This is a genomic window from Paenibacillus sp. cl123 (assembly GCF_900101595.1).
GTDB lineage: Bacteria > Bacillota > Bacilli > Paenibacillales > NBRC-103111 > Paenibacillus_G.
In genome coordinates, this window is record NZ_FMYY01000034.1 from 1 (window position 1) to 55,395 (window position 55,395).

71 protein-coding genes, 1 rRNA gene and 1 other annotated feature are annotated in these 55,395 nt (G+C 51.9%); of the genes, 2 read left to right on the forward strand and 70 right to left on the reverse strand.

Going from position 1 to position 55,395, the window contains the following annotated elements; genetic code table 11:
* The 3 genes from BLR08_RS28860 to BLR08_RS28870 all read right to left on the reverse strand — a co-directional run.
* Window positions 1-202 (reverse strand): 16S ribosomal RNA (locus tag BLR08_RS28860); the annotation flags it as partial.
* Window positions 203-553: 351 nt separating this feature from the next.
* Complete coding sequence (locus BLR08_RS28865; protein WP_072337990.1) at window positions 554-772, reverse strand: hypothetical protein; 219 nt, start codon at window positions 770-772, stop codon at window positions 554-556.
* Between the two features lie 258 nt (window positions 773-1,030).
* Complete coding sequence (locus BLR08_RS28870; protein WP_072337991.1) at window positions 1,031-1,642, reverse strand: stage II sporulation protein M; 612 nt, start codon at window positions 1,640-1,642, stop codon at window positions 1,031-1,033.
* A gap of 102 nt (window positions 1,643-1,744) precedes the next feature.
* Between BLR08_RS28870 and pdaB the strand changes: the two genes are divergently transcribed.
* A complete protein-coding gene (gene pdaB, locus BLR08_RS28875; protein ID WP_072337992.1) occupies window positions 1,745-2,515 on the forward strand; it encodes a polysaccharide deacetylase family sporulation protein PdaB in 771 nt (256 codons plus the stop codon).
* A 25-nt stretch (window positions 2,516-2,540) separates the two neighbouring features.
* On the opposite strand, the gene BLR08_RS28880 is transcribed toward pdaB, so the two are convergent.
* Complete coding sequence (locus BLR08_RS28880) at window positions 2,541-3,140, reverse strand: KinB-signaling pathway activation protein (RefSeq protein ID WP_072337993.1); 600 nt, start codon at window positions 3,138-3,140, stop codon at window positions 2,541-2,543.
* Window positions 3,141-3,278: 138 nt separating this feature from the next.
* Here BLR08_RS28880 and gerD point away from each other — a divergent pair, with 138 nt between their 5' ends.
* Window positions 3,279-3,980, forward strand: a complete 702-nt coding sequence (gene gerD, locus BLR08_RS28885) for a spore germination lipoprotein GerD (protein WP_072337994.1) — start codon at window positions 3,279-3,281, stop codon at window positions 3,978-3,980.
* Window positions 3,981-4,017: 37 nt separating this feature from the next.
* Here gerD and BLR08_RS28890 read toward each other — a convergent pair whose 3' ends face one another.
* The 66 genes from BLR08_RS28890 to radA all read right to left on the reverse strand — a co-directional run bounded on the left by BLR08_RS28890 (window position 4,018) and on the right by radA (window position 55,227).
* Entirely contained in the window at window positions 4,018-5,145 is a 1,128-nt protein-coding gene (locus BLR08_RS28890) for a P-loop NTPase (protein ID WP_072337995.1), read from the reverse strand.
* A 67-nt stretch (window positions 5,146-5,212) separates the two neighbouring features.
* Window positions 5,213-5,989, reverse strand: a complete 777-nt coding sequence (gene cwlD / locus BLR08_RS28895) for an N-acetylmuramoyl-L-alanine amidase CwlD (RefSeq protein WP_072337996.1) — start codon at window positions 5,987-5,989, stop codon at window positions 5,213-5,215.
* A gap of 73 nt (window positions 5,990-6,062) precedes the next feature.
* Complete coding sequence (gene sat / locus BLR08_RS28900) at window positions 6,063-7,238, reverse strand: sulfate adenylyltransferase (RefSeq protein ID WP_072337997.1); 1,176 nt, start codon at window positions 7,236-7,238, stop codon at window positions 6,063-6,065.
* Between the two features lie 73 nt (window positions 7,239-7,311).
* Window positions 7,312-8,004 carry a phosphoadenylyl-sulfate reductase gene (locus BLR08_RS28905; protein ID WP_072337998.1) on the reverse strand — a complete coding sequence of 231 codons (693 nt, stop codon included), beginning with the start codon at window positions 8,002-8,004 and terminating at the stop codon, window positions 7,312-7,314.
* A 217-nt stretch (window positions 8,005-8,221) separates the two neighbouring features.
* Window positions 8,222-8,614: a 30S ribosomal protein S9 gene (gene rpsI, locus BLR08_RS28910; RefSeq protein ID WP_072337999.1), complete on the reverse strand. Its 393-nt coding sequence runs from the start codon at window positions 8,612-8,614 to the stop codon at window positions 8,222-8,224.
* 18 nt (window positions 8,615-8,632) lie between these two features.
* Window positions 8,633-9,070 carry a 50S ribosomal protein L13 gene (gene rplM / locus BLR08_RS28915; RefSeq protein WP_072338000.1) on the reverse strand — a complete coding sequence of 146 codons (438 nt, stop codon included), beginning with the start codon at window positions 9,068-9,070 and terminating at the stop codon, window positions 8,633-8,635.
* A 129-nt stretch (window positions 9,071-9,199) separates the two neighbouring features.
* The gene (gene truA / locus BLR08_RS28920; RefSeq protein ID WP_072338001.1) at window positions 9,200-9,976 is read right to left on the reverse strand and encodes a tRNA pseudouridine(38-40) synthase TruA; all 777 of its coding nucleotides are present in this window, start codon (window positions 9,974-9,976) and stop codon (window positions 9,200-9,202) included.
* Between the two features lie 106 nt (window positions 9,977-10,082).
* Window positions 10,083-10,451, reverse strand: coding sequence for a 50S ribosomal protein L17 (rplQ, locus tag BLR08_RS28925; RefSeq protein WP_072338002.1), 369 nt, complete (start codon window positions 10,449-10,451; stop codon window positions 10,083-10,085).
* A gap of 45 nt (window positions 10,452-10,496) precedes the next feature.
* Entirely contained in the window at window positions 10,497-11,441 is a 945-nt protein-coding gene (locus BLR08_RS28930) for a DNA-directed RNA polymerase subunit alpha (RefSeq protein ID WP_072338003.1), read from the reverse strand.
* A 126-nt stretch (window positions 11,442-11,567) separates the two neighbouring features.
* Entirely contained in the window at window positions 11,568-11,963 is a 396-nt protein-coding gene (gene rpsK / locus BLR08_RS28935) for a 30S ribosomal protein S11 (protein WP_072338004.1), read from the reverse strand.
* 19 nt (window positions 11,964-11,982) lie between these two features.
* On the reverse strand, window positions 11,983-12,351 hold the full coding sequence (gene rpsM, locus BLR08_RS28940; protein ID WP_072338005.1) for a 30S ribosomal protein S13: 369 nt from the start codon (window positions 12,349-12,351) through the stop codon (window positions 11,983-11,985).
* 15 nt (window positions 12,352-12,366) lie between these two features.
* Window positions 12,367-12,480 (reverse strand): 50S ribosomal protein L36, encoded by a 114-nt coding sequence (gene rpmJ, locus BLR08_RS28945; RefSeq protein ID WP_003333770.1) that lies wholly within the window; start codon window positions 12,478-12,480, stop codon window positions 12,367-12,369.
* A 108-nt stretch (window positions 12,481-12,588) separates the two neighbouring features.
* Complete coding sequence (infA, locus tag BLR08_RS28950) at window positions 12,589-12,807, reverse strand: translation initiation factor IF-1 (protein WP_072338006.1); 219 nt, start codon at window positions 12,805-12,807, stop codon at window positions 12,589-12,591.
* Between the two features lie 2 nt (window positions 12,808-12,809).
* Window positions 12,810-13,118, reverse strand: a complete 309-nt coding sequence (locus tag BLR08_RS28955) for a KOW domain-containing RNA-binding protein (protein WP_072338007.1) — start codon at window positions 13,116-13,118, stop codon at window positions 12,810-12,812.
* A 6-nt stretch (window positions 13,119-13,124) separates the two neighbouring features.
* A complete protein-coding gene (gene map / locus BLR08_RS28960) occupies window positions 13,125-13,877 on the reverse strand; it encodes a type I methionyl aminopeptidase (RefSeq protein ID WP_072338008.1) in 753 nt (250 codons plus the stop codon).
* Complete coding sequence (locus BLR08_RS28965) at window positions 13,874-14,527, reverse strand: adenylate kinase (RefSeq protein WP_072338009.1); 654 nt, start codon at window positions 14,525-14,527, stop codon at window positions 13,874-13,876. Before BLR08_RS28965 ends, map begins: the two co-directional genes overlap by 4 nt.
* A 164-nt stretch (window positions 14,528-14,691) precedes the next feature.
* A complete protein-coding gene (secY, locus tag BLR08_RS28970; protein ID WP_072338010.1) occupies window positions 14,692-15,990 on the reverse strand; it encodes a preprotein translocase subunit SecY in 1,299 nt (432 codons plus the stop codon).
* Window positions 15,990-16,430, reverse strand: coding sequence for a 50S ribosomal protein L15 (rplO, locus tag BLR08_RS28975; RefSeq protein WP_072338011.1), 441 nt, complete (start codon window positions 16,428-16,430; stop codon window positions 15,990-15,992). Before rplO ends, secY begins: the two co-directional genes overlap by 1 nt.
* Window positions 16,431-16,463: 33 nt before the next feature.
* Complete coding sequence (gene rpmD, locus BLR08_RS28980; protein WP_072338012.1) at window positions 16,464-16,652, reverse strand: 50S ribosomal protein L30; 189 nt, start codon at window positions 16,650-16,652, stop codon at window positions 16,464-16,466.
* Between the two features lie 10 nt (window positions 16,653-16,662).
* A complete protein-coding gene (rpsE, locus tag BLR08_RS28985) occupies window positions 16,663-17,160 on the reverse strand; it encodes a 30S ribosomal protein S5 (RefSeq protein ID WP_072338013.1) in 498 nt (165 codons plus the stop codon).
* 29 nt (window positions 17,161-17,189) lie between these two features.
* On the reverse strand, window positions 17,190-17,558 hold the full coding sequence (rplR, locus tag BLR08_RS28990) for a 50S ribosomal protein L18 (protein ID WP_072338014.1): 369 nt from the start codon (window positions 17,556-17,558) through the stop codon (window positions 17,190-17,192).
* A gap of 63 nt (window positions 17,559-17,621) precedes the next feature.
* Window positions 17,622-18,164, reverse strand: coding sequence for a 50S ribosomal protein L6 (rplF, locus tag BLR08_RS28995; protein WP_072338015.1), 543 nt, complete (start codon window positions 18,162-18,164; stop codon window positions 17,622-17,624).
* 31 nt (window positions 18,165-18,195) lie between these two features.
* Complete coding sequence (gene rpsH, locus BLR08_RS29000; protein ID WP_054797092.1) at window positions 18,196-18,594, reverse strand: 30S ribosomal protein S8; 399 nt, start codon at window positions 18,592-18,594, stop codon at window positions 18,196-18,198.
* 33 nt (window positions 18,595-18,627) lie between these two features.
* Window positions 18,628-18,813: a type Z 30S ribosomal protein S14 gene (locus BLR08_RS29005; protein WP_010498863.1), complete on the reverse strand. Its 186-nt coding sequence runs from the start codon at window positions 18,811-18,813 to the stop codon at window positions 18,628-18,630.
* Window positions 18,814-18,863: 50 nt separating this feature from the next.
* Window positions 18,864-19,406, reverse strand: a complete 543-nt coding sequence (gene rplE / locus BLR08_RS29010) for a 50S ribosomal protein L5 (RefSeq protein WP_072338016.1) — start codon at window positions 19,404-19,406, stop codon at window positions 18,864-18,866.
* A 34-nt stretch (window positions 19,407-19,440) separates the two neighbouring features.
* On the reverse strand, window positions 19,441-19,794 hold the full coding sequence (gene rplX, locus BLR08_RS29015) for a 50S ribosomal protein L24 (protein WP_072338017.1): 354 nt from the start codon (window positions 19,792-19,794) through the stop codon (window positions 19,441-19,443).
* Window positions 19,795-19,873: 79 nt separating this feature from the next.
* The gene (gene rplN, locus BLR08_RS29020) at window positions 19,874-20,242 is read right to left on the reverse strand and encodes a 50S ribosomal protein L14 (RefSeq protein WP_072338018.1); all 369 of its coding nucleotides are present in this window, start codon (window positions 20,240-20,242) and stop codon (window positions 19,874-19,876) included.
* 41 nt (window positions 20,243-20,283) lie between these two features.
* Window positions 20,284-20,547, reverse strand: coding sequence for a 30S ribosomal protein S17 (rpsQ, locus tag BLR08_RS29025; RefSeq protein WP_072338019.1), 264 nt, complete (start codon window positions 20,545-20,547; stop codon window positions 20,284-20,286).
* 24 nt (window positions 20,548-20,571) lie between these two features.
* Window positions 20,572-20,772 (reverse strand): 50S ribosomal protein L29, encoded by a 201-nt coding sequence (gene rpmC, locus BLR08_RS29030; RefSeq protein WP_072338020.1) that lies wholly within the window; start codon window positions 20,770-20,772, stop codon window positions 20,572-20,574.
* Window positions 20,762-21,196 carry a 50S ribosomal protein L16 gene (gene rplP / locus BLR08_RS29035; protein WP_072338021.1) on the reverse strand — a complete coding sequence of 145 codons (435 nt, stop codon included), beginning with the start codon at window positions 21,194-21,196 and terminating at the stop codon, window positions 20,762-20,764. Before rplP ends, rpmC begins: the two co-directional genes overlap by 11 nt.
* A gap of 2 nt (window positions 21,197-21,198) precedes the next feature.
* A complete protein-coding gene (rpsC, locus tag BLR08_RS29040; protein WP_072338022.1) occupies window positions 21,199-21,864 on the reverse strand; it encodes a 30S ribosomal protein S3 in 666 nt (221 codons plus the stop codon).
* Between the two features lie 13 nt (window positions 21,865-21,877).
* Entirely contained in the window at window positions 21,878-22,213 is a 336-nt protein-coding gene (gene rplV, locus BLR08_RS29045) for a 50S ribosomal protein L22 (RefSeq protein ID WP_072338023.1), read from the reverse strand.
* A 50-nt stretch (window positions 22,214-22,263) separates the two neighbouring features.
* Window positions 22,264-22,542 (reverse strand): 30S ribosomal protein S19, encoded by a 279-nt coding sequence (gene rpsS / locus BLR08_RS29050; RefSeq protein WP_072338024.1) that lies wholly within the window; start codon window positions 22,540-22,542, stop codon window positions 22,264-22,266.
* A 70-nt stretch (window positions 22,543-22,612) separates the two neighbouring features.
* Complete coding sequence (gene rplB, locus BLR08_RS29055) at window positions 22,613-23,443, reverse strand: 50S ribosomal protein L2 (RefSeq protein WP_072338025.1); 831 nt, start codon at window positions 23,441-23,443, stop codon at window positions 22,613-22,615.
* Between the two features lie 29 nt (window positions 23,444-23,472).
* Window positions 23,473-23,763 (reverse strand): 50S ribosomal protein L23, encoded by a 291-nt coding sequence (rplW, locus tag BLR08_RS29060; RefSeq protein ID WP_072338026.1) that lies wholly within the window; start codon window positions 23,761-23,763, stop codon window positions 23,473-23,475.
* Window positions 23,763-24,386: a 50S ribosomal protein L4 gene (gene rplD / locus BLR08_RS29065; RefSeq protein WP_072338027.1), complete on the reverse strand. Its 624-nt coding sequence runs from the start codon at window positions 24,384-24,386 to the stop codon at window positions 23,763-23,765. Before rplD ends, rplW begins: the two co-directional genes overlap by 1 nt.
* Window positions 24,387-24,410: 24 nt before the next feature.
* Window positions 24,411-25,037 (reverse strand): 50S ribosomal protein L3, encoded by a 627-nt coding sequence (gene rplC / locus BLR08_RS29070; RefSeq protein ID WP_072338028.1) that lies wholly within the window; start codon window positions 25,035-25,037, stop codon window positions 24,411-24,413.
* Window positions 25,038-25,087: 50 nt separating this feature from the next.
* Window positions 25,088-25,396 carry a 30S ribosomal protein S10 gene (rpsJ, locus tag BLR08_RS29075; protein WP_062410373.1) on the reverse strand — a complete coding sequence of 103 codons (309 nt, stop codon included), beginning with the start codon at window positions 25,394-25,396 and terminating at the stop codon, window positions 25,088-25,090.
* Between the two features lie 251 nt (window positions 25,397-25,647).
* On the reverse strand, window positions 25,648-26,838 hold the full coding sequence (gene tuf, locus BLR08_RS29080) for an elongation factor Tu (RefSeq protein WP_072338029.1): 1,191 nt from the start codon (window positions 26,836-26,838) through the stop codon (window positions 25,648-25,650).
* A 34-nt stretch (window positions 26,839-26,872) separates the two neighbouring features.
* Window positions 26,873-28,948 carry an elongation factor G gene (gene fusA, locus BLR08_RS29085; RefSeq protein WP_072338030.1) on the reverse strand — a complete coding sequence of 692 codons (2,076 nt, stop codon included), beginning with the start codon at window positions 28,946-28,948 and terminating at the stop codon, window positions 26,873-26,875.
* A 35-nt stretch (window positions 28,949-28,983) separates the two neighbouring features.
* Window positions 28,984-29,454 carry a 30S ribosomal protein S7 gene (gene rpsG / locus BLR08_RS29090; protein ID WP_072338031.1) on the reverse strand — a complete coding sequence of 157 codons (471 nt, stop codon included), beginning with the start codon at window positions 29,452-29,454 and terminating at the stop codon, window positions 28,984-28,986.
* A gap of 54 nt (window positions 29,455-29,508) precedes the next feature.
* Entirely contained in the window at window positions 29,509-29,928 is a 420-nt protein-coding gene (gene rpsL / locus BLR08_RS29095; protein ID WP_072338059.1) for a 30S ribosomal protein S12, read from the reverse strand.
* Window positions 29,929-30,055: 127 nt separating this feature from the next.
* A complete protein-coding gene (locus BLR08_RS29100) occupies window positions 30,056-30,307 on the reverse strand; it encodes a ribosomal L7Ae/L30e/S12e/Gadd45 family protein (RefSeq protein ID WP_072338032.1) in 252 nt (83 codons plus the stop codon).
* 148 nt (window positions 30,308-30,455) lie between these two features.
* Window positions 30,456-34,076 (reverse strand): DNA-directed RNA polymerase subunit beta', encoded by a 3,621-nt coding sequence (gene rpoC, locus BLR08_RS29105; RefSeq protein WP_072338033.1) that lies wholly within the window; start codon window positions 34,074-34,076, stop codon window positions 30,456-30,458.
* A gap of 124 nt (window positions 34,077-34,200) precedes the next feature.
* Window positions 34,201-37,737: a DNA-directed RNA polymerase subunit beta gene (gene rpoB / locus BLR08_RS29110; RefSeq protein WP_083537559.1), complete on the reverse strand. Its 3,537-nt coding sequence runs from the start codon at window positions 37,735-37,737 to the stop codon at window positions 34,201-34,203.
* A gap of 383 nt (window positions 37,738-38,120) precedes the next feature.
* On the reverse strand, window positions 38,121-38,720 hold the full coding sequence (locus BLR08_RS29115; RefSeq protein ID WP_072338035.1) for a class I SAM-dependent methyltransferase: 600 nt from the start codon (window positions 38,718-38,720) through the stop codon (window positions 38,121-38,123).
* Between the two features lie 226 nt (window positions 38,721-38,946).
* Complete coding sequence (gene rplL, locus BLR08_RS29120) at window positions 38,947-39,309, reverse strand: 50S ribosomal protein L7/L12 (protein ID WP_072338036.1); 363 nt, start codon at window positions 39,307-39,309, stop codon at window positions 38,947-38,949.
* Between the two features lie 65 nt (window positions 39,310-39,374).
* On the reverse strand, window positions 39,375-39,887 hold the full coding sequence (rplJ, locus tag BLR08_RS29125) for a 50S ribosomal protein L10 (RefSeq protein WP_072338037.1): 513 nt from the start codon (window positions 39,885-39,887) through the stop codon (window positions 39,375-39,377).
* Between the two features lie 173 nt (window positions 39,888-40,060).
* Window positions 40,061-40,226, reverse strand: a sequence feature (ribosomal protein L10 leader region).
* Between the two features lie 56 nt (window positions 40,227-40,282).
* Window positions 40,283-40,975 carry a 50S ribosomal protein L1 gene (gene rplA / locus BLR08_RS29130; RefSeq protein WP_072338038.1) on the reverse strand — a complete coding sequence of 231 codons (693 nt, stop codon included), beginning with the start codon at window positions 40,973-40,975 and terminating at the stop codon, window positions 40,283-40,285.
* An 80-nt stretch (window positions 40,976-41,055) separates the two neighbouring features.
* Complete coding sequence (rplK, locus tag BLR08_RS29135) at window positions 41,056-41,481, reverse strand: 50S ribosomal protein L11 (RefSeq protein WP_072338039.1); 426 nt, start codon at window positions 41,479-41,481, stop codon at window positions 41,056-41,058.
* Between the two features lie 39 nt (window positions 41,482-41,520).
* Window positions 41,521-42,054: a transcription termination/antitermination protein NusG gene (gene nusG / locus BLR08_RS29140; RefSeq protein WP_072338040.1), complete on the reverse strand. Its 534-nt coding sequence runs from the start codon at window positions 42,052-42,054 to the stop codon at window positions 41,521-41,523.
* 28 nt (window positions 42,055-42,082) lie between these two features.
* Window positions 42,083-42,295: a preprotein translocase subunit SecE gene (secE, locus tag BLR08_RS29145; protein ID WP_072338041.1), complete on the reverse strand. Its 213-nt coding sequence runs from the start codon at window positions 42,293-42,295 to the stop codon at window positions 42,083-42,085.
* A gap of 19 nt (window positions 42,296-42,314) precedes the next feature.
* Window positions 42,315-42,464, reverse strand: a complete 150-nt coding sequence (gene rpmG / locus BLR08_RS29150) for a 50S ribosomal protein L33 (protein WP_072338042.1) — start codon at window positions 42,462-42,464, stop codon at window positions 42,315-42,317.
* A 305-nt stretch (window positions 42,465-42,769) separates the two neighbouring features.
* A complete protein-coding gene (sigH, locus tag BLR08_RS29155) occupies window positions 42,770-43,414 on the reverse strand; it encodes an RNA polymerase sporulation sigma factor SigH (protein ID WP_072338043.1) in 645 nt (214 codons plus the stop codon).
* 115 nt (window positions 43,415-43,529) lie between these two features.
* Window positions 43,530-44,045, reverse strand: coding sequence for an NYN domain-containing protein (locus BLR08_RS29160; protein WP_072338044.1), 516 nt, complete (start codon window positions 44,043-44,045; stop codon window positions 43,530-43,532).
* Between the two features lie 37 nt (window positions 44,046-44,082).
* Window positions 44,083-44,823, reverse strand: a complete 741-nt coding sequence (gene rlmB / locus BLR08_RS29165; RefSeq protein ID WP_256257840.1) for a 23S rRNA (guanosine(2251)-2'-O)-methyltransferase RlmB — start codon at window positions 44,821-44,823, stop codon at window positions 44,083-44,085.
* Window positions 44,824-44,869: 46 nt separating this feature from the next.
* Window positions 44,870-45,391: a Mini-ribonuclease 3 gene (locus tag BLR08_RS29170; protein WP_083537560.1), complete on the reverse strand. Its 522-nt coding sequence runs from the start codon at window positions 45,389-45,391 to the stop codon at window positions 44,870-44,872.
* Entirely contained in the window at window positions 45,388-46,785 is a 1,398-nt protein-coding gene (gene cysS, locus BLR08_RS29175) for a cysteine--tRNA ligase (RefSeq protein ID WP_072338046.1), read from the reverse strand. The genes BLR08_RS29170 and cysS overlap by 4 nt, the downstream gene beginning before the upstream one ends.
* Window positions 46,786-46,791: 6 nt before the next feature.
* On the reverse strand, window positions 46,792-47,442 hold the full coding sequence (gene cysE / locus BLR08_RS29180; protein ID WP_072338047.1) for a serine O-acetyltransferase: 651 nt from the start codon (window positions 47,440-47,442) through the stop codon (window positions 46,792-46,794).
* Between the two features lie 400 nt (window positions 47,443-47,842).
* Entirely contained in the window at window positions 47,843-49,294 is a 1,452-nt protein-coding gene (gene gltX / locus BLR08_RS29185) for a glutamate--tRNA ligase (protein ID WP_072338048.1), read from the reverse strand.
* A 47-nt stretch (window positions 49,295-49,341) separates the two neighbouring features.
* On the reverse strand, window positions 49,342-49,827 hold the full coding sequence (gene ispF, locus BLR08_RS29190) for a 2-C-methyl-D-erythritol 2,4-cyclodiphosphate synthase (protein ID WP_072338049.1): 486 nt from the start codon (window positions 49,825-49,827) through the stop codon (window positions 49,342-49,344).
* A complete protein-coding gene (gene ispD / locus BLR08_RS29195; RefSeq protein WP_072338050.1) occupies window positions 49,824-50,537 on the reverse strand; it encodes a 2-C-methyl-D-erythritol 4-phosphate cytidylyltransferase in 714 nt (237 codons plus the stop codon). Before ispD ends, ispF begins: the two co-directional genes overlap by 4 nt.
* A 129-nt stretch (window positions 50,538-50,666) precedes the next feature.
* Window positions 50,667-51,767, reverse strand: coding sequence for a PIN/TRAM domain-containing protein (locus tag BLR08_RS29200; protein ID WP_072338051.1), 1,101 nt, complete (start codon window positions 51,765-51,767; stop codon window positions 50,667-50,669).
* A 148-nt stretch (window positions 51,768-51,915) separates the two neighbouring features.
* Window positions 51,916-52,653 (reverse strand): CDP-diacylglycerol--serine O-phosphatidyltransferase, encoded by a 738-nt coding sequence (gene pssA / locus BLR08_RS29205; protein ID WP_072338052.1) that lies wholly within the window; start codon window positions 52,651-52,653, stop codon window positions 51,916-51,918.
* 75 nt (window positions 52,654-52,728) lie between these two features.
* A complete protein-coding gene (gene disA / locus BLR08_RS29210; protein WP_256257844.1) occupies window positions 52,729-53,808 on the reverse strand; it encodes a DNA integrity scanning diadenylate cyclase DisA in 1,080 nt (359 codons plus the stop codon).
* A 51-nt stretch (window positions 53,809-53,859) separates the two neighbouring features.
* Window positions 53,860-55,227, reverse strand: coding sequence for a DNA repair protein RadA (radA, locus tag BLR08_RS29215; RefSeq protein ID WP_072338053.1), 1,368 nt, complete (start codon window positions 55,225-55,227; stop codon window positions 53,860-53,862).
* Between the last annotated feature and the right edge of the window lie 168 nt (window positions 55,228-55,395).

Consider the following 55,395-nt stretch of genomic DNA (forward strand, 5'->3'; position numbering starts at 1 on the left):
CATGATCTCTCCATGCGAAGAAACCAGCTATCCGGTCTTAGCTACCGTTTCCGGTAGTTATCCCGATCTTACAGGCAGGTTGCCTACGTGTTACTCACCCGTCCGCCGCTAACCTATCCCCGAAGGAATAAATCCGCTCGACTTGCATGTATTAGGCACGCCGCCAGCGTTCGTCCTGAGCCAGGATCAAACTCTCCATTAAGGTAGCTTTTCGAACCGAAGCTCGAAATGGCTACAAAAGGTAGTTCGACTTGCTCAAAATTTACTGCTAGCGAGAATTTTCATTCTCTATTTAACACTCACTCGTTGTTCAGTTTTCAAAGGGCAATTTCCAACCGACAAAGCCGCAATCTTAAACGATTATTTCCTTGTCGTTTGTTGTCACCTCGTTTAGCGGCGACTTTTATAATGTATCACATTACCACAGGATAATGCAAGCATTATTTTTATCGTTCCTACTGCGCTTGACCGCAAGCGGCTTATGCCATCAATAGGACGAGTTATAAATTAACACAATACTGCTCGCAAAGTCAAGAACATTTCCGTGATTTTTTTAGTGGTACATCCGGTTGCGGGCGTATCTCGATATTTCCTTTGGCGAAGCAAGCCTTGCATACATCCGAAAGATCGTTCTGTAACGCGACTCGATCGCCGTTTTAATGTCCGAATCAATTCTTTTATCATTCAAATCGAATAACATCTCATCCAATTCTTTTCGCAGCACATAATCCAATTCCCTGCATTCCCGTTCATTGAACAAAAATCCTAGCATGTCTAGAGTCCGACTCCTTTCGGGATTCGAGTATTTACGGAACACAAAAAAGGTATGCCAGATCCATGCAACCGCCTCAGACTTACATGAGTCGGCGCCCTGCTCCTGCATACCCTCAAGCGCCAAAGCCCCTTACTCGCTTTATTGTTATGCACAATTTTTGGCATTTTTATGAGTGTATATTTACTTTTTTTATAGCTCCGCATTCAAGCCGCACAAATGAAGGCGGAATGCATCCGGCAGAATGAACAATACTTTTCAGTTCTGAACCATCCAATACGTAATCGTGCTTTCGATAACCGCGGCCACAAATAAAGTAACGACAAGCAGCGCACACAATGGGATCAACGCGCGCAAGAACACTTTCAGATGCTGCACGACAATCTTCGACCTTGCCGGACTAGGCAGCGATATGAGCCATTTGCTGACCAGCACCCCTAAGCGCAGGCTTAAAGCACATGCCAAGACAATGGCCGGAAGCTCTAATATCCCATGGGGCAAAATCCCCTTGAGCACTGCAAACAACGACTCCTTGTCCGCCCCTACGGCGCCCGCATAGCCAAGCAAAATCCCATTGGACACCAGCAGAAATAACGGCGGAATGCCGAAAAACAACCCGGATAAAATAACCTGCAGCGAAACCTTGGTATTATTCAGAAAAATAACCCAAAACAAGGACCACTCCACATTCGGCTTATTTACAACCTCCTGCTTCAGCTTCTCCAAAGCTTCCAGCTGCAGATTGATCATCCAGCTGTAGCGTTCAGGTTCACTCGCCCCGAGGAAAATAGCCACCACAAAAACCAATGCCGCTGCAATAATATAATGCTTGATAAGCCTAAGCTGCTCCCAAGCGTCTCTTAACTTCATTCCAATCCCTCCAATCGGCATAAGTTAGTGGTACGAGCATACATTTACTAGTGAGAATGTAAACAAGCCTTTCGAACGTGACGGGCAAAGGAGGCCATTCCAGTGAATTTTTTTTATGTCATGAACGGAAAAAAACTGAAGCAAGCGCTCATCATTTGTGTCGCGGTTGTGTTCGCGGCCGGTATCGTCTACTCAGAGCGAGGGAACGTTACCGTATTCTCCCCCAATGAGCCCGCGGCCATCTACAATGTGCCTACAGAGAAAAAAGTAATAGCGCTCACGTTCGACATCAGTTGGGGAGACACGCGAACAGAGCCCATTCTCAAGGTGCTGGAGGATAAAGGAGTGAAAAACGCCACCTTCTTCTTATCTTCCCCCTGGAGCGAAAGCCATCCCGAGCTGGTGAAGCGAATAGCGAGCAGCGGATGGGAAATCGGAAGCCACGGTCACAAGCATGTCAACTACAGCAGCCTGAACGATGATGAGATCCGCACTCAGATAAAAACGGCTCACGCCATTCTAAGCGAAACGTCAGGCACTGCACCCAACTTGATCCGGCTGCCTAACGGCGATTTCGACAAACGGGTGCTTCGAATTGCCAACGAGCTGAACTATTCCGTTATTCAATGGGATACCGACTCGCTGGACTGGAAAAACCCCGGGGTGGAACAAATTGTGAACCGCGTCACGAGTAAAGCTCATCCCGGCGACATCGTACTGCTGCATGCCAGCGATTCCTGCAAACAAACGCACGAGGCATTGCCTATCATCATCGACAAACTTCGCAGCCAAGGGTATGAATTTGTCAGCGTGAGCCAGTTGATGAAGCAGACGCATGTTGACAATAAGCCCCCCGTCGAAGACCACACCTGAAATGACCGATCTAACGACAGAGCCGTTACAACGGCTCTTTTCCTGTATCCAGCACTTTCTGCAATATTAAGATTTGCCAAGCATTGCAGGCGAGCAGGGGGACCATCATAAAGATGGTGGAAGCAGCTTTATCTAGTCGCAGGGAGGGGAGCGCTTCAATGGCAGTGACGGCGATCATGAAGAAAAGAGTAGGAATCCATGCCGATTTGTTCGTCCATTTGACTTTCAGCCAAGCTACCGCTAACCCCGCAATTACGATGCACAGCGGGAGCACAATGTAAGGCAGGAAGTTAGGCGTACCCTCAGCACCCGTATAACGAAGATAGATGAGGTCAAACAAGACGATGACGATGACAATGATTTGCAAGTAATCCCATACCCATTTTTTCGGAATCATGCCCATAAAAATATACCGGACAATCAAATAAGCGAAAAAGCCCATCTGGCTCAGGACACTGATTGTCGCCCCGCCCAGCAAAGAAGTGACCAGATTAAAGCCGATCGCTTTGCCTGAGCGCACCGCTTCCGGGTCCGTTACCTGCATTATCACTCCGGTAAGTGTTCCGATGACGGCCCCTATTACAAGCGTAGTCCAGAACAGGTAAAACCATTTTCTTAGTGTCACTGCGCTTACCCTCCATTAACATGTCATATCAACAGTTAATTGTACCAACCTTCACAATAAAATGCTAACGACTTTTGTGTTAATTCCTCAAAGGCATGCCTATACTAAGCTCAAAACAAACGAAGGGAGCCTGAACGGATGAGAACGCAAAAACGCCGATTGCTCATACCCGCCCTGCTGATCGCCGGTCTGTTATCGGCCTGCGGCTCGGATACTCAAGCTTCAAGCAGCGGCAACGGCAGCAATTACAAGGACATCAAGTCGATGGTGCTGGATATTCTGAAAACAGAAGACGGACGCGTTGCGATCCAGGAAGCTACTATTCATGAAAATAGCAAGCTCCAGCTGCTCTCGGCCGGCGATACCCAACAGCTTCAATTGGCCGTCAAAGATGTCCTAGTCGACACCGACCAAACCAAGTTTCTTCAAAAAATGATCACTGATCCGAAGTTTGCAGGTCAATTCGCCAAAGCCATAGAAAAAGATACAAAAAAAATTCAAAAAGATCTGATGAAAGATCCCGAATACCAAAAACAAATGATGGAAGCGATGAAAAGCCCGGATTTTGAAACGATGCTGCTTGATACGATGAAAACAACTCCTTACCGTACCCAGATGAAGACGGTGATTCAAGAGTCGCTTCAAAGCCCTTTGTTCAGGCTGGAGCTCATGGAGCTCATGAAAAAAGTGCTTCAGGAAGAATCCATGCCCAAGCAGCAGGGTCAAGGCGGGCAGAAGCAAGGCCAAGGCCAGGGACAAGGCGGCGGCGAGGGGGGCGGCCAAGAGGAGGAATCGGGCGGCGAGCAAAATGGGCAGGAGAAAAATAGCGATAGCGGCTGACAGTAAGCCTCGTCTCCATATAGAAAGGACCGGCTGCTTAAGCCGATCCTTTTTGGAGTACGTTCATGATGCGTTCCGCCACTTCGAGATAGATCCGGCCTGTATCGGATTCCGCCTTATAGACGGACGGTGAATAATCAGGCTCGGCTACATGGTTGTCCGGAACACCGAGCGGAATTTGCGCCAGCAGCGGAGCATGGAGCTCTTCCGCCAATTTGGCGCCGCCGCCGCGGCCGAATACGTAATCTTTCTGGCCACAGGCGCTGCAAGCGTAATAAGACATGTTCTCCACGATGCCAAGTATTTGATGATCGGTATGGATAGCCATAGCCCCGGCTCTGGCAGCGACAAAGGCAGCAGTGGCATGAGGCGTAGTGACGATAATTTCTTTGCTCTGCGGGATCATTTGATGCACGTCAAGAGCTACATCGCCTGTACCAGGCGGCAGGTCCAGCAGCAGATAGTCCAGTTCTCCCCACTCTACTTCGTTGAAGAAATTACGCAGCATCTTGCCGAGCATCGGGCCGCGCCAGATAACAGGCGTGTTTTCCTCGACAAAAAATCCCATCGAAATCACTTTTACGCCAAAGCGCTCGACAGGTATAATCCGGTTATCGACAAGCTGCGGACGCTCTTCGATCCCCATCATGTCAGGCACGCTAAAGCCATAGATGTCGGCATCTACAAGACCGACCTTTTTGCCGAGCCTGGCCAGGGCTACCGCCAAATTAACGGTTACGGTTGATTTGCCGACTCCTCCCTTGCCGCTTGCTACGGCGATGAAGGAGACGCCGGATTGCGGGTCCAGCACGTTTAACGGTGTTCCGGCTGCCGCTTCTGCCTGTCCGGCTGAAGAGTTTTCCTTTACCGGAGCGGAACCGCCCTGGGCTTGCAGCTTGCGCTGTACCTCTTCCCGTTCATAATCCGACAGCGGACGAAAACGCACATGCACGGCGGAAGCGCCTTGCTGCTCGAACCGCTTTGTAATGAGCCTCTGGAGCTCCGACTTATGCGCCTCAGCCTCCGAGGACAGAAGCACCGTCACCGATACCTGCGTTTCTTTAATCATCATATCGCGGATCATGTTCAATTCGACAAGTCCGCCCCCGTATACCGGGTCCTTCATCTCGCTTAGCGAAGCTAGCAGTTGTTCTCTCGTCAGCACTATGTCACCTCAGACGTTCTTCAATGTGGTTTCTCGCTTATTGCTCTACAGCTAGTATACCACATTTTCAACTGGCACCCATCTTTTCCCCTGAACCTATCTTTTCCCCCGAATAGTAACGGAGAATGCCTTGATAAATGGCCGCTGCAACCTTTTTCTGATACGCCGGATCGCGCAATAATTGAGCCTCAGCCGGATTCGACAAAAATCCAACCTCGACTAATGCGCTCGGAATTTTCATCGCTTTCAGCAAATAAATTTCTTTATCGGCCTGCTTCGCGACACGCTCCGTATTTTTGAGATTGCTCTTGATCTCGTCCTGAATCAGCGCGGCGAGCGTCTGATTGCCCGCATGATTCGGGTAGAAGAAGGTTTGAGCGCCCGACCATTTGGCCGATGGGATCGCATTCAAATGCACGCTCACGAGCATGCCTGCCTTCTGCTGAGTGACCAGCTCGGCCCGCTTCAGCAGGTCCTCCGTCTTCCGCTTGCTGTACCCTTTGGTAGAAGGATCGGCCAGGTCCCGGTCATCCTCGCGGGTCATGATCACGAGCGCCCCCGCTTGCTGCAAATAGTCTCTTACCTGCAACGTGATCGCCAGATTGATATCTTTCTCTACGGTGCCGTCCTTGCTGCTGGCGCCGCCGTCCGGACCGCCATGCCCCGGGTCCAGTGCGATAATTTTCCCCGATAGAGGCATCGTCCAGTAAGTCCATGTCCTGGTCGCAGGCAGTTCATAGGTGAACATAAACACCATAAGCGCCACCAGCAGCGCCGACATTCCGATCTTAATCCAGCTGTGCGCCGTAAGCCAGACAACGACCCTCTTCCTTCTCCCAAACATGAAAAACCCACCTCGCATCCGCATAGACTCCTTATCATCTATATGGGACGAGGTGGGTGATTATACCTTATGGTTATACCTGATACTCAGGCTCCTTCATGCCTTCGATCAGCACTTCGGCCACTTCAGGACGCGTGAACTGAGGCGGCGGGCATTGGCCGTCGCGCAGCAGGGCGCGAACCTTGGTGCCTGACAGATGCATATGATCCGTGGACGGGTGCGGGCAAGTTTTGCTGGAAGCCATGTTGCCGCACTTGGTGCAATAAAAGCTGTGCTCGAAGAAAAGAGGCGTAATGCCGAGCTCTTCGGCCGTAAAGTTGCTGAAGATCTCTTGCGCTTCGTACGTGCCGTAATAATCGCCTACGCCGGCATGGTCGCGCCCTACGATAAAGTGGGAGCAGCCGTAGTTTTTGCGGACCATCGCATGGAAAATGGCCTCTCTGGGGCCTGCATAACGCATCGCGGCTGGGAATACGCCCAGGAATACCCGATCCTTCGGATAATAATTCTCCAGCAGCACCAGATAGCTCTTCATCCGTACATCGGCCGAAATATCATCCGACTTCGTTTCGCCGACCAAGGGGTTCAGGAACAGACCATCCACAATCTCCATAGCGCTTTTCTGGATGTATTCATGCGCCCGGTGGACCGGATTGCGGGTTTGGAAGCCAACAACCGTCCTCCAGCCCTTCTCTGTGAACAGCTGACGCGTCTCAGCCGGATCGAAGTAAAAGTCCTCGAACTTCTCCGGCTTCGGCCGATTCACCACCTGGACCGGTCCCCCGATATAAGTGGAGGGCTTCGTAAACAGCTTCTGAACGCCCGGATGAGCCAGATCGTCCGTTTTGAACACCTGAACGGCCTCATGGTACTGATCAACCTGATAAATGCTGCTCAGTGTGATAACGCCATAGATGACACCGTCGTGCTCACCGATAAGCGCAACCTCTTGACCAAGCTTCAGAGATGCCGCCTCTTCTTCCTTTACGCCCAGCGTAATAGGTATGCTCCATACCGTACCGTCGGCAAGACGCATCCGTTCCACGACAGAGTGGTAATCCTGCTCTCCCATGAAGCCGGTAAGCGGTGAAAACGCCCCTACTCCGATCAGATCCAGATCCGAAATGGCCCAAGCATTAATTCGAAGCTGGTGAAGACCCGCAGCGCGGTTCAGCAGCTGTTCTCTCTCTCCGCCTTCCATGACGCGGTTAATCAATGTGCCCCCATGCGGCTGTATCGTAGCACTCATCTTTACCGGTTCCTCCTAGCCTGATAGCTGATAATATCTTCTTCATTCCTACGTCCTTAAGCTTAGCGACAGCTTACTTGTGAAGCCCGCACTCCGTCTTCTCGAATCCTGCCCAGCGTCCAGCACGCGGGTCTTCGCCGGCAGCTACCTGACGCGTGCAGTGCTCGCATCCGATGCTCGGGTAATTCCGGTCATGCAGCGGGTTATAGATGATATGATTAGTGCGGATGTAATTCCAGACATCCTCGGATGTCCAATCGGCAAGCGGGTTAAATTTCACCAGACCGAATTTCACATCGTATTCGACCTTCCTGGCGTTAGCGCGCGTAGGCGCCTGATCCCGGCGAATCCCCGTAATCCACGCATCGTAGTTGCTCAAAATATCGGTCAGCGGATCAACCTTGCGGATGTTGCAGCACTGCGTCGGATTGGACTTCCACAGTTCATCGCCATGCTCCGCAGCCTGCTGCTCCAGCGTAAGCTTGGGCTGGACATGAACAAATTCGAGCCCGTAGTGCTGCTGCAACCGGTCGCGCGTCTCATAGGTTTCCTGAAAATGTACGTTCGTGTCCAGATAGAAAATATCCGACTTCGGGCTTATCTTCTGGAGCATGTCGACGAGAACGACGTCTTCAGCCCCGAAACTACAGGCAAGCGTAATATTAGGGAATCTTTCTACCGCCCAGGATAAAAGCTCCTGCGGAGATTTATGTTCGAATTCATCAGCGGCTTGGTTAATAAGGGCTTCTTTCTCAAATAAATTCATAATTTCAGTGCCTCCTCGGTTTATATCCGACTATTGTCATAAGATTTATCTAATTTATTTATTATTATAATTGATATGAACTTTTTGTCAATTTAAAATTTACGCGGTTGCCTCTGTTAGTTTATTAGTTCAAAGCCTAGATGGTGAGCATTAAAACGCAAAAAAACCTCTTCGCGTCCATAACTTGGACGGAAGAGGTTTCGCGTATGCCTGGATATTAACGTTTCGAGAATTGTGGAGCGCGACGAGCGGCTTTCAAGCCGTATTTCTTACGCTCTTTCATACGAGGGTCACGAGTCAGGAAGCCTGCTCTCTTCAGAGCGCCGCGGTATTCCGGATCTGCTTTGAGCAGAGCGCGGGAGATACCGTGACGGATAGCGCCAGCTTGTCCGGAGATGCCGCCGCCATGAGCAAGCACGAGTACATCGTACTTGGTCAGTGTTTCAGTCAGGTTCAGTGGTTGCTTGACGATCAGCTTCAAAGTCTCAAGACCGAAGTATTCGTCCAACTCGCGTTTATTGATCACGATACGGCCTTCACCCGGTACGAGACGAACACGTGCTACCGAATGCTTACGACGGCCGGTGCCATAATATTGTACTTGTGCCACAAGACAGTCCTCCCTTTATTAACCGCGAAGTTCCCAAACTACAGGTTGTTGTGCTTGATGCGGATGTTCCGATCCCGCGTATACGTTAAGCTTTGTTTTCAAACGGTTGCCCAGACGAGTCTTAGGAAGCATCCCGTGGATAGCCGACTCCAGCACGCGCTCAGGCTTGGTGTTCAGAAGCTCTTGAGCCGTAGCAACCTTCAGACCGCCTGGATGGAGGGAGTGACGATAGTATTTTTTATTTTGCAGTTTTTTACCAGTCAGGTGAATTTTCTCAGCGTTGATGACGATCAGGTAGTCACCTGTGTCAACATGCGGAGTGAATTCAGGTTTGTGCTTGCCGCGCAGGATAGCTGCTGCTTCACTGGCAAGACGGCCAAGCGTTTTATCGGTAGCATCGATGATGTACCATTTGCGTTCAACTTCATTTGGCTTCGCCATATATGTGGTACGCATGTAAATGTTCCTCCTAGATCTATCTTCGTCCGTGATCATTAATCAACAATCCATTGGTTTCAGACCCGGGGCCGTGGGATAGCCAGTCAGAAACACCGTTAATAATCTTACTACATATCACCATTATAATCAAGTAGTAACCGGTGTTTCCTCATAAAAAACTTCCCAAAGCATTAAACCGTGCGCCATCGCCGTCGGTCCGGCCGCTGCCCGGCTCTGAGCTTCCAATATCCGTTTCATCTCCGATGCATCGCGCTTTCCTTCCCCAATCTGCAGGAGCGTACCGACGATGATCCGCACCATGTTGTATAGAAAGCCGTTGCCCGTCAAATAAATATGAATGACGCTGGAGCGCAAATGCTCGTCCTTCTCAGCAAGCTCCAGCCTGGCTTCGTATATTGTTCTCACATGGCTGACCGCATTCGTACGAATCGAGCAAAACGACGTAAAGTCATGCTCGCCTTCTATGTACGTCAACGCTTGACGCATCGCATCAAGATTAAGCGCGGTCGGATGGTAGAACTCCATATGGCGGGTCATCGGGTCGAAATACTTGCCCGAGCGGATCGTGTAGCGGTAGGTCTTGCGCTTAGCCCAGCGCCGGGCATGGAACTCCAGCGGCACTTCTCTGACATCCCAGATGCGGATATCATGCGGCAGCCTGCCGTTGAGCGCCATCGCCCACCGATCCAAAGGGATCTTCGCTCCGGTGTGGAAATGAAACACTTGGCCGCGGGCATGCACGCCGGCATCCGTCCGTCCGGAGGCGTGAATCTTGACTTCCTCGCCTGTCAGCAGCCGTATCGCCTGCTCCAGCTGGTGCTGAACCGTATTAAGACCGGGCTGCGTCTGGAAGCCGCAATAGCCGGCTCCATCGTAGCACACGGTAACACATAAATTTCTCACGGGCCGCCCTCCGAAAACATCGCTACCTAACCCGTTTCCTACATACAAAAAAAGGGTTTCATCAGAATCAAAAAGATCCCGTCCACCCTTTCCCATCCTTTATCTCTTAAGTGCGATCTACGAGTTCCAAATAAACCATAGGCGCAGCGTCGCCGCGACGCGGGCCAAGTTTCAGGATACGCGTGTATCCGCCTTGGCGCTCTGCGTAACGAGGAGCCAGATCCGAGAAAAGTTTTTGAATTGCATCTTGGTTTTCGTTCGCTTGCTCACGACGCACAAACGAAGCCACTTGACGACGAGCATGCAGATCTCCGCGCTTAGCGAGCGTAATCAGCTTCTCGGCGATCGAACGCAGCTCTTTCGCTTTTGCTTCAGTCGTTTGAATGCGCTCATGTATGAACAAGTCGGTTACCAGGTCGCGGAACAGTGCTTTACGCGAACTGGAGTCACGATTTAACTTTTTGTATGCAGCCATGTGTGCAACCTCCTTCTGCTTGATGGTTGAAAGCCGTAGCCGGCGCTAGTCTTCCATCCGAAGTCCGAGTCCAAGCTCTTCGAGCTTCTCTTGAACCTCTTCCAGCGACTTGCGGCCCAAGTTACGAACCTTCATCATATCTTCTTCCGTTTTCGTAATCAATTCCTGCACCGTGTTAATGCCTGCGCGCTTGAGGCAGTTGTAGGAGCGTACGGAGAGATCGAGCTCTTCGATAGTCATCTCGAGCACTTTCTCCTTCTTGTCCTCTTCCTTCTCAACCATGATCTCGGCATCTTTTGCTTCATCGGTGAGACCGACAAACAGCAGCAGATGCTCAGTCAGGATCTTGGCGCCCAAGCTTACGGCTTCCTCAGGGCGAATGCTGCCATCGGACCAAACCTCGAGCGTGAGCTTGTCATAGTTCGTGACTTGCCCCACGCGCGTATTCTCAACGCTGTAATTAACACGAGTAATAGGAGTGTAGATCGAATCGATCGGAATCACGCCGATCGGCTGATCCTCTCTTTTGTTTTTGTCTGCCGATACATATCCCCGTCCGCGGTTCGCATGAATTCTCATGTGAAGCCTGGAGTCGGAGGACAGCGTAGCAATGTGCAGATCCGGGTTTAAAATCTCCACATCGCTATCGCCGCGAATATCGCCAGCCACAACAGCCCCTTCGCCTTCTGCGTCGATCTCCAGCACCTTTTCTTCATCGGAATGAATTTTCAGGGAGAGACCTTTCAGGTTCAGGATGATTTCCGTAACATCTTCCATGACACCTGGAACCGTGGAAAACTCGTGCAGAACGCCGTCAATCTGGACGGATGTTACCGCCGCGCCCGGAAGGGAAGACAGTAAGATTCTGCGCAACGAGTTGCCGAGCGTAGTTCCGTAGCCTCTTTCCAAAGGCTCTACGACAAATTTGCCGTACGTGCCATCTTCGCTTAATGATACGGTTTCTATTTTCGGCTTTTCGATTTCGATCATTGTAAACCCTCCTTCAAACGTCGTTTCATTCTGGATAACGTAAGACGTATAAAACGCGTAGTATGCCTATCCAAATAGTATAGACACCATTTGGATATTTATACCACTGGGCTTAGCAATCCTGAACTAGACACGACGACGCTTTGGAGGACGGCAACCGTTATGAGGAATCGGAGTCACGTCTTTAATCAGGTTTACTTCCAAACCTGCTGCTTGCAAGGAACGGATAGCTGCCTCACGGCCTGCGCCCGGACCTTTAACCATAACTTCAACCACTTTCATGCCATGCTCCATTGCAGCTCTAGCAGCCGATTCGGCAGCCATTTGAGCGGCGAAAGGCGTGCTCTTACGGGAACCCTTGAAGCCCAGGTTGCCGGCGCTTGCCCAAGAGATTGCATTGCCATGCGGATCTGTGATGGTAACGATCGTGTTATTGAACGTAGAGCGGATGTGAGCCACACCGCTGTCGATATTTTTCCGGTCGCGACGTTTGGTACGAACGACTTTCTTTGGTTTAGCCATGTAACATTACCCTCCTTTACTATTTTTTCTTATTAGCTACCGTACGACGAGGACCTTTGCGCGTACGAGCATTGGTTTTAGTACGTTGACCGCGAACAGGCAAGCCGCGGCGATGACGAACGCCACGATAGCATCCGATTTCGATCAGGCGCTTGATGTTCAGGGAAATTTCACGACGAAGGTCGCCTTCCACTTTCAGCGTCTTGTCGATCACTTCACGGATTTTGCTCACTTCGTCTTCTGTCAGATCGCGAACGCGGGTATCCGGGTTGATACCGGTTTGAGCTACGATTTTCGCAGAAGTCGTGTTGCCGATTCCGAAAATGTAAGTCAAAGCGATGATCACGCGCTTGTCACGCGGTAAGTCTACACCAGCAATACGTGCCATGAATGCAGCACCTCCTTAGCCTTGTTTTTGTTTGTGTTTCGGATTTTCGCAAATTACCATAACGTTACCTTTGCGGCGAATGACTTTGCATTTTTCGCAAATTGGTTTGACCGACGGTCTAACCTTCATGGTGGTTACCTCCTCCAAGCTTTCGTCAGAAAGCTGCTACGTAAGGAATATAGAGCTTCCTCCTGGAAGCCATTTCGTAAAGCGCATTTAGCTTGTATAACAAACGATCTATTTAAAACGATAGGTTATACGGCCTCTGGTCAAATCATACGGCGAAAGCTCGACCGTTACTTTGTCACCCGGCAGAATCCGGATGAAGTGCATTCTGATTTTGCCGGATACATGAGCAAGTATCTGATGACCGTTCTCCAGTTCAACCTTGAACATTGCATTCGGAAGAGGTTCAATCACTGTACCTTCAACTTCAATTACATCTTCTTTGGCCACAGTCATTCTCCTTTCTCTTGCGCATCATGCGTAAATTGGTTCGCCGCCTGCATCACAACATGCCTGAGCTTAGCATTGGTTACCCGACCGGTATCACGGAGGCTGGTCGCCACCTCAAGGCTAATCGCCGGGAGAAGCTGAAGATGAAGTAGACTTTTTTTCTTGGGATCATCGAATCTCCGCTTGCTGCCGTCTGCGATCTGCACGTATCGTTGGTCTACGACGCCGATTATAACGGCAAGCTTGTCGGAATCCCGTCCTCGAATCACCCTTACGATTTGTCCGAGCTGCGGAACGTTTGTTGGTTGCATACGCGCTTACGAACCCGGCAGCGTCAAAATCTCGAAGCCGTCTTGCGTAATGGCGATCGTATGCTCGAAATGTGCGCACAGTGTGCCATCCACCGTGACCACCGTCCAGTTGTCTTGAAGCGTCCGGACGTATCGCTCACCCACATTGACCATCGGTTCGATCGCAAGCACCATCCCCGGACGCAAGCGCGGTCCATGACCGGCTACGCCGTAGTTGGGTATTTGCGGCTCCTCATGAAGCTCCGTCCCGATGCCATGTCCTACATATTCCCTGACAATCGAAAATCCTTCATTCTCCACGCATCTTTGGATGGCATTGGATATCGTGTACAACCTGGCATCCGGCTTCGCTTCCGCCAGACCGGCGAACAGCGATCTCTCCGTAACATCAAGCAGCTTGCCCGCCGTCTCGGAGATCGTGCCTACGCCATACGTCCAGGCCGAGTCGCCATGATATCCTTTATACTGAGCTCCGATGTCGATACTGATAATGTCGCCATCATTCAGCTTGCGCTGACCGGGGATCCCATGAACCAATTCATCATTGACCGAAGCGCAGATGCTTCCAGGAAAACCATTGTAGCCTTTAAAAGATGGAATTGCGCCCTGACTGCGAATAAAATCTTCTGCGATCTGATCAAGCTCTTTGGTTGTAATATCGGGCTGAATGGCCTTCTTCAGCACGCGGTGCGTTTCGGCAACGATGCGTCCGGCTTCGCGCATGTATTCCAATTCAGCAGCAGATTTACAAATGATCATTCCGCTTGTCCTCGCAATAGTGAACTGATTTGTGCAGTTACCGTATCGATTTCTTGCTCACCGTTAACCTCGCGCAATATTCCCTTGTTCCGATAATACTCCAGAAGAGGAGCGGTTTTATTGATATATTCGTCCAAACGAGTTCCGACCTTCTCTTCGTTATCGTCCGAGCGCTGATACAATTCACCTGAACATTTGTCGCAAACCTGGTCAACTGCAGGAGGGTTAAACAAGACGTGATACGTAGCGCCGCAGGATTTGCAAATCCGACGGCCCGTTAAGCGGGCAAGCAGTAAATCACGATCCACACTTAAGTTAACGACATGATCGATATTCCGATCCAAAGCAGCCGCGATTTCATCAAGCGCTTCAGCTTGCGAGATCGTTCTTGGAAAGCCATCCAGCAAAAAACCTTTCGCGCAATCGTCCTGCGACAAGCGGTCGCGCACGATGCCGATCGTAATTTCATCCGGAACGAGCAGCCCTTGATCCACAAACTTTTTTGCTTCAACGCCAAGCGGCGTCTCTTGCTTCATCGCGAGTCGAAATGCATCACCGGTGGAGATATGCGGAATCTGGAATTCTTCAATGATCCGTTCCGCTTGTGTACCTTTACCTGCACCAGGAGGTCCCATAAAGATAATATTCACCGTGACTTCCTCCCCCACTTGCATCGAACGATGCTAACAGCACAATAGGTGCCGATAGTTCTCCCGGAACAACCCGGAGGCGGTCCCGTCAACCTCGGGACGCCAATGATGCCGAAGATCGGTCGTCACAGGCGCCGGGCGATCGTACTATCAGAACCTATATGCTATTTATTAATGAAGCCCTTGTAATGGCGTTTGATCAATTGGCTTTCGATGGTTTTCATCGTTTCCAAACCTACACCGATTACGATGAGTAAGGAAGTGCCGCCGATTTGCACGGATTGAGGCAGCCCGGCGAAAGCAGCGAAAATCATCGGAAGAATAGATACGGCAGCCAAGAACAGCGCGCCGGAAAGAGTGATCCGAGTCATCACGCGGGTCAAGTATACTTCGGTGTTTTTCCCAGGACGAATGCCAGGGATGTATCCGCCGTTCTTCTTCATCTGCTCGGCCATTTGCACAGGATTGATCTGTACGAAGGTGTAGAAGTACGTAAATCCGATGATCAGAAGTACATACAGCACCATGCCAAGCGGATGCGTGTAGCTCAGGTTCGTGATAATCCATTCGGCAACCGGATTCCCACGCCAGAAACCGGCGATGGTCGGCGGAAACACGAGTAAGGACAGTGCGAAAATTACCGGGATGACGCCCGCAGCGTTCACTTTAAGCGGAATGTGCGTAGACTGACCGCCGAACATTTTGCGACCGACCACCCGTTTCGCGTACTGAACCGGAATCTTACGAACGCCCTGCTGGACGAATATGACACCAACAATCAAGGCGACTACAACAGCAGCGATGATCAGCACCTTAAGGATGTTAAGGAAAACCGCGCCGCCTGCATCGACAAATTGAGTCTGATAAATTTGACCGATACCTGTCGGAATCGCAGCAACGATACCCGCGAAGATGATAATGGAAATACCATTTCCAATGCCATTCTCGGTGATTTGTTCCCCTAACCACATCAGAAATGCTGTACCTGCCGTAAGTACGATCGCGATTAAAGCATACGTCGTAAAGCTCGGATTGATGACCAATCCGTTTACCATCCGGTTAAAACCGATCGCAAAGCTGAACGCTTGGATAAGCCCTAACACGATAGTACCGTAACGGGTAATTTGACTAAGCTTTTTGCGGCCTACTTCTCCTTCTTTGGCCCACTGGGTGAATGTCGGGATGACATCCATCGACAGGAGCTGCACGATGATCGACGCCGTAATATACGGAGTGATCGTCATGGCGAAGATGGAGAATTGGAACAGCGCGCCCCCGGAGAAAGTATTCAGCAATGCGAATACTCCGCTGGTAGCTTGGTCTTGCATTTTAAGCAGCTCTGTGTTGATGTTAGGTACCGGAATAAAAGCACCAATTCTGTAGACGATCAGCACCAGAAGGGTGAACAGGATCCGTTTCCTCAGATCGTCTACTTTCATAATATTGGATATGGTACGGAACATTAAATCACCTCGGTTTTACCGCCGGCAGCTGTAATTTTCTCTACCGCAGATTGGGAGAATTTGCTCGCCTTTACATTCAGTTGAACCGTGATTTCACCGTTACCGAGGATCTTAATGCCGCTGAGCGGGTTCTTGACGATACCGGATTCCAGCAATACTTCTGGAGTTACTTCCGTACCAGCTTCGAACTTGTTCAAGTCCGACAGGTTAACGATAGCATACTCTTTGCGGAATTGGTTGTTGAATCCACGCTTCGGCAAGCGACGATACAACGGGTTTTGTCCGCCCTCGAATCCAGGACGAACACCGCCGCCGGAACGAGCGTTTTGACCCTTGTGACCGCGAGTCGAAGTTTTACCCATGCCGCTACCGACGCCGCGACCCACGCGCTTGCGGGAATGACGCGAACCAGGGGCAGATGTAAGTTCATGCAATTTCATCGTTTGCACCTCCTCTTGCTTTATGTTAAGTCATTACGCTTCGATTTCTTTAACTTCCACCAAGTGGCTCACTTGATTGACCATACCGCGGATAGCAGCATTGTCAGCTTGCGTTACCGAATGATGGAGCTTGCGGAGTCCGAGTGCGGTAACCGTGCGACGTTGCGTCTCAGGTCGGCCGATCAGGCTGCGCTTGAGGGTAATTTGCAATTGCTTAGCCATGGTATCCCTCCTAACCTAAAAGTTCTTCTACGGTTTTACCGCGAAGCTTAGCAACATCTTCCGCACGCTTCAGGCGCTGTAAGCCTTCCAGGGTAGCGTTAACCATGTTCATCGAGTTCGAGGAACCCAGAGATTTTGTCAGGATATCGCCTACGCCTGCAAGCTCAAGCACGGCACGAACCGGGCCGCCTGCAATAACTCCTGTACCTTGGGATGCCGGCTTCAGCAGCACTCTGCCAGCGCCGAAGTGACCAACAACCAAGTGAGGAATCGTAGTGCCGACGATTGGAACTTGAATCAGGTTTTTCTTCGCATCTTCAATACCTTTGCGGATTGCATCAGGTACCTCGGAAGCTTTGCCGATTCCAGCGCCTACCCAGCCTTTGCCATCGCCTACGACGACGAGAGCGCTGAAGCTGAAGCGACGTCCGCCTTTAACAACTTTAGCTACGCGGTTGATTTGAACGACTTTCTCAGTCAATTCTAATGTGTTCGGATCGATACGCAAGTCCTTACCTCCTTATGTGTAGATTTGTTTTAGAAATCAAGACCTGCTTCGCGAGCAGCGTCAGCCAATGCTTTTACACGACCATGGTACAAGTATCCGCCGCGGTCGAATACAACTTTCTCTACGCCAGCTTGCTTCGCACGTTCAGCGATCAAAGCGCCTACCTTCGTAGCAGCTTCAGCATTGCCGCCGTTGCCGATCGCTTCTTTCAGCTCTTTATCCTGGGTGGAAGCCGCTGCGATCGTAACGCCCTTGACGTCATCGATCAACTGCGCATACATATGTTTGGAAGAACGGAAAATATTGAGGCGTGGACGCTCAGCCGTTCCTTGAATTTTCTTGCGAACGCGAAGATGTCTTTTCAAGCGCGCTTTGTTTTTATCGGCTTTAGTAATCATGAGGGGTCTTCACTCCTTTCGGTATCGTTAGCGAAGCAGGTTAGCCACTCAGGCTAAGCAACCTTACTTCTTCTTACCGGCTTTACCTTCTTTACGAAGAATACGTTCGCCTTCGTACTTGATACCTTTGCCTTTATACGGCTCAGGCTCGCGCACAGCGCGGATTTTGGCGGCATATGCGCCTACCAGTTCTTTATCGATGCCTCTAACGGTGATTTTCGTATTCGAAGGAACTTCGAATTCGATGCCGCTTGCCGGTTCGATTTCAACTGGGTGAGAGTAACCAACGTTCAAGACCAGCTTGTTGCCGGATTTGTTCGCACGGTAACCTACGCCAACCAGTTCAAGGTTTTTCGCAAAACCGTCAGTTACACCGCTCACCATGTTTTGAACGACGCTGCGCGTCGTGCCGTGCAGGGAACGATGCAATTTATTGTCAGAAGGACGTTCTACGTTGATGATGCTTTCTTCAACGCTAACCTTCATGTCTTTGTGAAGCTCGCGGCTAAGTGTTCCTTTCGGACCATTTACCGTAATTACTGTGTTGTCTAAAGTCACGCTAACTCCGCTAGGGATCGTGATTGGTTTGCGACCAATACGGGACATGTTGTGCACCTCCGTTCTTTAAAAATCGATATTACCAAACGTAGCAGATAACCTCTCCGCCAGCTTTGGATTGACGAGCTTCCTTGTCGGTCATTACGCCTTTGGAAGTCGAGAGAATTGCGATACCCAGTCCGCCGAGTACGCGAGGCACTTCTTGGCTTTTCGCGTAAACGCGAAGACCTGGCTTGCTGATTCTTTTCAGACCTGTAATAACGCGCTCGTTGTTGGAACCGTATTTCAGGAACAAGCGGATGATGCCTTGCTTGCTGTCTTCGATATATTCAGCGTCACGGATGAAGCCTTCCTTCTTGAGGATCTCAGCGATCTCGCGCTTGATCTTCGAAGCCGGAATTTCAACAGTCTCATGACGAACGACATTAGCGTTGCGAATGCGTGTAAGCATATCTGCAATTGGATCGGACATAACCATGTGTTGTAAACCTCCTTCCCGAAACTTTGAGTTTTACCAGCTTGCTTTCTTCACGCCAGGAATCTGGCCCTTGTATGCCAATTCGCGGAAGCAAATTCTGCAAATTTTAAATTTACGCAGTACCGAATGGGGACGTCCGCAGCGCTCGCAGCGCGTGTAGGCCTGCACCTTGAATTTCGGAGGACGCTGCTGCTTAATCTTCATCGAAGTTTTTGCCACTTTCGTTTACACCTCCATAGGTTTCTCGGGAAACCCGTATCGTAAGCTATTTATTTCGTGAACGGCATGCCGAGCTGCGTCAGCAATTCGCGGGATTCTTCATCAGTTTTCGCCGTCGTGACGATTACGATATCCATACCGCGGACTTTGTCCACTTTATCGTATTCGATCTCCGGGAAGATCAACTGCTCTTTCAAGCCGAGCGTGTAGTTGCCGCGGCCGTCAAATGCCTTGGTCGATACGCCGCGGAAGTCACGTACGCGAGGAAGCGCAACGTTGAACAGTTTGTCGAGGAAGTGATACATACGCTCGCCGCGCAAAGTTACCTTTACGCCGATAGGCATATTTTCACGCAGTTTGAAGCCTGCGATCGATTTTTTAGCGCGCGTGATAACCGGCTTTTGACCAGATATCAGCTGCAGGTCGGAAACGGCAGTATCGAGCACCTTGGAGTTGGAAACTGCTTCGCCAACACCCATGTTAATAACGACCTTCTCGATTTTCGGAACTTGCATAACCGTAGTGTAGTTAAACTTTTGAATCAACGATGGCGTTACTTCGTTCAGAAAACGATCTTTCATTCTTGCTGCCATAAGACTCGTTTACCTCCTTTCTTTCCCTATACGATTAATCGATAATCTCGCCGGATTTTTTCGCGACGCGGACTTTTTTGCCGTTGTCCAATACTTTGTAGCCGATACGAGTCGGTTGGCCGCTCTTCGGATCTACGAGCATAACGTTGGAGACATGGATCGCAGCCTCTTGCGTGAGGATGCCTCCTTGCGGGTTCGCCTGGGAAGGCTTCGCATGCTTCTTGATCATGTTCACGCCTTCGACCAGCACACGGTTTTGACGAGGATAAGCTGCGAGCACGCGGCCTTTTTTGCCTTTGTCTTTACCTGTGATGACGATAACCGTGTCTTCTTTTTTAACATGCAATTTATTGTTATGGGACTCAAGTTTCTTCGGTTGTTTTGGCATTGTGGTGTTACACCTCCTACAGGTTTTCTCGAGTGAAAACCGCTTCGTAAGTCATGCTTGGTATTGCGCTTAATGAAGCTTAGATAACTTCAGGAGCCAAGGATACGATCTTCATGAAGTCTCTGTCGCGAAGCTCACGAGCTACCGGTCCAAAGATACGAGTGCCGCGCGGGCTCTTGTCATCCTTAACGATAACTGCTGCATTCTCATCAAAGGTAATGTAGGATCCGTCCTTACGACGAGCGCCACGTCTCGTGCGTACCACTACAGCTTTGACTACATCGCCCTTCTTGACAACGCCACCTGGTGTTGCTTCTTTCACCGAGCAGATGATCAAATCACCAATGTTTGCCGTACGACGTCCAGTACCACCCAACACACGGATACACATCAGCGATTTCGCACCAGAGTTGTCTGCTACTTTCAAACGAGTAAATGGTTGAATCATTGTGGAGTTCCTCCTTCCGGTATTGATGCCAAATGCTTATATTAAACGATGACCGCTTTTTCGACTACTTTAACCAGTCTGAAGCGTTTGTCCTTGGAGAGCGGACGGGTTTCCATGATTTCAACAACGTCGCCGATTTTAGCTTCGTTATTTTCGTCATGCGCTTTAAACTTCTTCGTATATTTAATCCGCTTGTGGTACAAGCTGTGCTTTTTGTAAGTCTCAACGGCAACTACGATGGTTTTTTCCATCTTGTCGCTTACGACTCTGCCCACTTGCGTTTTACGCTCGTTGCGTTCAGCCATTGTGAGATCCTCCTCTCTGTTTCATTAACTAGTGATTCCCAATTCTCTTTCACGCAAAACAGTTTTTGCCCGAGCAATCTCTTTGCGTACTTTTTGAATCTGTACGGGATTATCCAGTTGACCAGTAGCCAGTTGAAAACGGAGGTTAAAGAGCTGCTCTTTAAATCCGGCAATCTTCTGTTCGATCTCAGCAGAGGTTAGGTTGCGAAATTCACTAGCTTTCATTTACTTCACCACCCAGTTCTTCTCTTTTCACAAACTTCGTTTTGATCGGGAGCTTGTGAGCGGCGAGACGCATAGCTTCACGGGCGATTTCTTCGCTTACGCCGGCCAGTTCGAACAGAACCTTACCCGGTTTAACGACAGCAACCCATTTTTCTACGTTACCTTTACCGCTACCCATCCGGACTTCAAGCGGCTTTTGAGTGATAGGCTTGGAAGGGAAAATCTTGATCCAAACTTTACCGCCCCGCTTAATATAACGAGTCATCGCGATACGGGCAGCTTCGATTTGACGGTTGGTTACCCAAGCCGGCTCCATCGCTTGCAGGCCGTATTCACCGAAATGTACTTCCTGACCGCCTTTAGCTTTACCGCGCATGCTGCCACGGTGCTCTTTACGGTGTTTTACACGTTTAGGAACTAACATGATTAGTTGCCTCCTTCCGCAGCAGCCTTTTTCTTAGCCGCAGGAAGAACTTCGCCGCGATAGATCCATACTTTTACGCCGATACGTCCATAAGTGGTATGAGCTTCAGCCGTACCATAGTCGATATCTGCACGCAATGTATGAAGAGGTACCGTACCTTCGCTGTAGCCTTCCTGTCTTGCAATTTCCGCTCCGCCCAAACGGCCGCTAACCGAAGTTTTGATTCCTTTAGCGCCGGATCTCATCGTTCTTTGGATAGCTTGCTTCAACGCACGGCGGAACGATACGCGACGCTCCAGCTGCTGTGCAATGCTTTCTGCTACCAGAATCGCATCCAGATCGGGGGTTTTGATTTCTGTGATGTTGATATGAACCTTTTTGCCGCTCGTCAGCTTGGTCAGGTAAGCGCGGATAACTTCAACTTCCGAACCGCCTTTACCGATAACCATGCCTGGCTTGGCTGTATGAATCGTAACGTTAACGCGGTTAGCCGCACGCTCGATTTCGATGCGGGAAACTGCGGATTCTTTCAATTTCTGTTTCAAGTACTCACGAATTTTTACGTCTTCCATCAACAGATCGCCGAAATCTTTGCCGGCATACCATTTGGACTCCCAATCGCGAATAATACCAATGCGAAGTCCCACCGGGTTTACTTTTTGACCCACACGTTGTCCCTCCTTATTTCTCAGATACCACTACAGTGATGTGGCTGGTACGTTTATTGATGCGGCTCGCACGACCCATAGCGCGAGGACGGAATCTTTTCAAGGTTGGACCTTGATCAACGAACACTTGCGAAATCACCAGACTGTTAGGGTCCAGGGAGTTGTTGTGCTCCGCATTCGCAATCGCCGATTTCAGCAGCTTCTCGATGATCGGGGATGCCGCTTTAGGCGTATGGTTCAGGATTGCAATAGCTTCGCCCACTTGCTTGCCGCGGATCAAATCAACCACGAGCTGAGCTTTACGGGGAGCGATGCGTACGTATCTAGCAATAGCTTTTGCTTGTTGCATGGATGTACCTCCTCTCGTTCACAAACTGAATCTATATCCGAAACTTCGTATTAGCGCTTGCCCGTTTTCTTATCGTCGTCATGACCTTTGTAAGTACGGGTTGGTGCGAATTCGCCAAGCTTATGTCCTACCATGTCTTCCGTTACGTAGACCGGCACGTGCTTTCTGCCATCATAAACAGCGAACGTGTGACCGATGAATTGCGGGAAAATCGTCGAGCGGCGGGACCAAGTCTTGATCACTTGCTTTTTCGAGGAAGCGTCTACCTCTGCAACCTTCTTAAGCAGATAGCCATCGATAAACGGTCCTTTTTTCAAACTGCGACCCATATGTTGTTCCTCCCTTCTTTAAGCAACGCAACTTTCCAAAGAAAATGTCTTATCTGCTTGCAACCGTCTATTACTTCGTGCGGCGACGTACAATATATTGATTGGAAGCCTTGTTCTTCTTCCGTGTTTTGTAGCCCAGGGTTGGTTTGCCCCAAGGAGACATAGGAGATTTGCGACCGATCGGGGAACGGCCTTCACCACCACCGTGAGGGTGATCGTTAGGGTTCATGACAGAACCGCGAACTTCCGGTCTTTGGCCCAGCCAACGGGAACGTCCGGCTTTACCGATTTTGACAAGCTCATAATCCTCGTTACCGACGGAACCGATTGTCGCGCGGCAAACCTTAAGGATTTTTCTAACTTCGCCGGAAGACAAGCGAACCGTTACGTAACGCTCTTCTTTACCGAGCAATTGAGCTTCCGTACCTGCAGCGCGCACAAGTTGTCCGCCTTTGCCCGGCTTCAGCTCGATGTTGTGGATAACCGTACCAACCGGGATATTCTCCATAGGAAGAGCATTACCGATTTTGATGTCCGCATCGGAGCCCGATACGATCTGGTCATTCACTTTCAGACCTTTAGGAGCAAGGATGTAGCGCTTCTCGCCATCCACGTAGTGGATCAAAGCGATGTTCGCCGAACGGTTCGGATCGTATTCAATCGTAGCAACGCGTCCAGGTATTCCATCTTTGTTCCGTTTGAAGTCGATAATCCGGTATTTACGCTTATGTCCGCCGCCTTGATGACGAACCGTAATTTTACCTTGGTTGTTGCGTCCCGCTTTTTTGCTCAGAGGAGCCAAAAGCGATTTCTCCGGTGTAGATGTCGTAATTTCTTCGAACGTCGAAACGGACATCGCACGTCTCGCCGGGGACGTTGGTTTATACTTTTTAATTGGCACGTGGTTTCCCTCCTTACTTTAGAAGTGTCTTAGACAGATTCAAAGAACTCAAGCTCTTTGCTGTCCGCAGAAAGAGTTACAATCGCTTTTTTCCACTCGGACGTATAACCGGAGTAACGGCCATAACGCTTAGGCTTAGCCGGCATTCTGAGCGTGTTCACGTTGGTTACTTTCACTTTGAAGATTTGTTCGATCGCTTGCTTGATTTCCGTCTTGTTCGTACGGATGTCAACCTCGAACACATATTTTTTATCGGCCATCATTTCACTTGTACGTTCAGTAATGATAGGGCGCTTAATAATATCGCGAGGGTTCTTCATTACGCAAACACCTCCTCTACCTTTTGCACCGCATCCTTCGTAATGATCAGCTTGTCATAAGACAATACGTCAAGCACGTTGATTCCTTCAGCGATAACAAACTTAACGCCAGGAATGTTACGAGCGGACAATGCTACGTTTTCTTCGTAGCCAGCTGTCACTACCAAGGCTTTACGTTCTACTTTCAGGTTGTTCAGGATTGTTGCAAATTCCTTCGTCTTAGGAGCGGAAAGCTGCAGTTGATCCAGAACGATGATTTCGCTCGCCTTCACCTTGGAAGACAACGCGGATTTAATCGCCAAGCGACGAACTTTCTTAGGCAGTTTGAACGAGTAGCTGCGAGGAGTCGGTCCGAAAACCACACCGCCGCCTTTCCATTGAGGAGAGCGGATACTACCTTGACGGGCACGTCCAGTACCTTTTTGTTTCCAAGGCTTGCGGCCACCGCCGCGAACTTCGGAGCGTCCTTTTGTCTTGTGCGTACCTGCACGAAGCGAAGCGCGCTGCAAGAGAACAGCTTGATTCAGTACATGTGCATGGGGCTCGATACCGAATACGTTCTCGGACAATTCGACTTCGCCCACTTGCGAACCACTGACATTAAATACTGCTACTTTTGGCATTTGTTATCCTCCTTTCCTGCTTGCTTACTTCTTCACCGTAGCTTTGACGGTTACGTAGCTATTTTTAGGACCCGGGATGGAACCTTTAATCAGAAGCACGTTGCGCTCAACATCAACCTTAACCACTTCAAGCTTTTGAATCGTAACCGTTTCTTTACCCATATGCCCTGGCAGCTTCTTGCCTTTAGGAACACGGTTAGCTTGGATGGAACCCATGGAACCAGGACCGCGGTGATAACGGGAACCGTGAGTCATAGGACCTCTGGATTGGTTATGTCTCTTGATAACGCCTTGGAATCCTTTACCCTTGGAAACACCTGTTACATCAACGAATTCACCTTCGGAGAACAGATCAGCCTTGATCTCCTGGCCAACTTCATAACCAGCCATATCAACGCCGCGAATCTCCTTAACGTAGCGCTTAGGCGTAGCTCCAGCTTTCTTAGCATGGCCGAGCTCCGGTTTATTCGCTCTTTGCTCTTTCTTGTCGTCAAAACCGATTTGGATGGCTTCGTAACCGTCGTTCTCCGCATCTTTCTTCTGCAGAACCGTGTTAGGACCTGCTTGGATTACGGTAACCGGCACAACCAATCCTTCGGGAGTAAACACTTGAGTCATCCCAAGTTTTTTTCCTAAGATACCTTTAGTCATCGTTGACACCTCTTTTCCTCTGTTGCTTATTAGTTATCCACAAGTGTATATTACAGTTTGATTTCGATGTCCACACCGGACGGCAGATCCAGACGCATCAGCGCATCAACCGTTTGCGGCGTAGGATTCACGATATCGATCAAACGCTTATGTGTGCGCATTTCGAATTGCTCACGCGAATCTTTGTACTTATGAACAGCACGCAGAATCGTGATAATTTGCTTCTCGGTTGGAAGCGGGATTGGACCAGACACTCCTGCACCGGAACGTTTGGCGGTATCCACGATCTTCTCAGCGGATTGATCCAGAATTCTGTGATCATAAGCCTTCAAACGAATACGAATCTTTTGCTTTGCCATTGTATTCCCTCCTTCTATCGCCCAATTTAGTATCGGACATACTCCGTGAAAATCTCCTGACTCTCCATCCCTATGGCAAAGGGGCCGGGTGTGTCAGCAACCTCTCACATCATCGCAACGTCACAGACCAACGTTCACTATTATATTAAATCCGATAACAAATTGCAAGCGAAATTGCGAATAGTTGCCCAAGTTTTTTTATTGGCAAAAAAGCCCTCCAACCGCGAGGGATGGAGGGCTCTGTCAAACACTTATTTTTGGATCGATGCAACCGCACCGGCGCCAACTGTACGTCCGCCTTCGCGAATAGCGAAGCGAGTACCTTCTTCGATAGCGATTGGCGAGATCAGTTCAACCGTTACCGTGATGTTGTCGCCTGGCATTACCATTTCAGTACCTTCTGGCAGGTTGATGATACCTGTAACGTCAGTTGTACGGAAGTAGAATTGTGGACGGTAGCCTGTGAAGAAAGGCTTGTGACGGCCACCCTCTTCTTTAGTCAGAACGTAGATTTGAGCTGTGAAGTTAGTGTGAGGCTTAACCGAACCCGGTTTCGCGATAACTTGTCCACGCTCGATATCTTTACGCTCTACGCCGCGGAGCAATGCGCCGATGTTGTCGCCCGCTTGTGCGGAATCGAGCAATTTACGGAACATCTCAACGCCTGTGCAGACGCTCTTGCGAGTTTCTTCTTGCAGACCGATGATTTCAACTTCGTCACCGACTTTAACTACACCGCGCTCTACGCGACCAGTAGCAACGGTACCGCGACCAGTGATCGTGAACACGTCCTCTACAGGCATCAGGAAAGGCTTGTCCGTGTCGCGTTGTGGAGTTGGGATGTAAGTATCGATGTGCTCGAACAGCTCAACGATTTTGTCAGCCCAAGCGCCTTCTGGGTTTTGCAGAGCTTCACGAGCTGCACCGCGTACGATTGGAGTATCGTCGCCTGGGAACTCGTACTCGTTAAGAAGGTCGCGAACTTCCATCTCAACCAGTTCCAAGAGCTCTTCGTCTTCAACCATGTCGCATTTGTTCAGGAATACGACGATGTAAGGAACGCCTACTTGGCGGGAGAGCAGGATGTGCTCGCGCGTTTGCGGCATTGGGCCGTCAGCAGCGGATACAACCAGGATAGCGCCGTCCATTTGAGCTGCGCCGGTGATCATGTTTTTAACATAGTCGGCGTGGCCTGGGCAGTCTACGTGAGCGTAGTGACGGTTAGGAGTCTCATATTCAACGTGAGCTGTGGAGATTGTGATACCGCGCTCGCGCTCTTCTGGAGCTTTATCGATTTGGTCGAATGCTACTGCAGCACCGCCATATCTTTTCGACAATACGGTTGTGATTGCCGCTGTCAGCGTTGTTTTACCATGGTCAACGTGACCGATCGTTCCGATGTTAACGTGCGGCTTATTACGTTCAAACTTCGCTTTTGCCATGAGTGGATTGCCTCCTCAGATAATGGAATATATATTAGGCGCCTTTGTTTTTTGCGACGATTTCTTCCGCAATCGACTTAGGCACTTCTTCATAATGCGAGATTTCCATCGAGTATACGCCGCGGCCTTGAGTACGCGAACGCAGAGTCGTGGAGTATCCGAACATTTCGGACAGAGGCACCTTCGCACGAATGATTTGCGCGCCGAAGCGTGCATCCATACCTTCGATGCGTCCGCGGCGGGAGTTCAGGTCGCCCATAACGTCGCCCATGTACTCTTCCGGAACGGTAACTTCTACCTTCATGATCGGCTCAAGCAATACAGGCTTACACTTGTCGGCTGCTGCCTTAAGTGCCATCGAACCCGCGATCTTAAACGCCATTTCACTGGAGTCAACATCGTGATAGGATCCGTCAACAACGGTCGCTTTGATATCCACAAGCGGGAAGCCTGCGTATACGCCGTTCTTCATGGATTCTTCGATACCAGCCTGGATCGGAGCTACGAACTCCTTAGGAATCGATCCGCCGACGATTTTGCTTTCGAACTGGAAGCCAGTTCCCGGCTCAAGCGGCGAGAATTCCACCCAACAATGACCATACTGACCGCGGCCGCCGGATTGACGAACGAACTTGCCTTCGACCTTCGCAGCTTGTCTGAACGTTTCGCGGTAAGCAACCTGCGGTTTGCCCACATTGGTTTCTACCTTGAATTCGCGAAGCATGCGGTCAACGATGATTTCCAGATGGAGCTCGCCCATACCGGCAATAATCGTTTGGCCAGTTTCTTCATCCGTGTGCGCACGGAAAGTCGGATCTTCCTCGGCGAGCTTGGACAAAGCAATACCCATTTTATCTTGGTCGGCTTTGGTCTTAGGCTCAACGGCGAGCTGGATAACCGGCTCAGGGAAGTTCATGGACTCCAGGATAACCGGGTTCTTCTCATCAGACAGAGTATCGCCCGTAACGGTATCCTTCAAGCCTACGGCTGCTGCGATATCACCGGAGTAAACTTCGCTGATTTCTTGGCGGCTGTTGGCATGCATCTGAAGAATACGGCCGATACGCTCGCGCTTGCCTTTAGTTGCATTCAGCACGTAGGAACCGGAGCTTAACACGCCGGAATATACGCGGAAGAATGTCAAACGTCCGACAAACGGGTCTGTCATGATTTTGAATGCAAGTGCGGAGAACGGCTGATCGTCCGCAGATTTACGAACAACTTCCGTACCGTCGTCAAGCGTACCTTTGATATCCGGTACGTCGATTGGGGATGGGAGGTAGTCGATAACCGCGTCAAGCATTTGCTGAACGCCTTTGTTCCGGTAGGACGAGCCGCAGATAACCGGGAAGATGTTAACCGAACAAACGCCTTTGCGCAGTCCTGCTTTGATTTCCTCGATCGTCAGCTCTTCGCCTTCCAGGTACTTCTCCATAAGCGCCTCGTCAAGCTCGGCAACCTTCTCTACCAGTTCAAGGCGAAGCGCCTCTACCTGATCCTTCAGATCGTCCGGCACAGGGCCTTCGATAGGCTCTTTGCCGAGGTCGTCTTTGTAGACGTACGATTTACGTTCAACCAGATCAACTACGCCGACAAAATCATTCTCTGCGCCGATTGGCAGTTGAATAGCAACTGCATTAGCGCCGAGCTTGGCACGCATCGATTCGATAACTTGCAAGAAGTCAGCGCCGATGATGTCCATTTTATTGACGTAGGCAATCCGAGGAACGCCATAACGGTCCGCTTGTCTCCAAACGGTTTCCGATTGCGGCTCAACGCCTTCTTTGGCACTGAACACGCCTACTGCTCCGTCCAATACGCGGAGGGAACGTTCAACTTCAACCGTGAAGTCAACGTGTCCCGGGGTGTCGATAATATTGATGCGGTGGTTTTTCCACTGAGCTGTCGTAGCGGCGGACGTAATCGTGATACCGCGCTCTTGTTCTTGCTCCATCCAGTCCATCGTTGCGCCACCCTCGTGGACTTCACCGATTTTGTGCAAACGGCCTGTATAGAACAAGATACGCTCCGTAGTTGTCGTTTTGCCCGCATCAATATGCGCCATGATCCCGATGTTGCGCGTATCTTTCAAGGAGAACTGTCTAGCCATCAGGTTTTCTCCTTCCTAAACTCGTGGATTATATTCTACCAGCGATAGTGAGCAAACGCTTTGTTGGCTTCCGCCATCTTGTGCGTATCTTCACGCTTCTTAACCGAAGCGCCGGTATTGTTGGCTGCGTCCATGATTTCAGCTGCCAGTCTTTCTTCCATCGTCTTCTCACCGCGAAGACGGGAGTAGTTCACGAGCCAGCGAAGTCCCAGCGTCGAACGGCGTTCTGGACGAACTTCGATCGGCACCTGGTAGTTCGCGCCCCCCACACGGCGGGCTTTGACTTCGAGTACAGGCATGATGTTCTTGATGGCTTGTTCGAAAACTTCCATCGGCTCCTTGCCCGTACGTTCTTGAATCAGACCGAAGGCATTATACAGAATAGATTGTGCTACTCCTCTTTTACCGTCGATCATGATGCGGTTGATCAGACGAGTAACCAACTTGCTGTTGTATACCGGATCTGGCAATACGTCTCTGCGAGTAACTGGACCTTTACGAGGCATAGTTATCCCCCTTTCTCAAAAAACTCATTCGAATTTGTAAGTCGGTTAATCTTATTACTTCTTCACTTTCGGACGCTTAGCGCCGTACTTGGAGCGAGCTTGCTTACGGTTGTTCACGCCTGCAGTATCGAGCGCGCCGCGAACGATGTGATAACGAACCCCTGGAAGGTCCTTAACACGACCGCCGCGAATCAAAACAACGCTGTGCTCTTGCAGGTTGTGTCCGATACCCGGGATATAAGCCGTTACCTCGACACGGTTAGTCAAACGAACACGCGCATACTTACGCAGAGCGGAGTTCGGCTTCTTTGGCGTCATGGTACCTACACGCGTGCAAACGCCGCGTTTTTGCGGGGAGCTGATATCCGTCGACTCTCTTTTCAAAGCGTTGAAGCCTCTTTGCAGAGCCGGGGATTTGGATTTTACAACTTTAGCTTCACGTCCTTTGCGGACGAGCTGGTTAATTGTTGGCATTATGGCCACCTCCTTCTTCAAAATCACTTGCATTTTCAAGCCCACAGATCCAGGCGAATCATAAATGAACAAAGGAAACGTTCTTGCCCGGGTCACTTTGCGTTTCCCGAACAAAAACGTCGGCGTTTTATTCATTTACCACGGCCGCCATAGCGGCGCCCACTTCGATGCCACACGCTTTACCGAGCATATTCATGGATTCAACGTATGTGACCTTAACCCCCATCTTCTTGCAGAGGTTAATCATTTTTATCGTTATTCGCGGATCTGCATCTTTAGCAACAAAAACTTCAGCAGCCATTCCTAGCTCTACGGTTTTCGTGGCTTGCTTCGTGCCGATCGTTAGCTTCGCAGCCTGCTTTACTTTATCGAGATCCAAGTAAATCCCCTCCAAAGCAGAGGTCACGGGGCTTATAAATTGGCACACTTGAATATAGTAGCATCTCGCCAGCACCGTGTCAAGAAGTGCCGACCGCCATATTCATGAATTATTCGTTCATGCCGCCGGCGGCCGGTCTATTCACGGATTATTCGACGGTAACAGCTTCCGCCTCATCCGAAACTTCTTCAACAGGCTCCGCATTCGGATCGGTGATCCGGATATTGCGGTAACGGTTCATCCCCGTGCCTGCAGGAATCAACTTCCCGATGATGACATTTTCCTTAAGACCGAGCAATTGGTCCACCTTGCCCTTGATCGCCGCATCGGTCAGAACGCGCGTCGTCTCCTGGAACGATGCCGCGGACAGGAAGGAGTCGGTTTCGAGCGACGCCTTGGTGATACCGAGCAATACCGGTTTGGCTACCGCCGGCTCTTCGCCTGCGAAGAGCGACACCTTGTTGGCATCCTCATATTCATGAATGTCGACAAAGGAGCCCGGCAGCAGTGTCGTGTTGCCCGCATCGACGATACGAATCTTGCGAAGCATCTGACGGATCATGACCTCAACGTGCTTGTCGTTGATTTCAACCCCTTGGTTCCGGTATACGCGCTGAACTTCTTGAAGGATATAGTTCTGCACGCCGCGGATCCCCTTGATGCGCAGCATTTCTTTCGGGTCGATGGAGCCTTCCGTCAACTCGTCTCCCGCTTCTACCGTCTGATTCGCCGATACGCGGATACGCGAGCCGTAAGGAACATTGTACGTCTTCGATTCGGCTTCACCTTGTACTTCGATCTCGCGGCGGTCCTTCGCTTCGCGAATTTCCTTCACGACACCGTCGATTTCGGTAATGATAGCCTGACCTTTCGGGTTCCGGGCTTCGAACAGCTCCTGGATACGCGGCAAACCTTGCGTGATATCGTCTCCCGCAACGCCCCCGGTATGGAACGTACGCATCGTGAGCTGCGTTCCCGGCTCACCGATCGATTGCGCGGCGATAATCCCTACAGCTTCACCGATCTCTACGTGCTGGCCTGTAGCCAAGTTCCGCCCGTAGCATTTTTTGCAGACGCCATGCTTCGAGCGGCAGCTGAGCACCGAACGAATCTGAATGCGTTCCACGCCCGCAGCAATGATCTGGTCGGCGATTGTCGCCTCGATCAGCTCGTTGCGGTTAATCAGCACTTCGCCCGTCTGCGGATGGCGGATCGTCTCGAAGGAGTAACGTCCTTCGATCCGGTCGTACAGCTCCTCGATAATTTCCTTGCCGTCGCGGATCGTGCTGACCGTAAAGCCTTTATCCGTACCGCAGTCCTCATCGCGCACGATGACATCCTGGGCCACATCGACCAGACGGCGTGTCAGGTAACCCGAGTCCGCCGTACGAAGGGCGGTATCGGCCAAACCTTTACGCGCGCCGTGCGTCGAGATAAAGTACTCGAGAACCGTCAGACCTTCACGGAAGTTCGACTTGATCGGCAGCTCCATGATTTTACCCGATGGATTGGCCATCAGACCGCGCATCCCGCCCAGCTGGGTGATCTGCGATTTGTTACCCCGCGCTTTGGATTCCACCATCATGTTGATGGAATTGTATTTATCCAGGGATTTCATCAGAATGTCCGTGATTTCATCCTTGGCCTTGCTCCAGATCGCGATGACCCGGTCATAACGCTCATCGTCGGTGATCAGACCGCGGCGGTACTGGTTCGTCACCACTTTGACCTTCTCATCGGATTGAGCCAAAATCTCATCTTTCTCGGACGGAACCGTAACGTCGGCAACCGCGATCGTAATCCCGGCTCTCGTCGAGTACGTAAATCCGAGCTGCTTGATATTATCAAGAATGATCGAAGTTTGCGTCGTATGATAGCGGCGGAAGCATTCGGCGATAATCGTGCCGAGGTAATCCTTGCCGACCGCTTTCGTCTCAGGCAGCTCCTGCATCGCGGCACGAATATCTCCGCCCTTGTCGAAAACAAAATATTTGTCGGAAACGCCGCTGAGCAGATTCGCTTTGGTCGCTTCATTGATATAAGGGAAATCCTTCGGATAGATCTCGTTGAAGATGATCTTCCCGACCGTGGTGATCAGCATCGCTTCCTGCTGCTCCGGAGTGAAGCTTGTTTTATCCAGCGCCTTGGCCGGAATAGCTACCCGGGCATGCAGCGAAGCGTCGCCGCGATGGTACATGGACACCGCTTCGGCAACGGAGCGGATGATCGTCATGGAGCCCTTGGAGTCTTTGTTCTCCGTCGTCAAATAGAAGCTTCCGAGCACCATATCCTGAGAAGGCGTAACGACAGGCTTGCCGTCCTTAGGGTTCAGGATATTGCCCGACGCCAGCATGAGCACGCGCGCTTCCGCTTGCGCTTCGGCAGACAAAGGCACGTGGACGGCCATCTGGTCACCGTCGAAGTCGGCGTTGTACGCCGTACAAACGAGCGGATGTAGCTTGATGGCGCGGCCTTCGACCAAGATCGGTTCGAACGCCTGGATGCCGAGACGGTGAAGCGTGGGGGCACGATTCAGCAGAACCGGATGCTCCTTGATGACTTCCTCGAGCACATCCCATACTTCCGGACTTACGCGCTCGACCTTGCGCTTAGCGCTCTTGATATTGTGGGCAAGCCCTTTATTCACAAGCTCTTTCATTACGAAAGGCTTGAACAATTCCAGCGCCATTTCCTTCGGCAGTCCGCATTGGTACATTTTCAGGCTAGGCCCTACGACAATAACGGAACGTCCGGAGTAGTCAACCCGCTTACCGAGCAAGTTCTGACGGAAACGCCCCTGCTTACCTTTCAGCATATGGCTGAGAGATTTCAGAGGACGGTTGCCCGGACCTGTTACCGGACGGCCGCGACGACCGTTGTCGATCAGCGCGTCGACAGCTTCCTGCAGCATCCGCTTCTCGTTCTGCACGATAATATCGGGCGCTCCGAGGTCGAGAAGACGCTTCAGCCGGTTGTTGCGGTTAATAACGCGGCGGTACAAGTCGTTCAAGTCGGATGTGGCGAACCGGCCGCCGTCGAGCTGAACCATCGGACGCAGCTCAGGAGGGATAACCGGCAGTACATCCAGCACCATCCAGCCAGGCATGTTCTTCGAGTTGCGGAAGGCTTCCATAACTTCCAGACGTTTGATCGCCCGGTTGCGGCGCTGGCCTTGGGCCGTTCTCAGCTCTTCCTTCAGCATATCGACTTCCTTCTCGATGTCGATATCCGACAGCAGCTTCTTCACGGCTTCGGCGCCCATGCCGGCTTGGAAGGCATAGCCGTACTTTTCGCGATAGCTGCGGTATTCCTTCTCCGAGAGCAGCTGTTTCTTCTCCAGCGGCGTATCGCCGGGATCCGTTACGACGTAAGAGGCGAAATAAATGATCTCCTCAAGCGAACGAGGCGACATATCGAGCGCCAGCCCCATACGGCTCGGGATTCCTTTGAAATACCAGATATGCGATACCGGAGCGGCGAGCTCAATATGACCCATCCGTTCGCGGCGCACCTTCTGGCGAGTAACCTCGACTCCACAGCGATCGCACACAACGCCCTTATAGCGGACGCGTTTGTATTTCCCGCAGTGACACTCCCAATCCTTGGTCGGTCCGAAGATCTTCTCGCAGAACAGACCTTCCTTCTCCGGCTTCAACGTTCTGTAGTTAATCGTCTCGGGCTTCTTCACTTCGCCTCTGGACCACGAGCGGATCTTCTCGGGAGAAGCCAATCCGATTTTCATAAACTCAAAATTATTGACGTCGATCAAGGAGCAACCCTCCTCCAGCTATTGTCTCTCAATCAAATCCTATCGGAACCGTTCCATCTGTATCGCTATACGGCTTTAGGCGCCGGATCGGCGCCTATCACCTTAAGTGGCAGCTCAGCGCTTCTTACTCAACGCCCATCTCTGCGCCTTCCAAATTCAAGTTCAGCTTATCGCTGGTCACTTCGTCCTCATCGTCCATCTCTCTCATCTCGATCTCCTGCTCATCTTCCGAGAGAATCTTCACGTCCATGCCCAAGCTTTGCAGCTCCTTGATCAGAACCTTGAACGACTCAGGAACGCCAGGCTCCGGCACGTTCTCGCCCTTCACGATGGACTCATACGTCTTGACGCGACCGACGACATCATCGGACTTGACGGTCAAAATTTCCTGCAGGGTGTACGCCGCTCCATAAGCTTCAAGCGCCCACACTTCCATCTCCCCGAAGCGCTGTCCGCCGAACTGAGCCTTACCGCCCAGCGGCTGCTGCGTTACGAGCGAGTAAGGACCCGTGGAACGGGCATGAATCTTATCGTCGACCATGTGCGCCAGCTTGATCATATACATGACCCCCACCGTTACTTCACGCTCGAACGAATCTCCCGTACGCCCGTCATACAGCGTCGTTTTACCGTTGCGCTGCATGCCGGCCTCTTCCATCGCATCAAACACGTCATACTCGCGCGCTCCGTCGAATACCGGCGAGGCGGTATGAATACCGAGGAAACGAGCCGCCATGCCCAAGTGAACCTCAAGCACCTGACCGATGTTCATCCGCGAAGGAACGCCCAGCGGGTTCAGAACGACTTCGACCGGCGTGCCGTCCGGCATGAACGGCATGTCCTCTTCCGGCAAAATCCGGGCGACGACACCTTTGTTACCGTGACGTCCAGCCATTTTGTCACCTTCGGAAATTTTCCGCTTCTGAGCGATATAGACGCGAACCAGCTGGTTGACGCCAGGAGGCAGCTCATCGCCGTTTTCGCGGGTAAATACTTTCACGTCGACGACAATCCCGTCGGTACCATGCGGCACACGCAGGGACGTATCGCGAACCTCGCGCGCCTTCTCTCCGAAGATCGCATGCAGGAGGCGTTCTTCTGCCGTCAGTTCCGTTACGCCCTTAGGCGTTACTTTACCGACCAGAATATCGCCGGCGGCAATCTCGGCGCCTACACGGATGATTCCGCGCTCGTCGAGATTTTTCAGCGCGTCTTCCCCGACATTCGGGATATCTCGTGTAATTTCTTCAGGTCCCAGCTTCGTATCACGGGCTTCGGACTCGTATTCTTCAATATGGATGGATGTGTACACATCCTCCTTCACCAAACGCTCGCTGAGCAGGATCGCATCCTCGTAGTTGTAGCCTTCCCAAGTCATAAATGCTACGACGACGTTGCGCCCAAGCGCCAGCTCGCCTTGTTCAGTCGAAGGACCGTCAGCCAAAATGTCGCCGACACGCACCTGCTCGCCCTTGTGGCAAATCGGCCGCTGGTTGATGCAGGTTCCTTGGTTGGACCGAAGGAATTTGTGCAGCTTGTGCTTCACGATATCGCCGTTGACCAGGCGTCCGTCGACCATCTCCTGCTTGCGCACCCAAATCTCGTTCGCAGACACCTTCTCCACGACGCCATTCACCTTCGAAACGATACATACGCCGGAATCCTTGGCCGACTTATGCTCCATCCCGGTACCGACCAGCGGAGCCTTCGGAATCAGTAGAGGAACGGCCTGCCGCTGCATGTTCGAACCCATGAGCGCACGGTTGGAGTCATCGTTCTCAAGGAACGGAATGAGCGCCGTAGCCACGGACACAACCTGCTTAGGCGATACGTCCATATAATCGACTCGCTCTTTGGCGATGCGAAGGTTATCGTCCTTGTAACGAACGATAACGGTATCGTTGGCGAATTTGCCGTCTTCCGTCAGCTCCGCGTTCGCCTGAGCGACCACATAGTTATCTTCTTCGTCAGCCGTCAGATAGGAGATATCTGCCGTGACGATGCCTGTATCCGGATCAACGCGGCGGTAAGGCGCCTCGATAAAGCCGAATTCATTGACCCGCGCGAACGTCGACAAGGAGTTGATAAGTCCGATGTTCGGACCCTCCGGCGTCTCGATCGGGCACATCCGTCCATAGTGGGAGTGATGCACGTCGCGGACCTCGAAGCCTGCGCGCTCACGCGTCAGACCGCCAGGTCCGAGCGCAGACAGACGACGCTTATGCGTAAGCTCGGCAAGCGGGTTCGTCTGGTCCATAAACTGCGACAGCTGGGAGCTTCCGAAAAACTCCTTGATCGATGCAATAACCGGGCGGATATTGATCAGCTGCTGCGGGGTAATGGTATTTACGTCCTGAATCGACATCCGCTCGCGAACGACGCGTTCCATACGGGAGAGACCGATCCGGAACTGGTTCTGCAGCAGCTCGCCCACGGAACGCAAGCGGCGGTTGCCCAGGTGGTCAATATCGTCCGTGCTGCCGATTCCGTGAAGCAGATCAATAAAGTAATTGATCGAAGCGATGATGTCGGCAGGCGTAATATGCTTAACGGACTTATCGATCTTCCCGTTGGCGATAACCTTGACGATTTTGCCATCCTCGATCGGCGAGTATACATGGATGCACTGCAGCGGGATGCGCTCATTCTCCATCACGCCGTTCGCGATGCTGTATTCCTTGAACCCGACGCTGTCCTCGAGATAAGGCAGAATCGTATCCAGCAGACGACGGTCGATCAGTTGACCGGCCTCCGCGATGATCTCGCCCGTGCTTGCATCCGCCAGTGTTTCAGCCAGCTTTTGGTTGAACAAGCGGTTTTTGATATGGAGCTTTTTATTGATCTTATAGCGACCGACGTTCGCCAGATCATATCTCTTCGGATCGAAGAAGCGCGCAACGAGCAAGCTTCTTGCATTATCCAAAGTCGGAGGCTCGCCCGGACGAAGCCGCTCGTAAATCTCGATCAGAGCCTTGTCCGTCGAATCCGTGTTATCTTTATCAAGCGTGTTGCGGATGTATTCGTCATCGCCCAGCAGCTCAAGAATTTCGGCATCGGAACCGAAACCAAGCGCGCGGAGCAGTACAGTTACAGGAATTTTACGAGTACGGTCGATGCGCACATAAATGATGTCCTTGGCGTCCGTCTCCAGTTCCAGCCATGCACCGCGGTTCGGAATGACCGTTGCGGTGTAAGTTTTCTTCCCGTTTTTATCGACTTTAGTGCTGAAATATACGCTAGGGGATCGAACCAGCTGGCTGACGATTACCCGTTCGGCGCCGTTAATAATAAAGGTCCCCGTCTCTGTCATGAGAGGGAAGTCTCCCATGAACACTTCTTGCTCTTTAACTTCACCGGTTTCCTTATTGATCAGCCGCACTTTCACACGAAGCGGTGCTGCGTAGGTGACATCGCGTTCCTTGGATTCGTCTACCGAATACTTGGGCTCTCCGAGAGAATAATCGATAAATTCCAGCACCAAATTCCCCGTAAAATCCTGTATCGGGGAAATATCCTGGAACATTTCGCGCAATCCCTCATCCAAAAACCATTGATATGATTTTTGTTGGATTTCGATCAGGTTCGGAACTTCCAAAACCTCATGAATCCGAGCGTACGACCTGCGTTTACGTCGACCTAATTGAACAAGATGACCCGCCAACTTAGATTCACCCCTCATGTTCGTTCATATGAACAAAATAAAAGCCTCTCTGGAAGCCTTCTCGACCAAAATCTCGCGAAGTCAAACTTCTTTTAGAAGCTTCTAATCCTGATGCAAAATAATAGACCAATCTCCATGCATTCCTACCACAAATTTCTCCATACCTTGTAGGGTTTACCTAAAATCTAAACATTATACGTCAAATGCATAAACTTTATTCAACCCGGTACAAAAAAAGTTCTTGACATTTTAGCAAACTAAAGAGAAATAGCCCAATCATAATGCTGACATTTTATAATAATATCACATCACCACATACAAGTCAACATTTTTCCAGTCCCGGGCATGCATACTATCACAAGTGAGCGGAAACGGCTAGGCTGCTACTGTTTCGTTGCTTGTACAATCCAATATCCTTTATCTCGCTCTACTTCTTTCACTTCGGCAAACAACATCTCCAGCTTGGCATAAGCGGAAGGAGCGCCCTGCTTCTTCTGAATGACCACCCAAAGAGAGCCGCCAGGCTTAAGCGCTTCGCACGCCTGCTCAAATATGCTGTGCACGATCTCCTTGCCGGCGCGGATCGGAGGATTGGTGAGCACCACGTCGAAACGGTTGTCTTGCACGGCTTCCAACCGGTCGCTCTGCATAATAGTCACATTCTGAATCCTGTTCGCCTCAGCATTTTGCCTCGCCAGCTCGACCGCCCTCTCGTTGATATCCACCATCGTGACATGGCCCTTCGCCGCGAGCAGCGCCGCGCTTAAGCCGATCGGCCCGTAACCGCAGCCCACATCCAGCACTTGGGCATTGTCCGGAAAGCTCATCGTCTCGATCAGCAGCTTCGATCCGAAATCCACGCCCTTCTTCGAGAATACGCCCGCGTCCGTAAGCAGCATAAGCTTGTGCCCCCGCAGCGTCTCCTCCAGCCGGTGCAGGTCATGGCGGGCGCCGGGCTTCGCCGAATAATAATGTTCCGTCATGGCCAAATCCTCCATTTGTCAAGTGATGCGCACATGCTCCAGCAGCAGCTTTTCTTGATACACCCATCAGCAGGTCCAATTGATGTCGGAAGAAAAATGTCCGCTGAAACCTTCTGCAACCCCACTCGGCATTTCCTTCCCCACTGCATATTCCGATCCGATGCGCTAACAACAAAACCCCTTGCGGAGGTCAGCCTCGAGCAAGGGGTCTGTCGCCATGCTAAAATTACTTCACTTCTACGGAAGCGCCTGCTTCTTCCAATTTTGCTTTGATGGAATCTGCTTCTTCCTTGCCAATTTTTTCTTTGATTGGCTTTGGTGCGCCGTCTACGAGGTCTTTTGCTTCTTTCAGACCCAGACCTGTGATTTCGCGAACCGCTTTGATAACGTTGATTTTGGAAGCGCCAGCGTTGTTCAGGATTACGTCGAATTCAGTTTGCTCTTCGACTTCTGCTGCTGCGCCGCCTGCTACTACTGCTACAGGAGCTGCTGCTGTTACGCCGAACTCTTCTTCGATTGCTTTAACCAGATCGTTCAGTTCCAGTACAGTCATGCCTTTGATGGCTTCCAAGATTTGCTCTTTGCTCATGGTTAAACCTCCATTATATCCATTAAGATATTTGATTTTGGGTTCTTGCGGATCGTGCGGTAGTACTACGCTTCTTGCGCGCCGCCTTCTTGCTTGTCAGCGACAGCTTTGACCGCGAGGGCAAAGTTGCGCATAGGAGCTTGAAGGACGCTAAGCAACATGGACAGCAAGCCTTCGCGGGAAGGCAGCTCTGCCAAAGCTTTGATTTGGTTGAAATCTACGACTTTACCTTCAACCACGCCTGCTTTGACTTCCAGCTTATCATTTTTCTTAGCAAAGTTCGTCAGAATCTTTGCCGGCGAGATGATATCGTCTTTGCTGAATGCGATCGCAGTAGGACCTGTCAGATAGGAATCCAATTCGGTCAGTTCTGCACCAGCCGTCGCACGACGCACCAATGTATTTTTCAACACTTGGAACTCGACGCCGGCTTCACGCAATTGCTTGCGGAGCTCAGTTACTTGAGCAACGTTCAAGCCACGGTAGTCGGCAACGATTGCGCAGGAGCTGCCTTTCAGCTTTTCCGCTACTTCCGTTACTTGTGCCGCTTTGTGTTCGATAATTTTTGCGTTTGCCATTTTGCACCTCCTACAAGTTTCTGTTAAGAAACTGCTTCGTAAGCATAAGCTCGTTTTCCAGAGGAAAACTGACTTCGTAAGCATAACCCTTGAGTTTCTGTTAAGAAACCTGCCAGGCTTCGTCCTTATCGTAAACATCGTCCGCACATGTCGAGCGTCTGCGGAGGCATCTTCGCTGCAAGCAAAAATGCCTTCGCAGACAAGAGCGAAGGCATGATGATTCCCATATTCCATAAGCTGTGAAGCTTTGAATATCGAACGTTTATCATAACACCTCGGCAGGAAATTAAGACCGAAAGCTCAGTCACCTGCTGTCTACGGTAAGCATATTCGTTTGTTAACAACGTAGAATAGGTTAGCACAGCCGACTTCAAAAGTCAACCGGCAAGCTTTTCCTAGCGTTGGCCAGTTGCGTTGACGCGAGCGCTCGGACCTTGCGTCGAGGATACCGCGATGTTCTTCAGGTATACCCCTTTGGCAGCAGCCGGTTTCGCTCTGTTCAGCGCATCGATCAGGGCTTTGAAGTTTTCTGCGAGCTTCTCGGCATCGAAGGAAACTTTCCCGATCGGAGCATGGATTTGTCCGGCTTTATCCAGACGGTATTCGATTTTACCTGCCTTGATCTCCTGAACGGCTTTCGTTACGTCGAAAGTAACGGTGCCCGCTTTAGGGTTAGGCATCAAACCTTTACCACCCAAGATACGACCGAGCTTACCGACTTCACTCATCATGTCAGGCGTAGCTACGCAGACATCGAAGTCGAACCAGCCTTGCTGGATTTTGTTGATCATGTCTTGATCGCCTACGAAGTCAGCGCCGGCAGCTTCCGCTTCCTTAGCTTTCTCGCCTTTGGCGAATACAAGCACACGCTTGGTTTTACCTGTGCCGTGAGGCAGTACAACTACGCCACGAACAGCCTGGTCTTGCTTACGCGGGTCTACGCCCAGACGTACAGCCACTTCGACGGTTTCGTCGAACTTGGCGCGTGCCGATTTCTTAACGAGCTCGATCGCTTCGAGCGGCTCGTAGAATTTTTCGGCGTCGATCAACTTGGCAGCTTCCAAGTATGTTTTGCCGTGTTTAGCCACTTTAAAGTCCTCCTATGTGGTACTAGCGGAATATCCTCCCACCGATTGCCTTGCCTTTTGCCGGGTCTTGAAGTCACGAATTAGTCTTCGATGACAACGCCCATGCTGCGAGCCGTACCTTCAACCATGCGCATAGCAGCCTCTACGGATGCAGCGTTCAGGTCAGGCATTTTTTGCTCGGCGATTTCGCGTACTTTGGAACGCTTAACGGTTGCGACCTTCTTCTTGTTCGGTTCGCCGGAGCCTTTCTCGATACCGGCAGCTACACGAAGCAATACGGCAGCCGGAGGCGTTTTGGTCTCGAACGTAAACGAACGATCCTCGAACACCGTGATAACAACCGGAATGATCAACCCTGCTTGATCTGCCGTACGAGCGTTGAACTCTTTGCAGAACGCCATGATGTTGACCCCTGCTTGACCCAGTGCAGGACCGATCGGCGGCGCCGGATTCGCTTTCCCTGCAGGAACTTGCAGTTTCACCATTTTAATTACTTTTTTAGCCATGTGTGACACCTCCTCGCATGTAGTATGGCAGCTTCACGCCTACAGCTTTTCTACCTGATGATAGTCCAGCTCAAGCGGAGTTTCTCTGCCAAACATATTGACGTGAACCTTCAGCTTGCTTTTGTCGACCAGTATTTCCTCCACGGACCCAACAAAGTTGGCGAACGGGCCGACTTTCACGCGCACCGTATCCCGAAGCTCGAAATCGATCTTCGGTTTCGGCTCTTCCATACCCATATGCTTAAGAATAGACTCCACTTCCTCCGGAAGCAGCGCCGTCGGTTTCGAACCGGAACCGGTCGAGCCGACAAACCCGGTAACGCCAGGGGTATTGCGCACGACATACCAGGAATCGTCCGTCTGGATCATCTCCACAAGCACGTATCCCGGGTACACTTTACGCATAACCGTCTTCTTCTTACCGTCTTTATTCACAAGCTCTTCTTCCATGGGAACGAGCACGCGAAAGATCTTGTCCTTCATGTCCATAGATTCCACACGTTTTTCTAAGTTAGCCTTCACCTTGTTCTCATACCCGGAGTAGGTATGTACGACGTACCATCTCTTTTCCATTCCCATTAGCGCCACCAATCAGCCTAGATTATTTAAACACGAGGCGAAGCAGCTCCGAAATACCTAAGTCCAGAACGTAGAAGTACACCGTCACGAAGATGACCGTAAATAACACGACCAGCGTGTAACTAATCAGCTCTTTACGGCTAGGCCACTTTACTTTTTTCAACTCGGACCATGCGTCCCCAAAAAAAGAAAACGTGCTGCCGAATCCCTGCTTCACTTTAGCCAAAAAGGACACAACCTACACCTCCAAAAAACTAGCGAGTTTCGCGATGAGCCGTTTGTTCATTGCAATACTTGCAATATTTCTTGAGCTCCATGCGGTCAGGATGGTTGCGCTTGTTTTTGGAAGACGCATAGTTTCTTTGCTTGCAGTTTGTGCACGCTAATGTGATGATCACCCGCATGATGTACACCTCCTACGGACCAGCCTCTGATTTACAGCCTTGCCCGATCAGCAAAAAAAACGCCTACTCGGCTAAGGCTACCTGAATACATTATCACACGGCCATTCTTCTGTCAAGGAAATAGGAAGAGCTGCTCGGCATCCCTGTCGTCCTTTTCTACCAGTATAGGCATCCGGGCTGTCGGTTAAACGCACGCCGTCCGCATCCCGCTTGCCATAAGACGGAAACCGGTCGCCTGCGGGCTCTCGCCGTCCTGCTCTCCTCAATGAAAAAGAGCACCTTCTCCATAAAAGGAAAGGTGCTTGCTATGCGTCGCGAACTTCCAAATATCTCTCCAGCTTGCGTTTGACCCGCTGCAGCGCATTGTCAATCGACTTCACATGACGGTCAAGATCGACGGCAATCTCTTGATAGGATCGCCCATCCAAATATAGCATCAGCACTTTGCGCTCGAGGTCGCTTAGAATCTCGCCCATCTTATCCTCGAGACCGCTGAATTCCTCTTGATTGATAATCAATTCTTCCGGATCGGACACACGCGAGCCGCAGATTACGTCAAGCAACGTTCTGTCGGAATCTTCGTCGTAAATAGGCTTGTCCAGGGATACGTAAGAATTGAGAGGAATATGCTTCTGTCTGGTTGCCGTCTTGATGGCCGTGATGATCTGACGGGTGATGCAAAGCTCGGCAAACGCCTTGAAGGAGGCAAGCTTATCGCCGCGGAAGTCGCGAATGGACTTATACAGTCCGATCATACCTTCCTGTACGATATCTTCTCGATCGGCTCCGATCAGAAAGTATGAACGGGCCTTGGCACGAACGAAATTACGATACTTGTTGATCAAGTACTCCAGCGCATCGCTGTCGCCTTCGCGGACCGCTTCGACTACGTCTTCGTCAGCCTTGAGGTCGTATTCGCACATTCTCAATTCTTTGAGGTCGACACTCACCACAATCCCTCCGGCCTGCGCTTGAAAGATAAGGCTAGTATACATTATGTAATCTAACATCGTCAATAAAATTCGACTTGCATATGCTTGCCATAGCGGGATGTCCTGAGGCGTTTCATCGCCCCCTGCGCAAATCCTCCAGCCGCTTTCTAAGCTCGTCACTCAGCGTATTGTCGACCGTATTGCGCCGGGTCTCCGCTTCCTGGCGAATTTTGCGGCGAACCTCGCCTCTGGCCTGCCGCACCTTGACCAGCAGCTCTCCGGCCGGCAGGCGGAACGCCCCCTTGCCGAAGATCACGTGCTGCTCCGTCATGTCGGAAGTAGCCACATAGACCTGCTTGCGGCGTCCGACATGCGTCGTGACAAGACGCTCGATCAACTCGTCGGCCGTCTCCTTCTCCTTGGTGAAGTACACCGGCAGCTTGCTCTGCACGTATTTGCGGCCCAGCCCCGGCACATAGTACGCATCGAACACGAGGATCACCTTCATCCCCGTGAAGGACTGGTACTCCGCCATGATCTGGATCAGGCGGTCGCGCGCCTCCTCAAGCCGGATATCCTTCAGCTTCTGCAGCTCGGGCCAAGCCCCGATGATGTTGTATCCGTCCACGATAAGAATTTCCTGAATCATAACGTCCACCTGCGGCAGGCCGGCGGCCCCAGCGCCGTCATTTGACAGCGTGCCGCTGGCGGACTACTTCGTACATGAATACCGCTGCCGCCACCGAAGCATTCAGCGAGTTGATTTTTCCGAACATAGGGAGCTGAAGCAGAAAATCGCATTTTTCACGGATGAGCCGTCCGATTCCCTTGCCTTCATTGCCGATGACGATAGCAAGCGGAAGACGGAGATCCGTCTGGTAGAGCGGCGCCTTGGCGCCGACATCCGCGCCTGCGATCCATACTCCCCGCTCCTTGAGCTGCTCGATCGTCTGAGCCAGATTCGTTACGCGCGCCACGGGCACATATTCGACCGCTCCTGCGGAAGTCTTCGATACCGTAGCGGTGAGCGAGGCGGAACGGCGCTTCGGGATGATGACTCCATGCACGCCCGTACAGTCGGCGGTCCTCAGGATGGAGCCCAGATTATGCGGGTCCTCGATCTCATCGAGAATCAGCAGGAAAGGCTCCTCGCCCTTGGCCGCAGCCCGGGCAAGCAGCTCGTCCACATCGACGTAATCATAGGCGGCGACCTGCGCGACAACTCCCTGATGCTGCAGCCCCTCCGCCATCTGATCCAGCTTGCGCTTGTCCACGAACTGCACGATAACGCCGTGCTGCTTGGCCTCCGCGATAATCGGCTGGGTCAGCTGCTTCTGGGCCTGCTCGGCGATCCATATTTTATTGACCGTGCGGCCTGAACGGAGCGCTTCCAGTACGGAATGCTTGCCTCCAATAAGATCTTCCACGATGGTGTCCCTCTTCTCTTCGGTTATTTTATGGCTGTCCGCCCGTTCAGGCTTCATCCCGCTCCAGAGCTAGCTCCAGCAGGAACCGCAGCCGCTCCCAGCGGCGCGTATAATACAAGTAGCCGATCAGACATTCGAAGGCCGTACTGTGCCGGTATTCAAGCACATCGGCATTTTTCGCCGTCGTGCCCGACTTGGCGTTGCGGCCCCGCTTCACGATATCCGCTTCTTCCTCGGACAGAAGCGGAAGCCAGCGGGTCAGCGCCTTGGCCTGAGCCTTGGCGGATACGTATTTCGTAGACATGCGGTGCAGATGATCCGGCTTGTGATTCGTTTGCGAGATCACATATTGGCGGATGAACACCTCATAGACCGCATCCCCGGCATAAGCGAGCACAAGCGGATTGAGCAGCCTCGGCTCCCGCGCAGGCGGGTAAGCGAACAGGTTCAGCGCGAACGGATCACAGGACTCGTCCCGGGAAGCCGCCCCCGCCGCCGAACCCGCGGCATCCGACTGCTGCGCCTGGAGGCTCCCGTCTTCATCTCTTCGCAGCCCGTTGTCGCTCATTTGCGCCGCCAGCGGATGCCTTGCGGCGTATCCTCAAGTACGATGCCGCGTCCGGCGAGCAGATCGCGGATTTCGTCGGCCCGCGCCCAGTTTTTGCTTTTCCGCGCTTCCGTCCGGTCTATGATCAGCTGCTCGATCTCGGCGTCCAGCAGCTCTTCGGCATCCTCAGGAAGAATACCGAGCACCCCGTTCATCGCTCCGAATCCGTCCAGTAGCAGCTTGATCGTCTGAGCGTTCACATGGTCCCGGCTCAGGTACGGATTCGCTACATTGACCAGCTCGAACATCGCGGTGATGGCATCCGGCGTGTTGAAGTCATCGTTCATCTTCGCTTCGAACTGCGCCTTCACCGCTGCGGCGGCCGCCGCGACTTCCGTATCGGCTTCCGGCGCATCCGCCGTCTTCAGCCGGTGCTTCAGGGACGAGCGGCAGTTTTCCAGACGCGCCAGGCTTCCTTTGGCCTGCTCGACCGCTTCGTCGCTGAAGTTCAGCGGGTTGCGATAATGGCCGGACAGCATGAAGTAGCGGATGATCTCCGCAGGGATCGACTTAAGCAACTCATGCACCGTAATGCCGTTGCCAAGCGATTTGGACATTTTCTCATTATTGATGTTTACAAAGCCGTTATGCATCCAATAGTTGCTCATCGTATGGCCGGTCAATCCCTCGGATTGCGCAATTTCGCATTCATGATGCGGAAATGTCAGGTCTTGACCGCCTCCGTGGATATCGATCGTATCGCCGAGATACTTGCGCACCATGGCGGAGCATTCGATATGCCAGCCGGGACGGCCTTCTCCCCATGGGCTGGACCAGCTGATCTCCCCTGGCTTCGCGGCTTTCCAAAGCACGAAGTCCTGCGGATTCTCCTTGCGCCGGTCTACATCAACCCGGATGCCGAATTGAAGCTCCTCGAGATTCTGCTGCGACAGCTTGCCGTATTCCGCAAAGCTCCCCGTCCGGAAGAACACATCTCCTTTCGCCTCATAAGCCAGTCCCTTCGCCTCGAGTTCGGAGATAAAGGCGATAATCTCCTTCATATTCTGCGTCACCCGCGGATGAACATTCGCTTCCCGGACGCCAAGTCCCTTGGTGTCTTCGTAATAATGCCGGACGAACAGATCGGCCACCTCAGGGACCGTCAGGTTCATCTCGGCCGCTTTTTTGATCAGCTTGTCGTCGACATCAGTGAAATTCACGATAAAGTTGACCTCGTATCCGCTATATTCCAGATATCTGCGCACCACATCGAAGAAGATGACGGGTCTTGCATTCCCGATATGAATAAAATCGTATACGGTCGGACCGCAGACATACATCTTCACTTTGCCCGCTTCGAGCGGTACAAAGGCTTCCTTCTGCCGGCTCATCGTATTGTAAATAGTAAGCGTCATGGATCGTTATCCTCCGTTCTTATGCTCCAGTTCCAGCTCTGCCAGCCTTCTCTTCAATTCTTCCATCTGCTCCTGCGTATTCCGGAACATCTCAATGACCGGGTCAGGGAGCTTGTCATGCTCCAGCCGGCCGATCCGCACGCCATCGCGCTTCACGACGCGTCCCGGGATGCCGACAACCGTACTATTGGGCGGGACCTCCGACAGCACAACCGCGTTGGTTCCGATCCGGGAGTTGTCTCCTACGGTGAAGGAGCCCGTCACCTTCGCTCCTGCGGAGATGACTACGTTATTGCCGATCGTCGGATGACGCTTGCCCTTTTCTTTGCCGGTGCCGCCGAGCGTCACCCCATGGTAGAGCAGCACATCATCGCCAATTTCGCAGGTTTCCCCAATCACGACCCCCATCCCGTGATCGATAAAAAATCGCCGCCCGATCACCGCGCCCGGATGAATCTCGATGCCGGTCATAAACCGGCTGATCTGCGAGATAATTCTGGCCAGCGTATACCACTTCCGCTTGTAGAGCCAGTGGGCGATCCGATGAGACCACAGGGCATGCAAGCCCGCATAGGTGAAAACGACCTCGAACCAGCCTCTGGCGGCAGGATCATTTTCAAAAATGGTAGCGATATCTTCTTTCATTCTGCCGAACATGATTCAGGACCCCGCCTTCGTTTATCCTCTCCTGAAAGCCGCTCCAAACCAAAAAGCCTCCGCAGCCGTCAAAGGCTGCAGAGGCGTGTCGATTCGCGGTTCCACTCTGCTTAGCGCAAACTCCGAATCTCCGGCTTCCGCCGAGCTCCGCTCCATTCGCGCATCTTGCTCGTTCGTATCGTGAACGCTACGGCCAAACTACCCTGAGCCCAGAAACTGCCTGTGCGCAGATCGTCTTAACAGCTCCCGGGTGCACTTCCGCCGATGGTGGACTGGATGACTTGCAGCCGGCTGTCAGCCGGTCATCCTCTCTGTGAATCCCCCGTTATCGCCGTACTCTCCCGTTCGACGCCATATTGGATATTGGTTTGTTTACGATGTTAGCAGAAATGCCGCCTGATTACAATAATTTATTAACCCGTTCAAGCACCTTGTCGCGGCCAAGCAGATGGATCGTCATGTTCAGATCAGGCCCATGCATCTGTCCCGTCAAAGCGACGCGGATGGTCATGAACAGCGGCTTGCCTTTATACCCGGTCTCGGTTTGGACAGCCTTGATCATCCCCTTGATCGCATCAACGCCGAAATCTTCAGCGGCTGCAGCCTGCTTCCGGAAGGCGCCCAGCACAACCGGAGCATGCTCTTCTCCGAGCAGCGCTCCCGCTTCCTCGTCAAGCTGCACGTCCTCGCGGAAGAACAGCTCGGACAACGGCACGATCTCTGCGGCATAACGCAGCTGGTCCTGGTACAGCCGGATCAGCGCGCGCGCCCAATTGTGCTGCTCCTGGCTAAGCTCGGCAGGCAGCAGACCCGCCTTCTGCAGATGAGGCAGCGCAAGCTCTGCGATCCGCTCAGGGTCCGCCTTTTTGATATAAGTGTTGTTCATCCAGTTAAGCTTGTCCATATCGAACACGGCCGGACTTTTGGACACGCGGTCCAGATCGAACTGCTCGATCAGCTCTTCCTTGGAGAAAATCTCCTCCTCGCCCTTCGGCGACCAGCCTAGCAGCGCGATGAAGTTGACGACCGCCTCCGGCAAGTAACCGAGCGACTGGTATTGTTCGATGAACTGGATGATGGATTCATCCCGCTTGCTCATCTTCTTGCGGTCCTGGTTAAGGATCAGCGCCAGATGGGCGAACTCGGGGACAGGCAGTCCCAGCGCTTCGTACATCATAATTTGCCGCGGCGTATTCGTCAGATGCTCTTCTCCGCGGATGACAAGCGTAATTTTCATCAGATGATCGTCCAGAATAACGGCAAAGTTATAGGTCGGGATGCCGTCGGGACGTACAATAATAAAGTCGCCGATGCCGTTCGTCTCGAATTCGACTTTGTCCCGGATGCGGTCGGTGAACGCTATCGTGCGGTCTGCCGGCACCCGGAAGCGGATGGACGGCTTGCGTCCTTCTTCCCGGTATTGCTGCTGCTGCTCGGCTGAGAGGTGACGGCATTTGCCCGTATACATCGGCATCTCGCCGGCGGCTTCCTGGCTCGCCCGCTCCGCTTCGAGCTCCGCCTCCGTACAGAAGCAGTAGTAGGCATGTCCGTCATTAAGCAGCTGCTGGGTGAATGGCTGATACAGCTCAAGCCGCTCCATCTGACGATATGGACCGTACGGACCGCCGATATCGACGCTCTCATCCCAATCCACGCCAAGCCAGCGAAGTCCGTTCAGCTGGTTGTCGACGCCTGACTCCACATGCCGGGTCTGATCCGTATCCTCGAAGCGGACGATGAACTGCCCTCCATGCCTGCGGGCGTACAAATAGTCGAACAACGCGGTGCGGGCACCGCCGATATGTAAATGTCCGGTCGGACTCGGCGCATATCTTACGCGAACGTCTGCCATCTCCTGACTCCCCTTCCATGTTCACTAAACCTAATGAATATAATGTGTTATGATAGCACATTTTGAAGCAGACAAACAATCGCCTGTGCCGCGATCCCTTCCCCGCGCCCGGTGAAGCCGAGCTGTTCGGTCGTCGTCGCTTTTACATTAATCTGAGACGGCTCCGCGTTCAGCGCGGCGGCAATCCGCTCCACCATCGCCGGAATGTATGGCGCCATCTTGGGCTTTTGCGCGATGATCGTCAGATCCGCGTTGCCCAGCCGGTAGCCTGCCCCAACCGCCAGCTTCCATACATGGAGCAGGAGCTCGTAGCTGTCGGCATCCTTGTATTCGTCGGCCGTGTCCGGGAAATGCTTGCCGATGTCCCCCATGGCCAGCGCTCCCAGAATAGCGTCGCTAAGGGCATGCAGCAGCACATCGGCATCCGAATGACCAAGCAGTCCCTTTTCATAAGGAATATCGACGCCGCCTATTATGCATTTGCGCCCTTCCACCAATTGGTGTACGTCAAAACCTTGCCCCACGCGAATCATTCGTTTCCCTCTCCCCTGACATTGCGTAATATCCACTCCGCCCAAGGCATATCCTCCGGCGTCGTGATTTTGATGTTATAATAGTCGCCTTCCACAACCGAAACGCTTCTTTCCAGACGCTCGACGAGCATGGCATCGTCCGTGCCTGTGAAATTTTCCCGCCGGGCCCGTTCATGAGCCTCAAGGAGCAAAGCATGACGAAAAGCTTGCGGGGTTTGAATCGCCCACAAGCTGCTGCGGTCCGGTGTCGCCGTGATGACTCCCTCGCCGTTCACGATCTTGATCGTATCCTTCACAGGAACGGCAAGAACCGCCGCATCCGTGACCCAGGCCCGTTCCAGACATGCCTTCACATGATGAGAGGCCGCGAACGGACGGACGCCGTCATGGACAAGAACCCATTCGATACCGGAAGGCAATGCCTTCAAGCCTTCATACACCGAGTCCTGCCGCTCTCGCCCGCCGCTGATGATACGGGCCGTCTTGCTCAGCCCCTCCTGCTCGATCCAGCGGCGGCAGCGCTCCACATCATCCGCTCCGGTCACCAGCACGATCTGATCGATAAACGTCATCCGCTCCAAGGCCCGCAGCGTATGTATAAGTATCGGCTTATCGTCCAGCCGCAAATACTGTTTGCTTTCCGCCGTACCCATGCGCGTGCCTCTTCCGGCCGCTACGACGACAACACCTGTCTTGCCATTCAACCCCATCACCGCCTGCCAACGTCCAGCAGCATCGAACGTACGTTCCGGACCATGAGAAACAAGCAAGGGGAGCCTATCCCCGTCCCTCTACCGCCAAACGTAAGGTTCGATGCGCATATCTTCTATCATAACGGTTTAGAGCGCTTTTTCCAATAGCTTGGGCTTGGCAAAAATCATCCGGCCCGCCGATGTCTGCAGCACGCTCGTCACCAGCACGTCCAAGGTCGTGCCGATAAATTCGCGGCCGCCCTCCACGACGATCATCGTTCCGTCATCCAGGTAAGCGACTCCTTGACCATGCTCCTTGCCGTCTTTGATCACCTGAACGAGAATTTCTTCGCCCGGCAGCACGACTGGCTTCACGGCGTTGGCCAGATCGTTGATGTTCAGCACGGACACTCCCTGCAGCTCGCATACTTTATTCAGATTAAAGTCATTCGTGATGACCTTGCCGCGCAGCGCCTTGGCCAGCTTGACCAGCTTGCTGTCCACCTCCGAGATTTCTTCAAAATCCCCTTCGTAGATCAGCACCTTGACGTCCAGCTCCTTCTGGATTTTATTGAGGATATCCAGACCGCGGCGGCCGCGGTTGCGCTTCAGCAGGTCGGACGAGTCCGCAATATGCTGAAGCTCCTCCAGCACGAACTCGGGAATAACAAGCGTGCCTTCGATAAAGCCGGTTTTGCAAATATCGGCAATTCTGCCGTCGATAATGACGCTGGTGTCCAGAATTTTATGTTCCTCGAAGCCCTTCACCTCTCCTTGCGCCCCGCGCCGCCCACGCGCTTCTCCACGTTTTTCCAGCATCGCCAGCAGCTCTTCCTTCTTCACAAGCCCCAGCCTGAAGCCGGTGAATGCCAGCACGCCGATGATCAGCATATGCAGCAGCGGGTTGGAGAAGCCTGTCCGCTCGAGGGGAAACAGCAGCAGCGAGGAAAGCAGCACCCCGACTCCCATGCCTGAGGAACCGGCGATCAGATCGACGATCGGGACGGATGCGATGCGCTCCTCGCCATCCCGGATCGTACGCAGCATATGCTCCAGCGCCCAGTTACTCACGGAGTAGAAGACCACAGCAACAACTATGAACATCCAGACCGCTTGCCCTCTTATCGCCTCCACTCCCATGACCGACGCCATGGCTTCAAACATGGGGGTCCCGAACGCTTCGCTCCACTGTACGCCCAAGGTACCGCCGATCACGGCAAATAAAAGCTGAAACCATTTTTTCACCATAGACTTCACCTCCAAATATTTCCTAGTCTTCGTTACAATTATGATCCAAAAGCGGGTCCGCTAATCCCGTCAGCCGAAGAAAAAACAAAAAAAGCATCTATCTCCCCGGAAGGAAAATAAATGCTTTTCATTTTCGGCTATGTTTTTATTACATTCCCGTAGACCGGGATTCCGCTTCTTCCAGCTCTTTTTTCCGCTTGCGGCGGGCAAAAAAGAAGGCTCGATCAACGTTTTTTTTTAAACCGTACAGCGCGTAAAGCAACAGCGGCACGAAGATAAGCTTGGAAAGCGTCCCTGGAAATTTAACGGCCAATACAACAGCGATGACGACAACGACCGGAGTAATCCAGATCGCGGCTTTCGGAATGCCGATTTTCTTAAAGTTCGGGTATTTGACAGTGCTCACCATCAGGTAAGACAGAAGAAGCGTCGACAGGACAAGCACAAGCGTGCTCAGTTCTTGATGGAACAAAGCGAGCGTACACAACACACCACCGGCGGCAGGGATGGGAAGCCCGATAAAATAGCCGGGAGTACCGGCAACGACATTGAATCTGGCCAGGCGAAGCGCTCCGCAGATCGGGAACACAGCGGTTACGATCCAGGCCGCCGCCGCATTCAGCTCGGTGAAGGCTACCACATACATGATGAAGGCGGGAGCAACTCCGAATGAAATGACGTCGGACAACGAATCCAGCTCTTTGCCGAACTCGCTCTGGGCGTTCAATGCACGAGCCACACGTCCGTCCAAACCGTCCAGCAGCATCGCTACAATGACCATAATCGCCGCAAGCTCCGGTTTGTTGTTAAAGACGGATATTATGGCGATGATCCCGAGAAACAGATTCCCAATCGTAAAGACATTGGGTAGAGATTTAGTTATCATGGATTAGTCCACCTCTGGTTTTACTGTGCCCCAACGCTGTCCATGCTATGAGGTCACCATATGATTGTAAGCAAGTTAGATATGTCTGTCAATGAGTACCTGATCTTGGATGCGCTTCAGTCCTTCTTTGATCGTTCTTGCCCTTACTTCGCCGATGCCGTCCACTTCGTCGAGCTCTCCGATCGTCGCCATCATCAGATGAGGCAGCTGCTTGAACCGTTCGATAAGATTGTGAATAATGATGGTCGGCAATCTCGGGATCTTGCTGAGTACGCGATAACCGCGGGGCGATACGATCTCCTCGGCGCTGGCCGAAAAATGCGGGTATCCGAGTACGCGGGCAATCTGAGAATGATCGAGAATCTCGTCTCCTGCATGCCGCTTGAGCTGCGAGAACACTTCCCTTATTTTGTCCTCGTTCGCTTCCCTTATATAATCTTTTACGAGCAAAAGAGCTTCCCGTTCCGTATTTCCCACAAGCTCTTCCAACTGCATGCTGATCAGGCGCCCTTCGTTGCCAAGCTCGTTGATATACCGGTTGATCTCAGCCTTGATGCGCAGCACCATCTCGATCCGCTGAATAACGCCCGTTACATCATGCAGCGTTACCAGCTCCTCGAATTCCGAAGCTCCCAGATTGGTCATGTCCTGATCGAGCACCGACTTGTATTTCTCCAGCGTCTGAATCGCCTGATTCGCCTTGGTTAGTATTACCCCGATATCCTTCAAAGCGTAACGCAAATTTCCTTGATACAGCGTAATCACGTTGCGCCGCTGAGAAATGGAGACGACAAGCTTGGAGGTCTGCTTCGCTACCCGCTCTGCGGTTCTGTGACGAATGCCCGTTTCGATTGAGGAGATGGACGAATCGGGTATCAGCTGGGTGTTCGCATACAGGATGCGCTTCAAGTCCTCGCTAAGGATAATGGCCCCATCCATCTTGGCAAGCTCATATAAGTAGTTAGGAGAAAAATCACAATTGATGGAGAAGCCTCCGTCAACAATCTCCATCACCTCCGGGCTATAGCCGACAACAATCAGTCCGCCCGTCTTGGCGCGAAGCACGTTCTCCAGACCATCGCGAAAGGACGTGCCCGGCGCAACCAGCTGCAGCAGCTGGCTCATCACGTCGCGTTTTGAATCTTCCTTGCTCAAGCGTTGTCCCTCCTGACTTCCTCACGACTATTAATGCATATTTGATCTTTTCTATACCAATGCGGCGGACAGCGCCTGCGCTACCGTCTGCACGCCGATGACCTCGATTCCCGGGGGCGGCGTCCAGCCTTTTAAGCTTTTCTCCGGCAAAATAACCCGTCTGAAGCCCAGTTTCTGCGCTTCCCGAACACGCTGATCGATGCGGGACACGCCGCGAACCTCGCCCGTAAGTCCCACTTCCCCGAATACAACGTCGAACGGCTGGGTCGGCTGATCACGGAAGCTGGAGGCGATGCTGACGGCAACCGCCAAATCGACGGCCGGCTCATCCAGCTTGACCCCTCCGGCAATGTTCAGGTAGGCATCCTGATTCTGCAGGAACATCCCCATCCGCTTCTCCAATACGGCGATGATCAGCGACAGCCTGTTGTGATCATAGCCGGTGGCCATTCTGCGCGGGGAAGGGAAGTTAGTAGCTGAGATCAGCGCCTGAAGCTCGACCAGCACAGGGCGGGTACCCTCCATACTGGCGACCACGGTCGATCCCGCTACGCCCAGCGGACGTTCGGATAGGAACAGCTCTGAAGGATTGGCTACCTCGACAAGGCCGCTCTCGCGCATCTCGAAGATGCCGATTTCATTGGTCGAGCCGAATCTGTTCTTCACGGCGCGGAGCACCCGGTAGGAATGATGCCGCTCTCCTTCGAAATACAGAACGCAATCGACCATATGCTCCAACAGTCTGGGACCTGCGATTGCTCCCTCTTTAGTAACATGACCAACCAGCACCGTTGCGATACCTCTGACCTTCGCAATTCGCATAAAATGTCCGGTACATTCTCTTACCTGGGAAACGCTGCCCGGCGCTGAGGCAACTGCCGGATGGTATACGGTCTGGATCGAATCAATCACGATAAAGTCCGGCTCCAGCTCATCGATGGCCGCTTCGATAAATTCCACATTCGTCTCGCTGAGCACGAACAGCAGCGGGGATACCGCATCGAGCCGGTCTGCGCGCAGCTTGGTCTGCTTGATCGACTCTTCTCCGGAAATATACAGCACCTTCAACTGCTGCTGAGTCAGCTCATGAGAAGTTTGCAGCAGCAGGGTCGACTTCCCGATCCCCGGGTCGCCGCCGACAAGAATGAGAGAGCCGGGCACCAGCCCTCCTCCCAGCACCCGGTTCAGCTCCTGATTATTTGTAATAACCCGCTGCTCTTCACTGCTTTCTATGTTTATGATCGAGATCGGCTTTTCTTTCTTATTAGAAATGGAGGTTTGAGCGCCCCTCGACTTGCTGATCGTTTCCACTTCTTCCACAAACGTGTTCCACGCTTCGCAGCCCGGGCATTTGCCCAGCCACTTCGGTGATTCATAACCGCACTGCTGACAGAAAAATTTCGTTTTTGTTTTGGCCATCCCATATCACCTCAAGTTCCATTACAAAGTTTACCATGACGATGAGGCAAAGAAAACCCTTCCTGCCCCGGTAATCCGAAATAAAAACGCGCGCTTTGCCTGTGTTGAGGCTTCTTCAAACATAAAACCCAGTAAATAGAAAAACCTGCCGGCCGGTTTAATCCGGTT

What these genes read in the sequence shown, in the direction of transcription:
- rpmC (WP_072338020.1), bottom strand. Translation starts at nt 20,772, where the DNA reads ATGAAAGCTAGTGAATTTCGCAACCTAACCTCTGCTGAGATCGAACAG.
- ispD (WP_072338050.1), bottom strand. Translation starts at nt 50,537, where the DNA reads ATGGGGTTGAATGGCAAGACAGGTGTTGTCGTCGTAGCGGCCGGAAGA.
- BLR08_RS29200 (WP_072338051.1), bottom strand. Translation starts at nt 51,767, where the DNA reads ATGGTGAAAAAATGGTTTCAGCTTTTATTTGCCGTGATCGGCGGTACC.
- rpsJ (WP_062410373.1), bottom strand. Translation starts at nt 25,396, where the DNA reads ATGGCAAAGCAAAAGATTCGTATTCGTTTGAAGGCTTATGATCACAGA.
- rpmJ (WP_003333770.1), bottom strand. Translation starts at nt 12,480, where the DNA reads ATGAAGGTTAGACCGTCGGTCAAACCAATTTGCGAAAAATGCAAAGTC.
- gerD (WP_072337994.1), top strand. Translation starts at nt 3,279, where the DNA reads ATGAGAACGCAAAAACGCCGATTGCTCATACCCGCCCTGCTGATCGCC.
- rplK (WP_072338039.1), bottom strand. Translation starts at nt 41,481, where the DNA reads ATGGCTAAAAAAGTAATTAAAATGGTGAAACTGCAAGTTCCTGCAGGG.
- cysE (WP_072338047.1), bottom strand. Translation starts at nt 47,442, where the DNA reads ATGTTCGGCAGAATGAAAGAAGATATCGCTACCATTTTTGAAAATGAT.
- BLR08_RS29115 (WP_072338035.1), bottom strand. Translation starts at nt 38,720, where the DNA reads ATGACGGAACATTATTATTCGGCGAAGCCCGGCGCCCGCCATGACCTG.
- rpsM (WP_072338005.1), bottom strand. Translation starts at nt 12,351, where the DNA reads ATGGCACGTATTGCTGGTGTAGACTTACCGCGTGACAAGCGCGTGATC.
- secY (WP_072338010.1), bottom strand. Translation starts at nt 15,990, where the DNA reads ATGTTCCGTACCATATCCAATATTATGAAAGTAGACGATCTGAGGAAA.
- rplJ (WP_072338037.1), bottom strand. Translation starts at nt 39,887, where the DNA reads ATGGCAAACGCAAAAATTATCGAACACAAAGCGGCACAAGTAACGGAA.
- rplR (WP_072338014.1), bottom strand. Translation starts at nt 17,558, where the DNA reads ATGATTACTAAAGCCGATAAAAACAAAGCGCGCTTGAAAAGACATCTT.
- rplC (WP_072338028.1), bottom strand. Translation starts at nt 25,037, where the DNA reads ATGACTAAAGGTATCTTAGGAAAAAAACTTGGGATGACTCAAGTGTTT.
- cysS (WP_072338046.1), bottom strand. Translation starts at nt 46,785, where the DNA reads ATGACGCTTACTATTTACAATACGATGAGCCGGCAGAAGGAAGCCTTT.
- BLR08_RS28955 (WP_072338007.1), bottom strand. Translation starts at nt 13,118, where the DNA reads ATGCAACCAACAAACGTTCCGCAGCTCGGACAAATCGTAAGGGTGATT.
- rplM (WP_072338000.1), bottom strand. Translation starts at nt 9,070, where the DNA reads ATGCGTACCACATATATGGCGAAGCCAAATGAAGTTGAACGCAAATGG.
- BLR08_RS28865 (WP_072337990.1), bottom strand. Translation starts at nt 772, where the DNA reads ATGCTAGGATTTTTGTTCAATGAACGGGAATGCAGGGAATTGGATTAT.
- BLR08_RS29160 (WP_072338044.1), bottom strand. Translation starts at nt 44,045, where the DNA reads ATGATTCAGGAAATTCTTATCGTGGACGGATACAACATCATCGGGGCT.
- rpsL (WP_072338059.1), bottom strand. Translation starts at nt 29,928, where the DNA reads ATGCCAACAATTAACCAGCTCGTCCGCAAAGGACGTGAAGCTAAAGTT.
- rpsS (WP_072338024.1), bottom strand. Translation starts at nt 22,542, where the DNA reads ATGGGTCGCAGTTTGAAAAAAGGACCGTTTATCGATGGCTATCTGCTT.
- BLR08_RS28870 (WP_072337991.1), bottom strand. Translation starts at nt 1,642, where the DNA reads ATGAAGTTAAGAGACGCTTGGGAGCAGCTTAGGCTTATCAAGCATTAT.
- pssA (WP_072338052.1), bottom strand. Translation starts at nt 52,653, where the DNA reads ATGATAACTAAATCTCTACCCAATGTCTTTACGATTGGGAATCTGTTT.
- rplN (WP_072338018.1), bottom strand. Translation starts at nt 20,242, where the DNA reads ATGATTCAACCATTTACTCGTTTGAAAGTAGCAGACAACTCTGGTGCG.
- nusG (WP_072338040.1), bottom strand. Translation starts at nt 42,054, where the DNA reads ATGGAAAAGAGATGGTACGTCGTACATACCTACTCCGGGTATGAGAAC.
- ispF (WP_072338049.1), bottom strand. Translation starts at nt 49,827, where the DNA reads ATGATTCGCGTGGGGCAAGGTTTTGACGTACACCAATTGGTGGAAGGG.
- BLR08_RS28930 (WP_072338003.1), bottom strand. Translation starts at nt 11,441, where the DNA reads ATGATCGAAATCGAAAAGCCGAAAATAGAAACCGTATCATTAAGCGAA.
- cwlD (WP_072337996.1), bottom strand. Translation starts at nt 5,989, where the DNA reads ATGTTTGGGAGAAGGAAGAGGGTCGTTGTCTGGCTTACGGCGCACAGC.
- BLR08_RS29170 (WP_083537560.1), bottom strand. Translation starts at nt 45,391, where the DNA reads ATGAGCGACAACGGGCTGCGAAGAGATGAAGACGGGAGCCTCCAGGCG.
- fusA (WP_072338030.1), bottom strand. Translation starts at nt 28,948, where the DNA reads ATGGCTAGACAGTTCTCCTTGAAAGATACGCGCAACATCGGGATCATG.
- rplW (WP_072338026.1), bottom strand. Translation starts at nt 23,763, where the DNA reads ATGAAGAACCCTCGCGATATTATTAAGCGCCCTATCATTACTGAACGT.
- rplX (WP_072338017.1), bottom strand. Translation starts at nt 19,794, where the DNA reads ATGCCAAAACAACCGAAGAAACTTGAGTCCCATAACAATAAATTGCAT.
- rpsQ (WP_072338019.1), bottom strand. Translation starts at nt 20,547, where the DNA reads ATGGCTGAACGCAACGAGCGTAAAACGCAAGTGGGCAGAGTCGTAAGC.
- rplQ (WP_072338002.1), bottom strand. Translation starts at nt 10,451, where the DNA reads ATGGCTGCATACAAAAAGTTAAATCGTGACTCCAGTTCGCGTAAAGCA.
- BLR08_RS28905 (WP_072337998.1), bottom strand. Translation starts at nt 8,004, where the DNA reads ATGAATTTATTTGAGAAAGAAGCCCTTATTAACCAAGCCGCTGATGAA.
- map (WP_072338008.1), bottom strand. Translation starts at nt 13,877, where the DNA reads ATGATCATTTGTAAATCTGCTGCTGAATTGGAATACATGCGCGAAGCC.
- rplD (WP_072338027.1), bottom strand. Translation starts at nt 24,386, where the DNA reads ATGCCAAAAGTAGCAGTATTTAATGTCAGTGGTTCGCAAGTGGGCGAA.
- rpsG (WP_072338031.1), bottom strand. Translation starts at nt 29,454, where the DNA reads ATGCCTCGTAAAGGTCCAGTTACTCGCAGAGACGTATTGCCAGATCCG.
- rplP (WP_072338021.1), bottom strand. Translation starts at nt 21,196, where the DNA reads ATGTTAGTTCCTAAACGTGTAAAACACCGTAAAGAGCACCGTGGCAGC.
- rpmD (WP_072338012.1), bottom strand. Translation starts at nt 16,652, where the DNA reads ATGGCTAAGCAATTGCAAATTACCCTCAAGCGCAGCCTGATCGGCCGA.
- radA (WP_072338053.1), bottom strand. Translation starts at nt 55,227, where the DNA reads ATGGCCAAAACAAAAACGAAATTTTTCTGTCAGCAGTGCGGTTATGAA.
- tuf (WP_072338029.1), bottom strand. Translation starts at nt 26,838, where the DNA reads ATGGCAAAAGCGAAGTTTGAACGTAATAAGCCGCACGTTAACATCGGA.
- rpmG (WP_072338042.1), bottom strand. Translation starts at nt 42,464, where the DNA reads ATGCGGGTGATCATCACATTAGCGTGCACAAACTGCAAGCAAAGAAAC.
- rplL (WP_072338036.1), bottom strand. Translation starts at nt 39,309, where the DNA reads ATGAGCAAAGAGCAAATCTTGGAAGCCATCAAAGGCATGACTGTACTG.
- rplF (WP_072338015.1), bottom strand. Translation starts at nt 18,164, where the DNA reads ATGTCCCGTATTGGTCGCAAACCAATCACGATCCCTAGCGGAGTTAGC.
- rpsH (WP_054797092.1), bottom strand. Translation starts at nt 18,594, where the DNA reads ATGGTTATGTCCGATCCAATTGCAGATATGCTTACACGCATTCGCAAC.
- rplE (WP_072338016.1), bottom strand. Translation starts at nt 19,406, where the DNA reads ATGGCAGCAAGAATGAAAGATCGTTTTCTGAACGAAGTAACGCCATCG.
- rplO (WP_072338011.1), bottom strand. Translation starts at nt 16,430, where the DNA reads ATGAAATTGCATGAACTTACATCTGCCCCTGGTTCGCGTCATTCCCGC.
- gltX (WP_072338048.1), bottom strand. Translation starts at nt 49,294, where the DNA reads ATGGCAGACGTTCGCGTAAGATATGCGCCGAGTCCGACCGGACATTTA.
- sat (WP_072337997.1), bottom strand. Translation starts at nt 7,238, where the DNA reads ATGAGTGCTACGATACAGCCGCATGGGGGCACATTGATTAACCGCGTC.
- rplV (WP_072338023.1), bottom strand. Translation starts at nt 22,213, where the DNA reads ATGCAACAAGCAAAAGCTATTGCTAGATACGTACGCATCGCTCCCCGT.
- rpsK (WP_072338004.1), bottom strand. Translation starts at nt 11,963, where the DNA reads ATGGCTAAACCAAAGAAAGTCGTTCGTACCAAACGTCGCGACCGGAAA.